This is a genomic window from Hyphomonas sp. KY3 (genome assembly GCF_017309975.1).
GTDB lineage: Bacteria > Pseudomonadota > Alphaproteobacteria > Caulobacterales > Hyphomonadaceae > Hyphomonas.
This window is the reverse complement of record NZ_CP022271.1, coordinates 3,237,836-3,292,476: the sequence shown is the minus strand read 5'-3', so window position 1 is coordinate 3,292,476 and position 54,641 is coordinate 3,237,836. Positions and strand designations below refer to the sequence as shown.

Annotated in this window: 59 protein-coding genes and 1 tRNA gene (2 of these 60 running past the window's edge); 39 read left to right on the top strand and 21 right to left on the bottom strand. The window is 58.2% G+C overall.

The genetic code is table 11. The features are described from left to right. The 5 genes from CFA77_RS15800 to CFA77_RS15780 form a co-directional block, all read left to right on the top strand. Positions 1 to 765, top strand: the 3' portion of a protein-coding gene (locus CFA77_RS15800) for a murein hydrolase activator EnvC (protein ID WP_206991508.1). 477 nt of this gene lie to the left of the window's left edge; 765 of the gene's 1,242 nt are visible here — the last part of the coding sequence; the start codon falls outside the window, past its left edge; its stop codon occupies positions 763 to 765. A 28-nt stretch (positions 766 to 793) separates the two neighbouring features. After that, positions 794 to 2,116, top strand: coding sequence for a S41 family peptidase (locus tag CFA77_RS15795; protein ID WP_206991507.1), 1,323 nt, complete (start codon positions 794 to 796; stop codon positions 2,114 to 2,116). Between the two features lie 83 nt (positions 2,117 to 2,199). Next, positions 2,200 to 3,498 carry a divergent polysaccharide deacetylase family protein gene (locus tag CFA77_RS15790; RefSeq protein ID WP_206991506.1) on the top strand — a complete coding sequence of 433 codons (1,299 nt, stop codon included), beginning with the start codon at positions 2,200 to 2,202 and terminating at the stop codon, positions 3,496 to 3,498. 2 nt (positions 3,499 to 3,500) lie between these two features. Beyond that, positions 3,501 to 4,010: an RNA pyrophosphohydrolase gene (locus CFA77_RS15785; protein ID WP_206993284.1), complete on the top strand. Its 510-nt coding sequence runs from the start codon at positions 3,501 to 3,503 to the stop codon at positions 4,008 to 4,010. A gap of 29 nt (positions 4,011 to 4,039) precedes the next feature. Beyond that, positions 4,040 to 4,810, top strand: a complete 771-nt coding sequence (locus CFA77_RS15780) for an alpha/beta hydrolase (protein WP_206991505.1) — start codon at positions 4,040 to 4,042, stop codon at positions 4,808 to 4,810. A 68-nt stretch (positions 4,811 to 4,878) separates the two neighbouring features. Here CFA77_RS15780 and CFA77_RS15775 read toward each other — a convergent pair whose 3' ends face one another. Next, entirely contained in the window at positions 4,879 to 5,199 is a 321-nt protein-coding gene (locus CFA77_RS15775; protein WP_206991504.1) for a hypothetical protein, read from the bottom strand. Between the two features lie 136 nt (positions 5,200 to 5,335). Then, entirely contained in the window at positions 5,336 to 5,953 is a 618-nt protein-coding gene (gene folE, locus CFA77_RS15770; protein WP_034815219.1) for a GTP cyclohydrolase I FolE, read from the bottom strand. 371 nt (positions 5,954 to 6,324) lie between these two features. On the opposite strand from folE, the gene cysS reads away from it, so the two are divergent. The 6 genes from cysS to CFA77_RS15740 all read left to right on the top strand — a co-directional run bounded on the left by cysS (position 6,325) and on the right by CFA77_RS15740 (position 13,088). After that, positions 6,325 to 7,710, top strand: coding sequence for a cysteine--tRNA ligase (gene cysS, locus CFA77_RS15765; RefSeq protein WP_206991503.1), 1,386 nt, complete (start codon positions 6,325 to 6,327; stop codon positions 7,708 to 7,710). Between the two features lie 214 nt (positions 7,711 to 7,924). After that, a complete protein-coding gene (locus CFA77_RS15760) occupies positions 7,925 to 8,383 on the top strand; it encodes an iron-sulfur cluster assembly scaffold protein (protein WP_206991502.1) in 459 nt (152 codons plus the stop codon). A 1-nt stretch (position 8,384) separates the two neighbouring features. Further along, positions 8,385 to 8,732 carry a membrane protein insertion efficiency factor YidD gene (gene yidD / locus CFA77_RS15755; protein ID WP_206991501.1) on the top strand — a complete coding sequence of 116 codons (348 nt, stop codon included), beginning with the start codon at positions 8,385 to 8,387 and terminating at the stop codon, positions 8,730 to 8,732. A gap of 279 nt (positions 8,733 to 9,011) precedes the next feature. Continuing rightward, entirely contained in the window at positions 9,012 to 10,985 is a 1,974-nt protein-coding gene (gene thrS, locus CFA77_RS15750) for a threonine--tRNA ligase (RefSeq protein ID WP_206991500.1), read from the top strand. A gap of 49 nt (positions 10,986 to 11,034) precedes the next feature. Then, positions 11,035 to 12,282 carry an O-antigen ligase gene (locus CFA77_RS15745; RefSeq protein WP_206991499.1) on the top strand — a complete coding sequence of 416 codons (1,248 nt, stop codon included), beginning with the start codon at positions 11,035 to 11,037 and terminating at the stop codon, positions 12,280 to 12,282. Beyond that, positions 12,279 to 13,088, top strand: a complete 810-nt coding sequence (locus CFA77_RS15740) for a glycosyltransferase family 2 protein (protein ID WP_206991498.1) — start codon at positions 12,279 to 12,281, stop codon at positions 13,086 to 13,088. Before CFA77_RS15745 ends, CFA77_RS15740 begins: the two co-directional genes overlap by 4 nt. Here CFA77_RS15740 and CFA77_RS15735 read toward each other — a convergent pair. Continuing rightward, positions 13,085 to 13,531 carry a cupin domain-containing protein gene (locus tag CFA77_RS15735; RefSeq protein WP_206991497.1) on the bottom strand — a complete coding sequence of 149 codons (447 nt, stop codon included), beginning with the start codon at positions 13,529 to 13,531 and terminating at the stop codon, positions 13,085 to 13,087. The genes CFA77_RS15740 and CFA77_RS15735 overlap by 4 nt on opposite strands. Then, positions 13,531 to 14,304 carry a hydroxyacylglutathione hydrolase gene (gloB, locus tag CFA77_RS15730; protein ID WP_206991496.1) on the bottom strand — a complete coding sequence of 258 codons (774 nt, stop codon included), beginning with the start codon at positions 14,302 to 14,304 and terminating at the stop codon, positions 13,531 to 13,533. The genes CFA77_RS15735 and gloB overlap by 1 nt, the downstream gene beginning before the upstream one ends. 38 nt (positions 14,305 to 14,342) lie before the next feature. Between gloB and CFA77_RS15725 the strand changes: the two genes are divergently transcribed. Next, a complete protein-coding gene (locus tag CFA77_RS15725; protein WP_206991495.1) occupies positions 14,343 to 15,086 on the top strand; it encodes a class I SAM-dependent methyltransferase in 744 nt (247 codons plus the stop codon). Between the two features lie 68 nt (positions 15,087 to 15,154). Continuing rightward, positions 15,155 to 15,499, top strand: a complete 345-nt coding sequence (locus tag CFA77_RS15720) for a P-II family nitrogen regulator (RefSeq protein WP_034814880.1) — start codon at positions 15,155 to 15,157, stop codon at positions 15,497 to 15,499. Here the strand turns inward: CFA77_RS15720 and CFA77_RS15715 are convergent. Continuing rightward, complete coding sequence (locus CFA77_RS15715) at positions 15,496 to 15,873, bottom strand: DUF983 domain-containing protein (RefSeq protein ID WP_206991494.1); 378 nt, start codon at positions 15,871 to 15,873, stop codon at positions 15,496 to 15,498. The two genes, CFA77_RS15720 and CFA77_RS15715, sit on opposite strands and share 4 nt — an antisense overlap. Before the next feature lie 177 nt (positions 15,874 to 16,050). Between CFA77_RS15715 and CFA77_RS15710 the strand changes: the two genes are divergently transcribed. From CFA77_RS15710 to msrB, 3 genes are all read left to right on the top strand, one after another. Then, complete coding sequence (locus CFA77_RS15710; RefSeq protein ID WP_206991493.1) at positions 16,051 to 16,998, top strand: prephenate/arogenate dehydrogenase family protein; 948 nt, start codon at positions 16,051 to 16,053, stop codon at positions 16,996 to 16,998. Continuing rightward, entirely contained in the window at positions 16,985 to 17,224 is a 240-nt protein-coding gene (locus tag CFA77_RS15705; RefSeq protein WP_206991492.1) for a DUF2164 domain-containing protein, read from the top strand. Before CFA77_RS15710 ends, CFA77_RS15705 begins: the two co-directional genes overlap by 14 nt. Positions 17,225 to 17,292: 68 nt before the next feature. After that, the gene (gene msrB, locus CFA77_RS15700) at positions 17,293 to 17,817 is read left to right on the top strand and encodes a peptide-methionine (R)-S-oxide reductase MsrB (RefSeq protein ID WP_206991491.1); all 525 of its coding nucleotides are present in this window, start codon (positions 17,293 to 17,295) and stop codon (positions 17,815 to 17,817) included. 7 nt (positions 17,818 to 17,824) lie between these two features. On the opposite strand, the gene CFA77_RS15695 is transcribed toward msrB, so the two are convergent. Genes CFA77_RS15695 through CFA77_RS15680 form a run of 4 tightly spaced genes read right to left on the bottom strand, consistent with a single transcriptional unit; the run spans position 17,825 to position 22,612 of the window. Beyond that, positions 17,825 to 19,111 carry a M23 family metallopeptidase gene (locus CFA77_RS15695; RefSeq protein WP_206991490.1) on the bottom strand — a complete coding sequence of 429 codons (1,287 nt, stop codon included), beginning with the start codon at positions 19,109 to 19,111 and terminating at the stop codon, positions 17,825 to 17,827. Further along, positions 19,111 to 19,755: a hypothetical protein gene (locus CFA77_RS15690; RefSeq protein WP_051607814.1), complete on the bottom strand. Its 645-nt coding sequence runs from the start codon at positions 19,753 to 19,755 to the stop codon at positions 19,111 to 19,113. Before CFA77_RS15690 ends, CFA77_RS15695 begins: the two co-directional genes overlap by 1 nt. Continuing rightward, entirely contained in the window at positions 19,752 to 20,318 is a 567-nt protein-coding gene (locus CFA77_RS15685) for a hypothetical protein (protein ID WP_206991489.1), read from the bottom strand. Before CFA77_RS15685 ends, CFA77_RS15690 begins: the two co-directional genes overlap by 4 nt. Next, on the bottom strand, positions 20,318 to 22,612 hold the full coding sequence (locus CFA77_RS15680) for a S8 family peptidase (RefSeq protein WP_206991488.1): 2,295 nt from the start codon (positions 22,610 to 22,612) through the stop codon (positions 20,318 to 20,320). The genes CFA77_RS15685 and CFA77_RS15680 overlap by 1 nt, the downstream gene beginning before the upstream one ends. A gap of 204 nt (positions 22,613 to 22,816) precedes the next feature. On the opposite strand from CFA77_RS15680, the gene CFA77_RS15675 reads away from it, so the two are divergent. Next, positions 22,817 to 24,097, top strand: coding sequence for an MFS transporter (locus CFA77_RS15675; RefSeq protein ID WP_206991487.1), 1,281 nt, complete (start codon positions 22,817 to 22,819; stop codon positions 24,095 to 24,097). On the opposite strand, the gene CFA77_RS15670 is transcribed toward CFA77_RS15675, so the two are convergent. Further along, positions 24,098 to 25,447 (bottom strand): lytic murein transglycosylase, encoded by a 1,350-nt coding sequence (locus CFA77_RS15670; RefSeq protein ID WP_242517414.1) that lies wholly within the window; start codon positions 25,445 to 25,447, stop codon positions 24,098 to 24,100. It abuts the gene before it with no gap. A 111-nt stretch (positions 25,448 to 25,558) separates the two neighbouring features. Here CFA77_RS15670 and ykgO point away from each other — a divergent pair, with 111 nt between their 5' ends. The 9 genes from ykgO to CFA77_RS15625 all read left to right on the top strand — a co-directional run bounded on the left by ykgO (position 25,559) and on the right by CFA77_RS15625 (position 31,827). Then, positions 25,559 to 25,684: a type B 50S ribosomal protein L36 gene (ykgO, locus tag CFA77_RS15665; RefSeq protein WP_011648318.1), complete on the top strand. Its 126-nt coding sequence runs from the start codon at positions 25,559 to 25,561 to the stop codon at positions 25,682 to 25,684. Between the two features lie 31 nt (positions 25,685 to 25,715). Continuing rightward, positions 25,716 to 26,324, top strand: coding sequence for an HAD family phosphatase (locus tag CFA77_RS15660; protein WP_206991486.1), 609 nt, complete (start codon positions 25,716 to 25,718; stop codon positions 26,322 to 26,324). A gap of 48 nt (positions 26,325 to 26,372) precedes the next feature. Next, positions 26,373 to 26,903 carry a tetratricopeptide repeat protein gene (locus CFA77_RS15655; protein ID WP_206991485.1) on the top strand — a complete coding sequence of 177 codons (531 nt, stop codon included), beginning with the start codon at positions 26,373 to 26,375 and terminating at the stop codon, positions 26,901 to 26,903. Between the two features lie 5 nt (positions 26,904 to 26,908). Beyond that, positions 26,909 to 27,838: an alpha/beta fold hydrolase gene (locus CFA77_RS15650; protein WP_206991484.1), complete on the top strand. Its 930-nt coding sequence runs from the start codon at positions 26,909 to 26,911 to the stop codon at positions 27,836 to 27,838. A gap of 54 nt (positions 27,839 to 27,892) precedes the next feature. Beyond that, positions 27,893 to 28,156 carry a DUF2312 domain-containing protein gene (locus CFA77_RS15645; protein WP_034814889.1) on the top strand — a complete coding sequence of 88 codons (264 nt, stop codon included), beginning with the start codon at positions 27,893 to 27,895 and terminating at the stop codon, positions 28,154 to 28,156. 42 nt (positions 28,157 to 28,198) lie between these two features. Next, positions 28,199 to 28,717, top strand: coding sequence for a hypothetical protein (locus CFA77_RS15640; protein ID WP_206991483.1), 519 nt, complete (start codon positions 28,199 to 28,201; stop codon positions 28,715 to 28,717). A gap of 61 nt (positions 28,718 to 28,778) precedes the next feature. Beyond that, positions 28,779 to 29,639: an SDR family oxidoreductase gene (locus CFA77_RS15635; RefSeq protein ID WP_206991482.1), complete on the top strand. Its 861-nt coding sequence runs from the start codon at positions 28,779 to 28,781 to the stop codon at positions 29,637 to 29,639. A 78-nt stretch (positions 29,640 to 29,717) separates the two neighbouring features. Further along, the gene (locus CFA77_RS15630) at positions 29,718 to 30,590 is read left to right on the top strand and encodes an SDR family NAD(P)-dependent oxidoreductase (RefSeq protein ID WP_206991481.1); all 873 of its coding nucleotides are present in this window, start codon (positions 29,718 to 29,720) and stop codon (positions 30,588 to 30,590) included. 301 nt (positions 30,591 to 30,891) lie between these two features. Next, on the top strand, positions 30,892 to 31,827 hold the full coding sequence (locus CFA77_RS15625) for a DMT family transporter (RefSeq protein WP_206991480.1): 936 nt from the start codon (positions 30,892 to 30,894) through the stop codon (positions 31,825 to 31,827). 1 nt (position 31,828) lies between these two features. On the opposite strand, the gene CFA77_RS15620 is transcribed toward CFA77_RS15625, so the two are convergent. Together CFA77_RS15620 and CFA77_RS15615 are read right to left on the bottom strand one after the other, a co-directional pair. Beyond that, complete coding sequence (locus CFA77_RS15620) at positions 31,829 to 32,350, bottom strand: disulfide bond formation protein B (protein WP_242517413.1); 522 nt, start codon at positions 32,348 to 32,350, stop codon at positions 31,829 to 31,831. A gap of 74 nt (positions 32,351 to 32,424) precedes the next feature. Further along, a complete protein-coding gene (locus CFA77_RS15615; RefSeq protein WP_206991478.1) occupies positions 32,425 to 33,030 on the bottom strand; it encodes an exopolysaccharide biosynthesis protein in 606 nt (201 codons plus the stop codon). An 89-nt stretch (positions 33,031 to 33,119) separates the two neighbouring features. On the opposite strand from CFA77_RS15615, the gene CFA77_RS15610 reads away from it, so the two are divergent. From CFA77_RS15610 to CFA77_RS15590, 5 genes are all read left to right on the top strand, one after another. Further along, positions 33,120 to 33,206, top strand: a tRNA-Leu gene (locus CFA77_RS15610). Between the two features lie 465 nt (positions 33,207 to 33,671). Then, positions 33,672 to 34,763 (top strand): YaiO family outer membrane beta-barrel protein, encoded by a 1,092-nt coding sequence (locus tag CFA77_RS15605; RefSeq protein WP_206991477.1) that lies wholly within the window; start codon positions 33,672 to 33,674, stop codon positions 34,761 to 34,763. A gap of 2 nt (positions 34,764 to 34,765) precedes the next feature. Next, entirely contained in the window at positions 34,766 to 35,827 is a 1,062-nt protein-coding gene (locus CFA77_RS15600; protein ID WP_206991476.1) for a HEAT repeat domain-containing protein, read from the top strand. Next, complete coding sequence (locus CFA77_RS15595) at positions 35,824 to 37,233, top strand: glycosyltransferase family 2 protein (RefSeq protein WP_206991475.1); 1,410 nt, start codon at positions 35,824 to 35,826, stop codon at positions 37,231 to 37,233. The genes CFA77_RS15600 and CFA77_RS15595 overlap by 4 nt, the downstream gene beginning before the upstream one ends. 142 nt (positions 37,234 to 37,375) lie before the next feature. Continuing rightward, positions 37,376 to 37,804, top strand: coding sequence for a PleD family two-component system response regulator (locus CFA77_RS15590; RefSeq protein ID WP_206991474.1), 429 nt, complete (start codon positions 37,376 to 37,378; stop codon positions 37,802 to 37,804). Between the two features lie 27 nt (positions 37,805 to 37,831). Here the strand turns inward: CFA77_RS15590 and CFA77_RS15585 are convergent, their stop codons facing one another. From CFA77_RS15585 to CFA77_RS15565, 5 genes are all read right to left on the bottom strand, one after another. Then, entirely contained in the window at positions 37,832 to 39,703 is a 1,872-nt protein-coding gene (locus CFA77_RS15585; protein ID WP_206991473.1) for a polysaccharide deacetylase family protein, read from the bottom strand. Positions 39,704 to 39,784: 81 nt separating this feature from the next. Next, entirely contained in the window at positions 39,785 to 40,480 is a 696-nt protein-coding gene (locus CFA77_RS15580; RefSeq protein WP_206991472.1) for a DUF3299 domain-containing protein, read from the bottom strand. Positions 40,481 to 40,529: 49 nt separating this feature from the next. After that, entirely contained in the window at positions 40,530 to 41,798 is a 1,269-nt protein-coding gene (locus tag CFA77_RS15575; RefSeq protein WP_206991471.1) for an ABC transporter permease, read from the bottom strand. Beyond that, the gene (locus CFA77_RS15570; RefSeq protein WP_206991470.1) at positions 41,795 to 42,490 is read right to left on the bottom strand and encodes an ABC transporter ATP-binding protein; all 696 of its coding nucleotides are present in this window, start codon (positions 42,488 to 42,490) and stop codon (positions 41,795 to 41,797) included. Before CFA77_RS15570 ends, CFA77_RS15575 begins: the two co-directional genes overlap by 4 nt. A gap of 1 nt (position 42,491) precedes the next feature. Next, on the bottom strand, positions 42,492 to 43,133 hold the full coding sequence (locus CFA77_RS15565) for a DUF2796 domain-containing protein (protein WP_206991469.1): 642 nt from the start codon (positions 43,131 to 43,133) through the stop codon (positions 42,492 to 42,494). Between the two features lie 151 nt (positions 43,134 to 43,284). On the opposite strand from CFA77_RS15565, the gene CFA77_RS15560 reads away from it, so the two are divergent. The 3 genes from CFA77_RS15560 to CFA77_RS15550 are packed head-to-tail and all read left to right on the top strand — an operon-like array spanning position 43,285 to position 45,576. Then, a complete protein-coding gene (locus CFA77_RS15560) occupies positions 43,285 to 44,082 on the top strand; it encodes a ZIP family metal transporter (protein WP_206991468.1) in 798 nt (265 codons plus the stop codon). Then, the gene (locus CFA77_RS15555) at positions 44,082 to 44,891 is read left to right on the top strand and encodes a HupE/UreJ family protein (protein WP_206991467.1); all 810 of its coding nucleotides are present in this window, start codon (positions 44,082 to 44,084) and stop codon (positions 44,889 to 44,891) included. Before CFA77_RS15560 ends, CFA77_RS15555 begins: the two co-directional genes overlap by 1 nt. A 40-nt stretch (positions 44,892 to 44,931) precedes the next feature. Next, the gene (locus CFA77_RS15550) at positions 44,932 to 45,576 is read left to right on the top strand and encodes a hypothetical protein (protein ID WP_206991466.1); all 645 of its coding nucleotides are present in this window, start codon (positions 44,932 to 44,934) and stop codon (positions 45,574 to 45,576) included. Between the two features lie 20 nt (positions 45,577 to 45,596). On the opposite strand, the gene CFA77_RS15545 is transcribed toward CFA77_RS15550, so the two are convergent. Continuing rightward, the gene (locus tag CFA77_RS15545) at positions 45,597 to 46,898 is read right to left on the bottom strand and encodes a polyhydroxyalkanoate depolymerase (RefSeq protein ID WP_206991465.1); all 1,302 of its coding nucleotides are present in this window, start codon (positions 46,896 to 46,898) and stop codon (positions 45,597 to 45,599) included. Positions 46,899 to 47,086: 188 nt separating this feature from the next. On the opposite strand from CFA77_RS15545, the gene CFA77_RS15540 reads away from it, so the two are divergent. Next, positions 47,087 to 47,470 (top strand): hypothetical protein, encoded by a 384-nt coding sequence (locus tag CFA77_RS15540; RefSeq protein ID WP_206991464.1) that lies wholly within the window; start codon positions 47,087 to 47,089, stop codon positions 47,468 to 47,470. A gap of 6 nt (positions 47,471 to 47,476) precedes the next feature. On the opposite strand, the gene CFA77_RS15535 is transcribed toward CFA77_RS15540, so the two are convergent. Both CFA77_RS15535 and CFA77_RS15530 read right to left on the bottom strand, forming a co-directional pair. Next, entirely contained in the window at positions 47,477 to 47,893 is a 417-nt protein-coding gene (locus CFA77_RS15535; protein WP_206991463.1) for a hypothetical protein, read from the bottom strand. A 33-nt stretch (positions 47,894 to 47,926) separates the two neighbouring features. Continuing rightward, positions 47,927 to 48,520, bottom strand: a complete 594-nt coding sequence (locus CFA77_RS15530; RefSeq protein ID WP_206991462.1) for a TetR/AcrR family transcriptional regulator — start codon at positions 48,518 to 48,520, stop codon at positions 47,927 to 47,929. 94 nt (positions 48,521 to 48,614) lie between these two features. Between CFA77_RS15530 and CFA77_RS15525 the strand changes: the two genes are divergently transcribed. Then, on the top strand, positions 48,615 to 50,006 hold the full coding sequence (locus tag CFA77_RS15525; protein WP_242517412.1) for a carotenoid oxygenase family protein: 1,392 nt from the start codon (positions 48,615 to 48,617) through the stop codon (positions 50,004 to 50,006). A gap of 47 nt (positions 50,007 to 50,053) precedes the next feature. Here CFA77_RS15525 and CFA77_RS15520 read toward each other — a convergent pair whose 3' ends face one another. Continuing rightward, positions 50,054 to 51,184 (bottom strand): iron-containing alcohol dehydrogenase, encoded by a 1,131-nt coding sequence (locus tag CFA77_RS15520; RefSeq protein WP_206991460.1) that lies wholly within the window; start codon positions 51,182 to 51,184, stop codon positions 50,054 to 50,056. A 311-nt stretch (positions 51,185 to 51,495) separates the two neighbouring features. Here CFA77_RS15520 and CFA77_RS15515 point away from each other — a divergent pair, with 311 nt between their 5' ends. The 3 genes from CFA77_RS15515 to motA form a co-directional block, all read left to right on the top strand. Then, positions 51,496 to 52,176, top strand: a complete 681-nt coding sequence (locus tag CFA77_RS15515) for an OmpW family protein (RefSeq protein ID WP_206991459.1) — start codon at positions 51,496 to 51,498, stop codon at positions 52,174 to 52,176. A 149-nt stretch (positions 52,177 to 52,325) separates the two neighbouring features. Continuing rightward, positions 52,326 to 54,161, top strand: coding sequence for a dipeptide ABC transporter ATP-binding protein (locus tag CFA77_RS15510; RefSeq protein WP_034814933.1), 1,836 nt, complete (start codon positions 52,326 to 52,328; stop codon positions 54,159 to 54,161). 92 nt (positions 54,162 to 54,253) lie between these two features. Then, positions 54,254 to 54,641 carry the 5' portion of a flagellar motor stator protein MotA gene (gene motA, locus CFA77_RS15505; RefSeq protein WP_206991458.1) on the top strand. 488 nt of this gene lie beyond the right edge of the window, so 388 of the gene's 876 nt are visible here — the first part of the coding sequence; the start codon lies at positions 54,254 to 54,256; its stop codon lies beyond the right edge, outside the window.

Genomic DNA, 54,641 nt, shown 5'->3' with positions numbered 1-54,641 from the left:
GAATCGGAAGAATTGTCGCGGGAAATCGATACGCTGAACGAGCTTGAGCGCCGTATCCGCGGCGAAAAAGCCAAACTCGACGCTGCCGAAGCGACACTAGCTTTGAAACAGGTCGAGATTGAGCGGCTCGCCGCTGCCAAGCGTGGGAATTTCGAGGATTTGTCCGGCGATATCGCGTTGTTGAAGGCACACGCGGCAGAGATTGGTGCCAGGGAAGAAGATTTGAGATCATTGCTGGCATCGCTCGAGGCTCAGGCGCCGTCTGCGCCCGGCGCCAAACCGGACCTCAGACCGCGCCTTGTGTCCAATTCGCCTTCGTCGAAACCATCAGCCACGTCCGCTGTTGCGCGTACACCAGCTTCGCGACCACTGGGGCGTGCTGTCATCGGGGCGCTGAAGCCCCCCGTTGCAGGTTCGCTTGCGCGGGCCTTTGGCGAAAAGTTGCCCACTGGTGGCAAGTCGGAATGGGTCGCCTTTGCCACGCGGGCAAATGCCCAAGTGGTCGCACCGGTTGGCGGTACGGTTGAGTATGCGCGGCCATTTCGAACGTATGGATCAATGTTAATTTTGCGGACGAGTGATGGTTACCATGTTATTCTTACAGGCATGAGCCGGATCTATGTCACTGAAGGCCAAGGCGTTTCTGTGGGCGAGCCTGTTGGACGCATGCCTGATCGAGCCGAGCCGGTTCCCGAGCTGAATATGGAATTAAGGCTTGGCGACAAGGTTATGAATCCGGCAGACTGGCTGCCAGGCCGGAGCTAAGGTCAAAAGGATTATGGAGGACTGGAATATGCGTTCACTACTGACAGGGGCTGCCCTTGGTGTCGTTCTGGGTGGCGCGGCTGTCGGATTTTCCGCCTTCGCCTCTCCTGAGGACCGGGCTGAAGATCCGCGCATGGTCACCTACCAGCAGTTGGACCTGTTCGCAGAAATCCTCGCCCGCGCCCGCCAGGATTATGTAACGGAAGTCGACGAAAAGGCTGCCATGAAAGCCGCCATCAACGGCATGCTTACCTCACTCGACCCGCATTCCAGCTATCTCGATCCGGATGATTTTCGTTCGATGCAGGTTCAGACCAGCGGAGAATATGGTGGTCTCGGGATTGAAGTCACAATGGAAGATGGTTTCGTCAAAGTCATCTCTCCGATGGATGATACACCTGCGAGCCGTGCAGGTATCCAGCCGGGTGACCTGATCACATCCATCAATGGGAAGCCGATCATCGGCCAGACACTGAACGAAGCTGTCAAGGAAATGCGCGGCGAAAAGGGCACCGATATCGATGTCACGATCCTGCGCGAAGGCGAGGATCCCTTTGACGTCACTTTGACCCGGGAAGTAATTCAGCAGAAATCCGTTACCTGGAAAATGCAGGAAAGCGATATTGGATATATCCGTATTTCAACCTTCAACGAGCGCACGACTCTGCTGCTTGAAGAGGCAGTCGAAGGCATCGCTAAAGAAACCGGCTCGCGTCCACGCGGCTTGATTGTGGACTTGCGCAACAATGGCGGCGGTTTGCTGGATCAGGCTGTTTCGGTCTCCGACATGTTTCTTTCTGGCGGTGAGGTTGTGTCGACGCAGGGCCGACGCATTTCCGACATGGAGCGCTATAACGCCCGTTCCGGGGAAGTCTTTAAGGGCGTCCCGATGATCGTGCTGATCAATGGCGGCTCAGCCTCGGCTTCCGAGATTGTCGCTGGCGCTTTGCAGGATCGGCATCGGGCCACCGTTTTGGGTACGACCAGCTTTGGCAAGGGGTCGGTGCAAACCGTCATTCCACTTGGCGCAGATCGCGGCGCAGTCCGCCTGACGACGGCGCGCTATTACACGCCAGCGGGTCGCTCCATTCAGGCGCTCGGCATCGACCCGGACATCGAGATCACCCAGGCACGCCTGTCTGAAGAAGAGCTTGCCCAGATCAAGCGCTGGTCCGAGGCCGACCTGCCGCACGCGTTGGCCAATGAAGACGGTGAAGCGCGCAAAGATGTTTCCTTGCCTGATGAGCAGCCGCCTGAAGATTGGGATGGTGAGGATTTTCAGCTCAAGAGAGCGATTGAAATGCTCAAGGAAGGCACTGTCACGGCCAGTGCAATGAGGCGCGCAGGTTAACCGGATGTTTGCAACCTGTTAACCAGTTGGATGCAATTCTGATTGTTCAGAATTCTTTTAAACTGGTTTGACGAGGTCCATCGATGGCTAGCCGCAGGGATGCCGACCCATCTCCTTTGCGCACGGGTCTGACCCATGCTGCTATGAGCCTGCTTGTATTTGGTGGATTGGGTGCCAGTCTTGGTGCCGCGATCCATTATTCCGGTAATCCCGCAGATTCCGGACCGAGCGAAGTGCTGGCCTTGTTTGAGACCAGCCAAGGGTCTACCGCCGCACTCAAATCCCGGCTGAAGGCGGAGACGCCCCAGGATCTTGGCGCGCGTGTGGTTTTGGCAGAAGATGATGCGGTTTCTGATCAGCCAAGCTTGGGCGTGGAATATGCTGAGGCTTCTGCGCCCCGTCCGTCGGAAGTCCCGACCGGGCAGGGGGATGAAGAGTCCTCAGGTGAGGGCATTCGGATCAATGGAAAGCTGGTGCGTCCCGGCGAGTCCTATGGCGAGGTCACGCGTGTAGCGTCGCTCGATACAGCGCCTGTTCCGGGCCTGACGGAGCGGATCAACGGACTGTCTCTGCCGCGCATTTCTGCTGACGGCCAGGCACCGTCAGATGTGTATGCGCGCCCCTTCGCCAATCCCGGCAACCAGCCGATCGTGGCGGTCGTCATTGGCGGACTTGGCATCAATGCGACCCATACCAAGGCAGCAATCGAAGAGTTGCCGCCTGAAGTGACCCTGTCCTTCGCGCCAGACGCGGGCAATCTACAGTACTGGGTCAACAAGGCGCGCGAAAAAGGACACGAAGTCCTGATCGAAGTGCCAATGGAATCCTTCGAGTATGGTCGCATGAAGATGCATCCGCAAACCCTGTTGGCCGGCGACACCGGTGAACGCAATTTGCCGCGTCTCGAAAAGCTGCTCAGCCGGGCAAGCGGATATTTTGGGATCATCAATTATCAGGGTGCCAAATTCGCCGAAGATCCCGGCGCTGTCGGCCCCGTCCTTCAAGCCCTGCATGATCGCGGCATCGCCCTCGTCGAGGATGGCAGCTTCCAGACCGGCGCCTTCGACCGCGCCGCCGGACGCACACAAATGAAATTTGCACGCGCCGCAGCCACAATTGACGCAAAGCTGACCGCAGATGACATCCGGACTGAGTTGCTGGGCCTCGAAACGCTCGCGAAGGAAAACGGCGCGTCCATGGGAACTGGGTATGCCTTCCCGCTGACAATCGAGATCGCCAAGGACTGGACGAAGGACATGCAGAAACGTGGGGTCGTTCTGGCACCGGCGTCTGCCCTGATTTCGGTGTCTGCAAAAACTTCCCAACCGAAGCGCGTCCAGACTGGAAGCTTGTCTCAGGCTCCGGTAAACCCGGAAGGGTGACGATACACGCGCCCGATCCCGACCTCTACAGACCCAATGTCGGTCTCGCCCTGTTTTCAAAAGCAGGCTATGTTTTTATTGGGCGGCGCATCAATGGCCGGGGAGCGTTCCAATGGCAGATGCCGCAGGGTGGCATCGACAAGGGCGAGACGCCCTTGGTCGGCGCACTCCGCGAACTCGAAGAAGAAGTCGGCGTACCGGAAAAACTGGTGGATGTTCTCGAGGAGACGTCGGACTGGTTATTCTACGATTTCCCACCTGATTTGAAGAAGCGTTTGCCCGGGCCTTATATTGGTCAGCGGCAGAAATGGTTCGCTTTCCGGTTCAAGGGGGCCGATAGCGATGTTCGCCTCGACCGGCATACGCCGGAATTCGATGCTTGGCGTTGGGCGCGGCTCGAGGAAGTTCCTTCGCTGGTCGTGCCGTTCAAGCGCATGGTGTATTCTGAAGTTTCCCAGCGGTTCACCAGTTGGGCCGAACCGGTCCCCGGCCACAAGGAAGTTCAGGGTTGAAACCCTCCAAGCAATAGAGGCGTAAACCGATGACAAAATCCTTGCTGATGATCCATGGGATCGGGTGTGGCGGTGAGGTCTGGGATCGGATGCGCGTGGGGTTCGAGGCGGCAGGCTGGAACTGCGACGCTCCAACACTGTTTCCGGACCAGCGGGTGCCTGACTCTCCTCCAGCTTCGCTGTCTGATCTCGGCCTGGATGACTATGTGAAATCCATGGCGGATACGGTTCGCCGGATTGAGAGTGAAACTGGCAGCCCGCCTGCCGTGATTGGCCATTCGATGGGGGGCTTGATTGCCCAATGCCTGGTCGAGCAGGGGCTCGTGAGTCAGGCGGTCTTCCTGACGCCGGCTCAGCCCAAGGATTGCAGCGCGGTGACCCTGTCGGTCGCCTATACATTTCTCAACATCCTTATCAGCCGGAATCGTTCGAAAGCTTACAAAGTTTGGGAGTCAGGATTTCGTTATGGCGTGCTCAACAAGGTGCCGTCGCGTCGTCATGCTGAGATCTACGCTGATGCGCTGTACGACTCCGGGAAGGTTTACGGCGACATCGCAGATGGAATCGAGATCGACGAGACCTTGTTTACAATTCCAACACTGACGATCGCTGCTGGTGCAGACCGTGCGACGCCTGCCAAGGCCGTCCGCAAGGTGGGGCAAAAATACGCAAAAAGCCCAGTAGCGGGTGACTTTCTGGAATATCCGAACAATGCCCATTGGATCGTGGATGAGCCGGGTACTGACAAGGTGGTTTCGGACATTGTTGCCTGGCTTGCAAAGACGAAACCTGCTGCTTGAGGCGGTCATGAAAAGAGGCACCCGCCGATTGGCGAATGCCTCTAAACCCGTTCAGTCCTTCCAGCCGATCAGTCGGCAGCTGTGATCGTTGCAGTGCCGGATTGGCCCGCAGTATTGGTAAAGCCAGTCGAGAAGCCGACGTCTTCGCCCAGTTCGTCGAAGGTTGCACAAATATCACCTTCGGGTGTCTGGCCACAGATTGTCTTGGATTCTTCATCCATCGTGTACGGAATGGGATCGCCTCCATCCATGGAGGCCGTGCCGTTTTCATAGAATACAACAAGCGCGGTCGTGCCATCGCTGCTTGCGAATTCGACCGTGGTGGATTGTGCCATCGCAGGCAGGGCGAACAGCGTAATTGCCGCACTCGCCGCTAAAAAGAGTTTCATGGAAGTCTCCTCCGTCTTTCGGGATTGTTCTTTTGCACTCTACCTCGGTTTCGAGGCTATCAATGCTGGGGACGGAGTCCATAAAAAAACCCCGGCATTGAGGGCCGGGGTTGATCAATTCTGAGAGAAAGTCGGCTCAACCCTTGCCGGCCATACGCAGGAAGCGATTGCGCAAATCGGCATCCGATTTGAACACGCCAGTAAACTGCGTGGTGATCGTGCTGACATCCTTGTGGTGGACGCCCCGTGTCGACATGCATTCATGCACGGCATCGATCAGGACCGCCGTGCCCATCGGGGCAAGGCTGTCGGTAATCGCATCACAGATTTGCGCGGTCATGGTTTCCTGCGTTTGCAGGCGCTTCGAGAAGATCTCTACGACGCGTGCCAGCTTGGAAATACCAACAACGGCTGCCGACGGCATGTAGGCGACATAGGCCTTGCCAAGGAAGGGCGCCATGTGGTGCTCGCAATGGCTCTCCACGTCGATGTTGCGCAGCATGACGATGTCATCATAGCCCTGCACGTCCTCAAAGGTACGCGACAGGTATTTGACGGGATCTTCCTCATAGCCGGAAAACCATTCCTTGTAGGCGTTGACGACGCGCTTTGGCGTGTCGAGCAGGCCTTCGCGACGCGGATCGTCGCCAGCCCACGCGATGAGCGTGCGTACGGCTTCTTCGGCCTCTTGAACGGTAGGGCGCTTGATGGGCTCTGCGCGTGCCTTGTCTTTATTGGGAGTGATGGCATCCATGGCCATGATTGAAGTTTCCTTCGACTGAGGGACGAGGGTCGAGCCGAGGCTTGGTCTGGGAAAGCGTAAAAATGCTCCCCTGCCCGGACTTAACGCCCGCCCGGAGTTGATACCCTCAGGGCGATATGAGGAACATAAGGGTGCGATGGCCTTGTTTCCAGCCCTTTCTACGCTGACGTCGCGCGACTGGATGACTCCATTCTTGGCTTTTCTGCGCGCCGATGATATCGCCGTCGACATGGAACGTGTTCGATTTTGTTGTCGTCCTGCCTGCCGGTGTTGCTGTTAACCCATCAACACGCCATTAGGGCTGGCCAGCTACCCGTAGCGCCAGCGATACGTCCAGACTTCCGAAATCGAGCCCAAAAACCATGACAATCCGCATCTACGACACCGCCGCGCGCAAAAAGCGCGTTTTCCATCCGCAGGATCCGGCGCGCGTGACGATGTATGTCTGCGGCCCGACTGTCTACAATTACGCCCATATCGGCAATGCGCGTCCGCCCATTGTGTTCGATGTGCTGCGGCGCCTGCTGATGAGGGTGTATGGTGAGGATGCGGTGATCTACGCGCGCAACATCACCGACATTGAAGACAAGATCATCAAGGCCAGCGTCGAGACCGGCGAACCGATTGAGACGATTACGAAGAAATTCGCCCAAATCTACAATGCCGACACGGCTGCACTGAACGTGCTCGCGCCCGGCATTGAGCCTTGGGCGACCGATCATGTCGGCGAAATGATCGAGATGATCGAGAAGCTCGTCCGCAAGCGCTATGCCTATGTCGGCAAGGAAGGCGTCTGGTTTTCGGTCAATTCCATGCCGGATTATGGAAAGCTGTCTGGTCGCAAGCTCGAAGACAATGAAGCCGGCGCACGCGTTGCTGTCGACGAAGACAAACTCGACCCCGCCGACTTCGCGCTCTGGAAATTCGCCAAGGAAGGTGAACCAGAAGATGCGATCTGGGACAGCCCGTGGGGCAGGGGACGTCCCGGCTGGCATATCGAATGCTCGGCCATGGCCGCAAAGCATCTCGGCAAGACGATCGACATTCATGGTGGCGGGATTGATCTTCAGTTTCCGCATCATGAAAACGAAATTGCCCAGTCCGAATGCGCGCATGGCGAGATCATGGCGAACTATTGGATGCACAATGGCTTCTTGGATATGGGCGGCGAGAAGATGTCGAAATCGCTCGGCAATGTCGTTCTGGTGCACGAGCTATTGAAGCAATGGCACGGTGAAGTGCTGCGCTTTGCCATGCTGAGCGGGCATTACCGCGCGCCGCTCGACTGGACGGAAGACTTGCTGAAACAGGCCAAGACAACGCTCGACCGGATTTATGGCGCGTTGCGCCGTGTGTGGGACGCTGAAGGCGGTGAAGTCGATGACCGGGGCGTCTTCGACGCCCTTTGTGATGATCTGAATACACCCGAAGCGCTCGCTTCGCTCTCGCGCATTGCCGGCGAAGCGAACATGGCGGCGGACAAGGGAGATACGGATGCTATGGCGACGGCCCGCGCAAATTTGCTCGACGCCGGCGAAATGCTTGGGCTTTTGACCCTGACTCCCAAAGCCTGGGAACAGGGCGGGGATGATGATGGCAATGACCGCATCAATGGACTTGTTCAGGCGCGTATCGATGCGCGTGCAGCCAAGGACTGGGCTGAAGCTGACCGAATTCGTGATCAACTTGCTGCCGAAGGTATTGAGATCATGGATGGGGCCGGTGGCTCGACTTGGCGACGTATTTGATTTTTCAGGCCGACTGCAATTGCCCCGATGACGGAAGCTTTAATTGACCTTAACAGGCCGCTCCTGTGTGTTCGGGCCACGGCCTGAGCGCCCCGTTTTCAATGCACGACACGCCTTTGCCGCCTGCCTCGCGTTCGCGCCTGAGTCAGGCGGCATTTTTTGTCACCGTGCCTCAGCCTTGCGCCGTGCGCCTGCGAAGGCCATGTTTCAGGCGATGAGCGAACTGTACCATAATCGTGTTCTCGAACTCGCAGCAGACATCCAGCATGTGGGTGATCTGACAGATCCTGACGGGTCTGTCCTGAAGGTATCGCGTGTGTGCGGTTCGACCGTGAAGGTTGATCTGAAATTGGACGAAGCGGGCGCGCGCATCATGGCCATCGCAGTGGATCCAAAGGCTTGCGCTCTCGGGCAGGCGGCTACCTCGATCCTTGCTGAACACGCTATCGGTGCAACGATCGAAGAGGTGATCGCGGCGCGAGACGCTTTGAAAGACATGCTGAAAGACAATGGACCTCCGCCGGAAGGCCGCTTCTGGGAGCTGCGCCATCTGGAACCCGTGGCCGATTATCCCCCTCGCCATACGTCCACGCTGCTGGCTTTTGAGGCGGCGGTTGCTGCCATCGAGGAGGCATTGGCAAGCCGCGGTCTCGCCCGCGAGACGGCAGGCTGAGATGGCCGGTTTGCGGCGTCGATCAGCGAATGGTCTGCTTTGGGTCTACAAGCATGGCCCAAGCCAGGTGTTCTACGCGTTCGGCGCGCGCTGTCAGCACACGCCAACCTGCAGTGAGTATGGCGCCGAATGTGTTGCGCGGTTTGGATGGTGGCCGGGCATATGGATGGCGCTGGCGCGTTTCATCCGGTGCCGACCGGGCGGCAGTCTCGGCAAGGACCCGGTGCCGGAAACCCTGCCAGATGTGCCGGTCTGGCAGCCTTGGCGGTATGGCGAATGGTCGGCGCGCAAGGCCATGGAACGAATTGAAAACCGCCCGTCGTCATGCCATATGAAACCTGATGAGTGAAAATCGTTGCCTTCTTGGCCCTGTTGGCCTGACCACACGAACTCGCCGGGGTGCCTGACGCGCCCCTTGGCTGCGCCTTTGTGCGCGCCCGCTTCATGTACCCATAAACAGCCCAAAAGAAGCCCGGATAGGGTCCGAAAACCCCGCCACTGCGCGAGAAATGCGTATGGGGTGGGAAATCTGGTGAAGTCGCGTTAAGCAGACGCCGGATAAAGGGCCTGACCGGAACCGAATTTGCCGCGCTGTACAGAGCGCAAGAATGCACGAAAAGATTAGACCATGATCAAAGTATCCCTGCCAGACGGCTCCGTCCGCGAATATGAAGAGGGCGCGTCGCCCTTTTACGTCGCCAAATCGATTTCCAATTCCCTCGCCAAGAAGGCGCTCGCCGCCCGGGTTGACGGCGAGCTGAGAGATTTAATGCGCCCGCTCGATGGCGACGCAAAGGTGGAACTCGTCACGGCGAATGATCCCGAAGGCCTTGAACTGATCCGCCATGATGCGGCCCACGTGCTCGCCCAGGCGGTACAGGAACTCTATCCCGACGCGCAGGTCACGATTGGCCCAGTCATTGATGATGGCTTCTATTACGACTTTGCCCGCGAAGAGCCGTTCTCGACGGAAGATTTCGAGAAGATCGAAAAGAAAATGCGCGAGATTGTCGACGCGGACTATCCGATTGTCCGCGAGGTCTGGGACAAGGACCAGGCCATCGAGACGTTCAAGAAGATCGGCGAAGACTACAAGGCGCGGATCATCGACGACATCATTCCGCCGGGCGAAGCAATCACAGTCTACAAGCAAGGCGACTGGTTCGACCTTTGTCGCGGCCCGCACCTGCCCAGCACGGGCAAGTTGCCGAAGGCCTTCAAGCTGATGAAGCTGGCGGGCGCCTATTGGCGTGGCGACTCCAAGAACGAAATGCTTCAGCGCATGTACGGCACGGCTTGGGCCAATGAGAAAGACCTCAAGGCGCATCTGCTACGCCTCGAAGAGGCCGAAAAGCGTGACCATCGCAAACTCGCGACGCAGCTCGACCTGTTCCATCTCGACGGCCTGGCGGCAGCCGGGTCCATCTTCTGGCACCCGAAAGGCTACCAGATCTGGTTGCAGATCGAATCCTATATGCGCCGGCGTCTCGATGCGGCCGGCTATGAAGAGATCAAGACGCCGCAATTGATGGATTCGGTTCAGTGGGAGAAATCCGGTCACTGGGGCAAGTATCGCGAGAACATGTTCATCGTGCCGGATTTCATTCCTGAAGGTGATGAAGGCGTGGACATTTCGGTGCCTGACGATGCCAAACTTATGGCGTTGAAACCCATGAACTGTCCGGCGCATGTCGAAGTCTTCAAACAGGGCCAGAAATCCTATCGCGACCTGCCGCTGCGCTTGGCGGAATTCGGGTGTTGCCACCGCAACGAGCCGCATGGCGCGCTGCATGGCATCATGCGGGTCCGTCAATTCACGCAGGACGATGCGCACATCTTCTGCCGTGAAGACCAGATCGTCGAGGAGTCTATCCGCTTCTGTCGCCTGCTCGAAAACGTGTACCGGGATTTCGGCTTTGAGAATATCGCCGTGAAACTCTCCACACGTCCGGATGTCCGGGCCGGGGATGACGCAACCTGGGACCGGGCCGAGAAAGGCCTGCAGGACGCCGTTGATGCAGCGGGCCTGCCCTGTGAGATCATGCCCGGGGAAGGGGCCTTCTACGGACCCAAGCTTGAATTCCAACTCACGGACGCGATCGGCCGGGTTTGGCAATGTGGTACGTTGCAGCTGGACTATGTTCTGCCAGAGCGTCTCGGCGCTGAATATACGGCGTCGGACGGTTCAAAGCAGCGCCCGGTCATGTTGCACCGCGCCATCCTGGGCTCGATGGAGCGCTTTATCGGTATCTTGATCGAGGAGTTTTCCGGCGCTTTCCCTATGTGGCTGTCACCGGTGCAAGTTGTCGTTGCGGCGATCACAGACGCAGCGAACGAGTACGCTGAGGAAGCAGCGGCTGCTCTGCGCAAGGCCGGACTGCGCGTCGAGACCGATCTTCGCAATGAGAAGATTAACTACAAGGTTCGCGAGCATTCGGTTCAGAAAGTGCCAATCATTGCGGTGGTTGGTGGTCGTGAGGCTGAGGACCGTACACTGGCGTTGCGTCGGCTTGGCAGCAATGGTCAGCAAATGATCTCGCTGGAGGATGCCTGCCGCGATCTCGCCCAAGAAGCCCTCGCACCAGACCTGAAGTCCGACTAGTCCGGATCAACAGGTGACAGGTACTGCGGAACACGAAAAGATGCGCGGCATGAGCTACGCACCTTTTCTCGCCGCGGCCTTCCTGTTGTGGCCTTTGACCTCCATGGCAGGGACGCAAGGTAACGTCCTGCTGCTCGCGCTGGCTGCGATTCCTGCATTATTTGTTGCACGACCCGGTATCCGTCCGGCCCACTACCTGCTGGCGGGCATGGCCTTTCTGGTCTGGGCCGTTGCGAGTGAGTCCTGGTCTCCGGTCTCGCGAGGAATCATCAGTGGGACATTGATGGGCGGCGACTTTGCCATTCGGTCCGCCGGGCTGCGCATCATATTGACGCTTTTCTTCACCACGCTCTTGATAGCCGGTGCATTGCGAACTGCGCCCGGGCGCGCACAGATCTCGTCCCGCCTGATATTGGGAAGCCTCTCCATACATGGTCTGCTGATCCTGCTCAGCCCGGTCTTCGCGACTTCAGTGATGCCCGTCTTCTACGGGGATGATCCGCTCAATCATTCCTCAGGCTTTCAGAACCTTGATCGGGGTGCGAACGCTTTTGCGCTCGTACTGCCTATACTTGTAGCATATGTCGGGGCCCGGCCAGGCTTGGCATGGAAGGGGCTCGCACTGATGATTGCGCTGGCCAGCCTTGTCAGCTTCGGCGTTCTCGGATCGTCAGCCGCCATGTTTGGCGCGGCTTTGATGCTCGTCGCTTTCGTTATTGTTCGGGTCTTCCCAAAGTATGGCCTGCGCGGCCTGTTCACGACTGTCGCTGCCTATATTGCGCTGGCGCCGGTCTTGATGAGTGGACTGCTCTACATGCTGGAGCGAAGTGGTGTGAACTTGCCGGGGTCTTTCCAGTCTCGCGCCTGGTCGTGGGAAGTCGTGATCGGGAAGATTCAGGAGGCACCGCTGATGGGGCATGGTATCGAAGCATCAAAATCCTGGCAGGACACGTATGCAGCCTATCCGGAATGGATGGCGCAGTTGCCGGATTTCTGGGCGCGGTATCCGGTCGTTCCGGGGCATCCGCACAATATGGCCTTGCAGATATGGGCCGAGACGGGCGCAGTTGGTGCATTTGTTGCGGCACTCGCCGTTCTGCTGATCGGATGGCGACTGCCAATTGGGCACAATTTACGCGCGGATATTCACTACGCGATTGGCGGCATGCTGGCGGCGGCGTTCTGCCTGTTCAGTTTTTCCTATAGTGTCTGGAATGAAGCTTTCTGGTCTACCTTGGCGCTCGCTGTCGTTGCGCTGATTGTTCTGTCTCGCCGTGTGAGAGGATCGCTTGGATGACTCTCCCGACAATTACGGCGATCGTTGTGACCTATCATACCGGCCCTCGCTTGCATGAATGTCTCTATGCCCTGAAGTCCGATCCGGACATTTCTGAAATTATCATTGTCGACAACGGAAATCGGCCAGAGGAACAGTCCTGGATCGATGAGTTCGAGGCAAATTCAGATAAAGTCCACATCGTCCGTGATGGCACGAATCCCGGTTTTGGGGCCGGGGTGAACAAGGGTGCGGCGGGGGCGCTCGGCAATCTGCTTCTCGTCATCAATCCGGATGCGGTTCTGCGCCGCGGTTCGCTTGCAAGACTTGTGGCGGCAATGGAGAAGCGTGCTGAACCCGTCCTGGTCGGCGGCAAGATTTTTGATATCCACGGTCGTGAGGAGCGAGGCGCACGACGCAACACGCTGACGCTCTTGCGTGCGATGGGGTTTGGGAAGTGGACGTTGGAAAATGACCCGCCGCCCCGAAACTCCATCGAAGTTGGTGCAGTGTCAGGTGCCTTTTTCATGATGGATCGTCAGGCCTTTCGCAAGATGGGAGGGTTCGACGAGGGCTATTTTCTGCACGTCGAAGATGTCGACCTTTGTCGCCGGGTCCTGAAGTCTGGCGGTAGCGTAGTCTATCAACCTCATGCGGGCGCGTTGCATTATGGGTCGACGTCGGACGTTCCCTCTGAGGCTGTGGTCGAGCACAAGGCGCGCAGCCTTGTGAAGTATTTCAGGAAATTTGCGAACGGCCCGTTGGAGCGTCTGATGGTGACGCTGATTTCACCAGTCATGGTGCGCGCCCTCAAGGCTCGTCGCTAGACGGTTGGACGCCAATCATGGGGGGCCATTTCAAACCCGCTAAATTCGAAGCCCGGGGCAACAATACAACTGACCAGTGTCCATGCGCCCAGCGTTTCCGCTGTCTGCCAGTGTTGCGAAGGGACGACAAGTTGCGGGCGATGCCCAGCCCGCAGGTCAGGACCGAGCGTCACCGCACTTGCCCCTTGGCCGTCGGGTGGCGATAGCGTGAGGGAAAGAGGGCCGCCCGCATGCCATAGCCAGAATTCGTCAGCATCTACCCTATGCCATGCCGAGACTTCGTCAGCTTGCAGCAGATAGTAGATCATCGTGGAACTGGCGCGGCTGCCGTCCGATGTCGGCGCGCGATACGTTTCCCGGAAGTGTCCTCCCTCTGGGTGAGGGGTCAGATCCAGCATGCGGATGATCTCTCGGGTGCCGAGATCTCCGGAAATACCCCGCATCAGAAGCGGTCCTTGCGTCCACGTATTTCGGCGAAGGTTTCGACGGTGTTGCCGGGATGACCCATCGCCGCCTGGAGTACAGGATCGTCGGCACGCAAGAATGGGTTCGTGGCAAGTTCTTTGTCCAACCTCGTTGGAACAGTTGGAAGGCCCTCTGCACGACGCTCGTCAATCCAGAGCGCGTAATCCGTCAGTGCTTTATTCTGCGGGTCGACCGTGACGGCAAACCTTGCATTGGCCTGTGTATATTCATGCGCGCAGTAGAGCTGGGTTTCTGGCGGCAGAGCTTTCAGCTTGGTCAGGCTGTTCCACATCATCTCCATCGTGCCTTCAAAAACACGGCCGCAACCTAGTGCAAAGACAGCGTCTCCGACAAATGCGACGTCTTGATCTGAGAAATGATAGGCGATGTGGCCTAGCGTATGCCCGGGCACATCCATCACGCGCGCGTTCGTACGCCCAAATTCGACGATATCGCCTTCGGATAGTTTCACATCAATGCCGGGAATTTTTTCCGCTTCACCGGCTGGTCCGTAAATGGTGCATCCCGTGACTTCCTTGATCCGCAAGTTCCCGCCCGCATGGTCGGGGTGCCAGTGCGTGTTCAGGATGTGCGTAACCGTCCAGCCTCTACGATCGGCCTCGGCAAGGTACTTTTCGGCATCCGGCGTATCGATTGCCGCAGTCTTTCCTGAGACAGGTTCATGAACCAGATAGCCGTAATTATCGTTCAGGCAGGGAAATTTGTGTATGTCGAGGTTGATTTTCGTCATTAGCGTCTCCTGCAGACCAGACTAGCACAGGCCACTTCATGCGTCAGGATGCCGTCACCTTGCAACGTTTCTATGCCTCGCCTTTGGGGCAGGCAGCGACGCGCATCCTGTCCGGCAAGCTGACGGATCTCTGGGGAGATGCGCGCGGCCTCTCTCTGCTGGGTCTGGGATACGCCATTCCGGTGCTCGAGGCCTTTGGTGCTGCGCCGGGGCGCAGCGTGGCAGGTATCCCGCTCGATCATGGACCTGTCTCATGGGACCCGTTCGGTCGCGGCAATGCGGCGGTCGCCATAGGCGATGTTCGGCTGCCCTTTCCGGACGGCATGTTTGATCGTGTGATCGTGCTGCATGGGATCGAGGAATCGGGCAATCCGCGAGCCTATTTGCGGGAAATCTGGCGGATAACGGCTCCAGAGGGTCGTATTGTATTGGCGGCGTCCAACCGGTCCGGCTTGTGGTCGCGCGCGACCAAGACGCCGTTTGGCCAAGGCCGCCCCTGGACACGCGCCCAGCTCATGAATCTGCTTTCGATCGGGCTGTTTCAGGTTACAGCGTCCAGTAGTGCGCTTTACATGCCGCCAATGGCGACACCTTTGGTGAGTTCGGGGGCCGAAGGCTGGGAAGTGATGGGCCGAATGCTCGCGCCGGGGCTCGGTGGCGTGGTGTTGGTGGAGGCAGTGAAACGCCTTTATGCCTCTCCTGGAGGCGGCGCTACAGCACCAGTGACCGAAAAAGTGCGTCTGGCGCGGCCTGCGACAAGCAATGGTCGCGAAAGCCATTGACGCCGCTACGCGCGCCTCGGTAGTTTAGAAACTCCTAATTCGCATTACAGATCAAAGGATTGCGTGCCATGAAACTCGTAACAGCCATCTTCAAGCCGAGCCGATTGGATGCGGTGATTGACGCGCTGTCCGAAGCTGGCGCGACAGGACTGACCGTATCGGAAGTGCGCGGCTATGGTCGCCAGCTTGGCAAAACCGAAGTTTATCGCGGCGCGGAATACGAAGTGCGCCTCCTGCCCAAGGTCAAAGTGGAAGTCGCCTGCCCTGACGCCTCGGCCGAGCGCTACGCCGAGGCCATCACGCAGGCCGCCAATACGGGCACAATCGGTGACGGCAAGATCTTCATCTACGATCTCGACAGCATTATCCGGATTCGCACCGGTGAGCGCGACGAACAGGCTGTGTCCGGCTAGTTCTGGTCTTCCGACTTGAAGCTTGCCTGTTCAGCGCCATGGTGGAGCTGAAGGTTCAGCAACACGCCTTTTGCAACCGGTAACAACCACAAGCACAGTCCAATCACGGCCGCACATAGCGCGATGAAGGCAATGACCATCGGCACCAGGGGCAGCGGACTCATCGGCAACAGGAACAGAAACGGCGCCAGCAATAGCAGCACACCGAAACCTACGAAAAAGGCCGGGCCGTCTGCTGTATCGGCCGCCGTCATGTCACGTCCGCAAACGGGGCAGGATTCGTTGAGCTTCAGGTAGGAGCTGTACAATTTGCCTTCGCCGCACTGGCCGCATCGCTGACGGATACCGGAAATGATGGGGGAGGGGTGGCTCATGATTCTGGACCTCTTTGAGCCGGATGCTTGGTCAGACCTTTACCGGCACTTTCCATACCTATGTAAGGACCGCTTGGTTGGTGTCATCTGCGGTAGATGGTTGCAGGGGCATGAAGGCCTTGACGTTGGTCGCCGTATTCCGCACCAGAACGGGCGAAATCTGACTGCAGGAACACCATGACCGAACCCGTCTTCAACAAGATCGCCATCATTGGCGCCGGCCTCATCGGCGCGTCCATCGCGAGGGCGGCTGTGCAGTACGGCGCGGCTGGGACTGTGAGCCTTTATGATTCCAGCGAAGATGTGCGCCTGCGCGCCGCTGGAATTGCGTTGGGGGATGTCGCGGACAATCTTGCCACTGCTGTGGCAGAGGCAGATTGCGTGTTCCTCTGTGTCCCCGTCGGTGCCTTGCAGGCCGTTGCTGCGGACGCTGTGCCGCTGATGAAGGCAGGAGCCGTCCTGACCGATGTGGGCTCAGTGAAAGGCCAAGCCACCGAAGCGCTTGCGGCCGCCGCCGATGGCCGCGTGCACATTATCCCGGGCCACCCCATTGCCGGTACGGAGCAATCCGGTCCGGAGGCGGGCTTTCCGACCCTGTTCCAGAATGCCTGGCACATTCTGACACCCCTGGCAGACGGGGACGACAATTACGACGCTGCTGTATCGACGCTGGAGGCGTTCTGGACGCAACTTGGCGCAACGGTTGAAACGATGGATGCAGCGCGGCACGACCGGGTCCTCGCGATCACTTCGCACCTGCCACACCTGATTGCGTTCAACATCGTTGCAACCGCGTTCGATATGGAGACCGTCGAGCAGGGCGAAGTCGTGAAGTATTCTGCTGGTGGTTTCAGGGATTTCACCCGTATCGCCGCCTCCGACCCTGTCATGTGGCGCGATGTTTTCCTGAACAACAAGGACGCCGTACTTGAGTGCCTTGGCCGGTTTTCCGAGGATCTTGCCGCGCTGCAACGCGCGATCCGTTGGGGCGACGGAGAAACGCTTTTCAACGAGTTCAATCGCGCCCGTTCAATCCGCAAGGCCATCATTGATGCGGGCCAGGATTCTGGGGCAGTTAACTTCGGGCGGAACCTGCCCAAGGGAGATGAGGATGAAGGCGCTTGAACTGACCGAGGAGCGTCGCGCGACGTTGCGTGGCCATTTGCAAACTCTGTTTGCAACCGAATTTGACGAGCGCCTCAGCGATTTTCGGGCAGATGACATCGTCGACCTGATGCTGACGACGCTCGGTCCGGCCGTCTACAATCAGGCTGTCGCAGATGTCCGCGCTCACCTGCAGGGCAAGCTGGAGGACCTCGACGGTGAAGTCTGGGTCGAGGAAGCTGGCTGACATGATGCTCACGCGCTTGTGTGTCGTGCGGGACTGAACCTTTCGGTATGGTCCCGCGTATGAACCGCATGACCCACACGATTTCCCGACGCTCGCTGCTCCTGTCCGGCGCCGCTTCACTGGGCCTTGCCGCCTGTTCCATCAATTCTACATCGGAAGCAGCAGACGCTGAAAACGCCGATAATGAGGAGCAATATGCTGATTCCGAATGGCGCCGACTTACCAATGATGACTGGCGTGCGCGCTTGAGCGCGGCCGCCTACGGCGTTATGCGGGAAGAGGGTACCGAGCGTCCCTTTACATCGGACCTGAACAAGGAGGCCCGCACAGGTACCTATCATTGCGCCGGGTGTGACCTCGCCCTGTTTTCATCGGACACCAAATTCGATTCCGGCACGGGCTGGCCGAGCTTCTATGATGTCTTGCCGGGCGCCATGGGAACCAAACCTGATCGCAAGCTGATTTATGTGCGCACGGAATACCACTGCGCCCAATGCCTGGGCCATCAGGGGCATGTATTCGAGGATGGGCCGGAACCCACCGGCTTGCGGTATTGCAACAATGGCGTTGCGCTGACCTTCAAGCCGGCCTGATTCCGGATCACTCGATGATTTCCATGCCCTCGGGGATTACGAATGGCGTGGTAGCGACGCCGACATTTCCGGCTTCAACTACCTCACCAGGACCGCCTTCCCGACGCTCATAAGCCTGAGCCAGCGAGAGATATGGCGGGACGTGAACCCAGCCCGCACCACCATCATTTTGTGTGATTTCGAAATGAAGGTGAAACGTTGTGGGCGTGCCGCCGAAATCATTCGAGACATACCCAATATGCTGGCCGGCCTCGACTGGGTCCCCCGCCTTTACCTGCAGCTTGTCCATGTTCATGTGCATGTATTTGAAGATACGTCCGCCTGCGCGCAGATTCACGCTGTAAGTGCCAACGTGTGAGATGACACCATCAGACACGGCGACAACCTTGTGCAGGGTGCGGTCACTGGCAGCTGTCCTGCGCAGTGTATTGCATTCCTGTGGTGTGCCGACCCGAATGTCCTGCCCCTGGTGGACCTTGGGTTGGGGGCAGTAAGGAGAGGTCCGATTGGCGCTGCGTACTTCGCAGAAATTGTCCCGCCATGGATAGGCGTAGTTGCGGGAATCGCACTGGTCGCCCCCCGCGACACCCCCGCCAAAGCTGAACACTTGGGACTGTAGGTAAGTTGGTGCATCCGCGATAGGAAATACAAGATCAGGTGCGTATGCAATCTGCTCCGGTGCACCTTGGCCTGAGCCAGGCAGAAGCGCTCCGGCTTCAAAATAGCTGAAGGTTGGTTCGACCGGCTCAACAGGGTCGGGCAGGCTGGCAGCGTCGTCGCCATCATCATCACTGATATCTTCAGCCGGAATGTCCGTGTCATCAAGCGTGTCGCCCGGTGTTTCGGTATCCGTGTCCGTATCGGTGTTAGCATCCGTTTCAGGGTTGGTGTCCTGGTCCGAAGCGTCATCATCTTCAGGAGTTGTCGCGGGATCAGTATCTGGTGTGTCGACGTCGGGAATGTCGTCGGTGGGGGTGTCGACATCAATCGGATCGGTAGCGGGGTTGTCGGCGTCTACTGGATCAGGTCCGTCCCCGAGATCATCCGTATCAGGCGAGTTGGCTGTATCTTCCGCATCATCCGCAGGGTCCGTTGGTGTGTCCTCACCGTCTGCCCCATAGGGATTGTCGACCGGCGCAGACGGCGGCGGAGGTCCGGGCGCTCCGGGCGGTACAGCAGGCCCCGCATCCGGCGTTGTCGGACTTGGTCCGCCATCTCCCGGAAATCTGACAAAGTCGCAGGCGGACAGCATGAGGGCTGCGCTCGCCAGCAGCAGCAATCGTGTTGGTTTCATCAACGCGTCCCCGCAATTACTAGCTTGTTGGTCACATCGAGAGCTTCTTGCTCCGTGATGCAGTCGGCTTCACCTCCCTTGATGGATTTGCATTCAAATTCCACGAGGTAGTCTGCGCCATAACGAGAGAACGAGACTTGTGCTCCACTCATCGTTGGCGTGTAGGTCAGGACGGGCGTATCGTCTTGGGCATTGGTGGTATCAACTCCAATGACTTCATTCGTGCCATTGACGACAATGTCATAGTCTATGCCGGGATAGGCAGCGAAATAGCCGTCCGACATGGGTTGAAAGCGGATGCCACTCTCGGCGCCCTGTGGCACGACGATGCCGGTTGGAAGCAAGACCGGTACGGGCGGCGCGGTGCCGCCGGATTCCACCTGGAAACTCGTCTCGCGCTGCTCGCTGGGTGTGGCAGCAAGATCTGCTCGTGCAGCGTCCCAGTCGATTGTTGCAGTGCTGGCGACCATCACCGGACCGTCAGGTTGATCTGGAACGAGCGTAGCTTCTTCTGCAGGAGCAATTTCCGGCTCTTGGGTTTCAACCGGTGCTGGTTCGTCGCGGTCTCTCGCAATCAAGAAGTCGCATGCGGTAAGCGAGAGCGCGCACCCACCGACAATCAGGATGGTACGGATAGATGTCATTTGCGTTTGTCCTCTCCGGGATGAGCTACGAAGTCAGGGTCTGCATAGGCGACGCCATCAATTGACAATATCTGTTGGCGGATTTCTTCAATTCGCCCGCGTGTCGCCTCGACACCGGCGGGCAGTTGGTACACCAGATTGATTTCGCCGGAATAGCTGGCGCCCACGAGACGGAAATCCTTCAGGATGGGGATGTCTTCTACGAGATCCGAATATGCCGCATCAGCGGTCTCGCGATCGCGTTTGAAATTGCGCGCAATCGTATCAACTTCAGACCGCCCCTTGAGGCGGACGATAAAGGTGACTTCCGCACCGCTCGAACTGGACGAGCTGCTGCCACTGACGGCAGCAGGCTTGACCTGTTCTACACCCACGGTGCCGATTGGCGGACGTGGGTCGGTCGCCGCCTGTGTGGCGGGGCTGTCCTGTTCAGGCCGTGATTGGGAGCTATTGCGGTCATCACTCCCCACGATAACCAACCCCACCGCGCTGGCCAGCAGGGTGACCCCTGCAAGGCCAAGCGGCCCGCCGAGATGGACGGGAGAAGGGCGCCGTTTTGGCATCAGTCTCCGCCACCGCCGGTCGGCCGTTCCGGCACCATGGCGAGGTCGAGCAAGCCTTGACCGCATGGACGTGTGCACATGTCGGGGCTTCCCTCAATCGGAGTGGTGCCCGGGTAGAGTGCACATGAGCCAGAGCATTGCATCGCAGATCGCGGGCTGGATGCAGCGAGCAGGGTGGCTTTCAGCTCTTCCGGCGTGGCGTCAGGATCGCGTGCCTTGAGGAGGGCAAGTGCTGCTGAGACATGCGGCGCTGCCATCGATGTGCCCTGTTCGAAAGCGTAGAAGCAGTCTTCGACGGCTTCACCCGTGACCGGGTCATAGCAATTCGTTGCAGCCTTGGTGGACAGGACGCCATCTGGACGACCGTCCCCATTGTCGTCCCGTGTCAGGTCTCCACCAGGGGCGAGGAGATCTACTTCCGGTCCGAAATTGGAATAGGGGGCTATATGTCCCCGGGCATCGCCGGCGGCGACTGTGATCACATTCGCGCAGCCACCCGGCGCATAATACTGCGTCGCAACGCGGGCATTGCCGGCTGCCGAGACGACCAGCACACCACGCTCAGTGACCGAATCAATCGCATCCTGCAGCGATGCAGGACAGTATTCAAACAGCCCGATGGAGAGGTTGATTACGTCAGCCGGATTGTCGTTCCAGATCTCGTTGCCTTCCGCATCCTCGGCCGGGATCAGGCCGCCTGCCCACCGGATGGCATCATTGATGTCGGAGAGACGTCCACCACATTTGCCGAGCGCGCGCACTGGAACGATTTTGACGTTCCACGCCCCGCCCGCGACCCCTGAGGCATTGTTGGTCGCGGCTGCGCCAATCGTTCCCGCCACATGTGTGCCGTGAAATGTGTCTTCTGCAAATGGGACCGACGGATCACAGAGATCGCCCGGATCGTTCGGGTCGCCGTCACGGCCGTCGCCATCATTTCCCATACGTGGATCGGAGACCATATCCCAACCCGGTGCGATGTTGGGGGAATCCTTGATGTCGGGGTGTTCCAGTTGCAGGCCGGTGTCTACAACAGCCACGACAACATCTGCTGATCCATCTGTGCCCTGACGGGTCCAGAATTCCTGGAAGCTTGAGCCCCCTACGGACTCGCCTTCGCCTGTACCATTGTTCTGGAAATGCCATTGAAGTTCCCAAAGCGGGTCATTCGGGGTGATGGTTGTGTCGGTGATGACGTCCGGGGTCACATCGGTTCCGGTGGCCGGTGTGTCGGGGCGTGGTTTACGAGCGAACTGGTTTTCGAAAATATAGTCTTTCTCGACATATTCGAACTGACCAGACGCTTTCAGGTCTTTCACGATACATTCTGTCGCGAGCACCGGGCTCGACTGAACGGTGACCATATCAGGATTGTCTGGGCATTCGAGTTTCGCATCGACGGCGAGGAAATTCTGCATCGTGTTGCGAGGGGATCCGGCTGGCGTGAACCGAGTGGGGCTGCCACCATCCTCGCCGATTTGTATGACCATCTGCCCCTCGCGAGACAGGGCCACTTCGCCGCCCATTCCATACTTCGACAATGTGTCCAGCATTACGGAATTGGCATCGCGTTGCGCTGTAATGGCATCACGACTGATAACAGAACGACGCGCAAGCTTGCGCGCTGCGACTTTTTCCTGAACCGGTGCAGATTCCAGGGAACGGGGATCGAGGGACCGGGTGCGCGCCGTTGGCGATGGTTCTTTCGCGGCGGTCTGTTCCAGTTGCCTGGATGCCTTGTCAATTTCCTGCAGAGTTTTTTCTCGTGCTTTTGGATCAAGCTTCACCTTGGGCATGACGCGTGCAGGCTGAACCGACAGGCTGCGTGACGGCGCAGGCGCAGAAGTGATCGGTGCGGTGGCATCGGACTCTGCAGCAGGGGCGCTTTCAGCCTCGACCGGATCGTCGGAAAATTCGTCAAAGGCTTCCGGATCTTCCAGGAAGACTTCATCGTCTTCCACGACCGCCATGGCTTCAGCAGGGGGGATGTCCCGTGGCTTGGCAATGATCGATCCGACCGCAAACATCGGGCTCGCGCTTGCCGTTTCGAAATTCATGTCATTGCGCAGCGTACCGGCAATGGCTCGGTCCATGACGTCAGCTGCTTCCAGCGGTTTCGGAGCGTCCGGTTCAACAATGGTCCGACCGCTCAACTGGTCCATAGTTGCCTCGGCGAGATCACGAGCGCGTTCGAGCCTTGTGTCTTGCTGGTCGCATGAGGACAGCACGAGCAGGCTGGCCAAAGCAGTTCCGAGCGCGAGGCGGCCCGGCGTCGATATCAGTTTCCGCAGCATGTGAGATATCCCCGTGTGTTTCCCAAGATACTCCCAGCTCCTTAGATTAACCCTTTAGCAAGATTATGACGAGGGTGGGGCATTGTCCAATGCAAACGCTTTTCAACCTGACACTTGTTGACGTGAAATCGGAAGCCCGGCTTTCCTTACGGCACCATTTTCTTGTTGCTGGACATTTCCAGAAGACCGGCCGATGACATGAGAATGAGCGAGGGGCAGACGATTCCACCAGACGTGTCCAGACCGGACCGGCGCAACGCTTTCTTCCTGTTGTTCTTCTCATTGATGGCGATCGGGGCTGGCAATACGATGCTGATTGCCGCCGTATTGCCGCCACTGACGCGAGAGATTGGTCTTCCGGACTGGATGGCCGGGGCTATCTTTGGATTGTCGGCGCTGTGCTGGTCGTTGATGTCGCCGTTTTGGGGTGGTCGGTCCAACCGCTGGGGAAGGCGGCCTGTCGCCGCCTTGGGACTTGCGGGATATGGCATCTCCATGCTCCTGCTGTTCCTGACCGGCTGGCTTACCATGACTGGCGTACTGACCGGCACGTTCATGATGTTTGCCTGCCTTGCCATGTCGCGTTCGATTTTTGGGTTGCTGGGCTCTGGCACGAACCCGGCTGCGCAAGCTTATGTTGCTGATCGCACCAGTCAGGCCGAGCGACAGTCCGAAATCGCGTTCATCACATCGGGTTTCAGCGTTGGCACGGTGATTGGCCCCGCTTTTGCCGCGGCGCTGGTGGCAACGCTTGGCCTGCTGAGTCCCTTGCTACTGACGGCGGTTATTGCCTTTACCATGTCGGCCTTGATCTGGTTCCGCCTCCCGGAAGAGCGCGAGCCGGTAACGGATGCGACCCAGTTTGAAGAAATTCCCGGTGCGCGGGGTCTTTGGCGATCCGGGCCGGTATTGCCCTTCCTTGTGTTCGCCGTGTGCCTGTCGCTGACGACCGGTGTATTGACGCAGGTTTTTGTCTTTTCAGTAATGGACAAACTGGGCGTTTCCGGAAAGGAAGCGGCGCAATTTACCGGGCCGGCCTTTACCGTTGGCGCACTCGCCGTACTGCTGGCCCAGCTTGTGTTGATCCCTCGCCTCAAGCTCAAGAACAAGACACTCATGTGGGGAGGCTGCCTGCCTTTGCTGGCTGGGGCGTTGCTGATGGTCTTCGCAAATGACTATGCAAATTTGATCCTGGCGCAGTTCTGCATTGGCCTCGGGCAGGGGCTCGCGCGGCCGGGATTTTCAAGCGGGGCATCACTGGCCGTCTCACCTCAGCTTCAAGGCAACGTCGCAGGTCTCGTAATCTCGGCGAATGGAATGGGTTTCATCATCACGCCCTTCTTCGGCTTGTTCATCTATGAGTATGTGAACCCGCATCTTCCGTTCATATTCTGCGCGGGCCTGCTGAGTTTCATGATCCTGTATGCCCGGTTCGGGTTGAAGGATGGCGTCGGCGAACCGGATGAGGAAGCCGACGCAGTTTGATCAATTTGTGCCGGACGGGCTGGATGCGACACCAACATTCGCTTCGCCAGTGACCAATGCCAGGGCCTGCTTTGTCGGGTAGCCGTCCGCAACGAGGCCCCTGGATTTTTGGAATGCTTGCAACGCGCCCTTGGTCTTGCGACCGGGAATGCCGTCCACGCCGCCTGCGTCAAAGCCCTGGGCGTTGAGGGCGGCCTGAAGGATCTTGATCTCGCTAACGGTGAGAGGTGTCAGATGTGTTGGCCAAGACGCGATGGGCCCATTCTGGCCTCCCATCGCATCGCCGGACAGGCCCACGGCGAACGCGTAGGAATCGGCATTGTTGTAGGTCTTGAACGCCTTGAAATTGTTGAACAGCAAGTATTTCGGGCCTTCCGCACCGGCTGGCAGCCAGAGTTCAGCATAATTGGCTCCGCCTGTTTCGAAGGTGCCGCCGCGTGCAGGTACCAGGCCTTCAGTTGCCCATGTTTCGATCCGGCGTTCATTGCCATCTGCCAGTCCGAAATCGAACCCGGTGCGGGCCAGCACTTCAATGCCCCAAGGCTGATTCAGTGTGTAGCCGGAATTTGCCAGATAATTGGCGGTCGAGGCGAGGGCATCAGCCTCACTCTCCCAGACATCCTTCTTGCCGTCGCCGTCAAAATCTTCGGCATAGGCGATGAAGGTCGATGGCATGAATTGGGTATGGCCCATCGCGCCGGCCCACCCGGCGATCAGGTCGTCGCGCTCTGCATCGCCTTGTTCGAGAATTTTGATCAGGGAGAGCAGTTCACGCTCAGCGAGGCTCTTGCGTCGACCTTCCACAGCCATGTTGGCCAGGACGTTTGGCGCGTCGAAACTGCCTTTCACGGCACCAAAGCTCGTTTCCATGCCCCAGATCGCGACGATGGCTTCGCGGTCTACGCCATAGGCGGCTTCAAGAGAGTCGAAAAGTGCCGGGTTTTCAGCAAGGCGCGAAGCACCTGTGCTTATGCGGCTATTGCTCATCGGCACGCGCAGATAATCCCAGATCGGCTTGGCGAATTCGGCTTGGTCTTCGATCCCTGTCTTAGCGGGTTGGAAAGACGATCCAATCCAGAGTTCTAGCGGAGATATGCCGGTAAGGACAGATTTGACGACCTCGCGATCATGACCAGCGGCGAGTGCTTTTTCAGAGAACGCTACGCGCCAAATGTCCATTCCGGCATGGCCGGAGGAGGCGTAGGTGATCGCGCCTGTCTCGGGAGCGGGTACTGGCGCGGCGATCGGTGGAGGCGCAGCCTGGCCCGGACTATGGGCACAGGAGGCAACCAGCGCGGTCATCGCCGCAGCCGCGATGATATGTGAGCGCCGCAGCGCAATCTGTGCCATTCTTCCAGCTCCTGAAACCGCACGTTCATGACAGCGTGCAACCTTGACTCTTCTTACCGGATTCATTACCCGCTCCGCTTTCCAATTCCTTATGATCCACAGGCTAGGCCCATGAAAGTCCGCTCGTCTCTCAAATCGCTCAAGTCGCGCCACCGCGACTGTAAGATCGTGCGCCGCAAGGGCCGCGTTTACGTCATCAATAAAACTGACCCCCGCTTCAAAGCAAAGCAGGGCTGACGTGAACATGAACAGGCAATAAGGCGGCACTATGGCTGCTGAAATTGCCCTGTTCGACCTTGGGCATGTGGTCCTCGACTGGGACCCTGCACGACTTTACGCGAAGATCATCGATACGCCGCAGGAACGTCAAATGTTCCTGGCGGATATCTGTAACATGGCGTGGCATACACGGCATGATGCTGGTGCAAGCTTTGCCGAGAATGCCGTTGATCTGATCCGGCAATATCCTCAGTACGAAACTGAAATCCTTGCCTGGGGTCGGCGATGGATGGAAATGTTCGACGGCTATGTGGAAGGTACCGCCGAACTGATCCGGCGCCTGGATGCCCGCCAGGTGCCGCTCTATGCCCTGACGAACATGCCAGCCGATCCTTGGGACGAAATGCTCCAGGAGTTCGAGATCCTGCGACGGTTCCGCGATGTGATCGTGTCTGGCCGGATCGGCCTGATCAAGCCCGGCACCGAAATCTATCATGTCGCCCTGGAGGTCATGGACCATCCGGAGCCAGCAAACGTGCTGTTTATTGACAACAGCCTGCCCAATGTTGAAGCGGCTGACGCGCTTGGCTTCCGGACACATCATTTCAAGCATGCAGAGGGCCTGGAGACCGCTTTGTTGTGTGAAGGCCTGCTGTGACAGCAAGTTGTGGTTGCCCCGCCCGGCGCGCGGCATAATATCGGACTGATGATAAGAGCGCTCCTTCTGGCCGTCCTGTTCCTCGTGGGCGCGGCGCATGCGGAACCATCCGATGAGATGTTCGAGAAGCTGCGGACTGCGCCCAGTGACAGCGAAGCCAATGACGTGGCCATGGATATCTGGGCCTCCTGGATGGAATCCGGCTCACCGACGGTGGATGTCATCATGGAGCGGGGCGTCGATGCGCAGACCGCAGGAGATTTCGAGACGGCGCGCGCCTTCTTTGATCGGGCCATCCTGATCAAGCCAGACTATCCCGAGGCGTGGAACCGGCGAGCTGCCCTGTTCCTGATGGATGAAAATTACACCGAGGCATTGCGCGACCTGAACGAGACCTTGCAACTCGAGCCGCGCCATTTCGGCGCGTGGTCCGGGTTGGGCATGATGTTCGAAAGCATGGGATCTCCCAAGCATGCGCTCGAAGCCTATCGCGAGGCCATTGAAATCTATCCGCGCATGCAGCAGGCACTGGCCGCAGAAAAGCGGTTGTCCAAGCTCGCTGAGGGCCAGGGTCTTTGAGGGGCGTGATTACGGCAACAGCCCTCGGCATATGCGTGCTCGGTACGGGGGCTTGCGTGACCAGTGCAGCCTACAAGAACAAGGTCGAAGCCACCCACCCACCAATTGGTCGGTCCGTATCGGTAGGAACTGAGACTGTGCATGTCATTCAGCGTGGAGAGGCAGGCCCACCTGTCCTGATGATTCATGGTGCCAGTGCCAATGCTCGTGAGTTCACATGGACGCTCGCGCCTCGGCTGGAGGGCGCTTACCGCGTTCTGATGGCAGATCGGCCCGGGCACGGTTATTCCAGCCGCCCGGAAGACGCGCAGGATCTTGGCGTGCAAGCGACACAAATGGCGGGCGTGTTGGACCAACTCGCACCGGACGAAAAAGCCATTTTGGTCGGCCATTCCTTTGGTGGGGCCGTTGCCCTGCGCGTGGCGCTGGACCGGCCTGATCTTGTAAAAGGGCTCGTCCTGCTCGCGCCGGTGACCCATGATTGGGGCGGAGGCGGTCAGGCATGGTACAACTCGTTCGCTGCTCAGCCAGTCGTTGGTCCTGTGTTCAGCCAGCTCTTGCCATTGGTTGGCCCTGGCCAACTTGCCCGAGGGATTGACGGCGTCTTCGAGCCAGCACCTGTGCCGGACAATTACTCTGAAAATTCCGCCATCGGACTTCTGTTTCGCCCGCCAAACTTCCGGGCCAATGCCCGTGATGTGAAGGCGCTGGAAGATCAGCTGGCCGCGCAGTCCAGACGCTATGGTGAACTGGAAGTGCCAATCACGGTGTTCTCTGGCAGCGGCGATACCGTGATTTCCCCAAAACTTCATGTAGGTGAATTGAAGAAACAGGTGCCAGTGGATCTCGTGATCCTGCCGCATGAGGGGCACATGCCACACCATGGCGAAGGTGCAGCTGTTGCTGATGCCATTCGCCGTCTGGCCAGCGAGTGAAACTCCCGCTAAGACGCGCCTTCTTTTCCGATCCCGATTACCAAGGAGCCTCTCATGGACGACGAAGCCTCGATCACCCATCTCACCGAAGCGACCCGCGAGAAACTCCGCCAGACCGTCGCCAAGATCGAGCGTCTGGAAGAGGAGAAGAAGGAAGTTGCCGAGCAGATCAAGGAAATCTACGCTGAGGCGAAGGCTTTCGGTTTTGATACCAAGGCACTGCGTCAGGTGATCAAGCTGCGCAAGGTCGACCGGGCCGAGCGCGAAGAACAGGAAATGGTGCTCGACACCTACCTGCTGGCACTTGGCGAAGCCTGACCCGGTTTGCCTCCGGCACAATAATCACCATATTCTCTGCCAATGGGCCGAGATGTCGACGAACGCAAGAAACGCGCAGCGCTCCGTAAACTACGGAAGGCGGCGGCATTGGCTGAGCAGGGGCTTGGTCCGCCCTTGTCTGACTGGGAAAAACAATTCCTTGAAGAGGTCGAGGAGCGAATCGAGACCTATGGGTCTGCGTTTGCAGATCCTTTGAAAGGGAGCGACGGCGAAGCCCTTTCCAGCCTGCAGCAGATGAAGCTGAAGGAAATTGACAAGAAAGCTCGTGGAAAGGCCAAGACTGGCTTCGGCGCAAAGAAAAAGCCCGGTGGCTTCAACAAGCGGCCGACGCCGCGTGTGCGCCAGTTGGATGATGATCTGACGGAAGACCCGGCCCCTCGACATTCTGAGCCGCCCACCCGGAGCTTGCCGAAATTGGTCCGTGCGTCGGAGTTGACGCCTGTGGAGCCCACCTCTCCTGTCTCGGGATCTCCCGAAGATGAATCGCCGAAGAAACGTCCCGCCTTCCGGGTCATTGAAGGTGGAAAGCAGACCGAGTAAACCCGAACACGAGTTTGATGCGTATAGTTTCCATATTCCCCGAATTGGAAGGACGACCCGCATGAAGACCGTTGTAATCACAGGTGCATCGACCGGTATTGGCGAAGCGACCGCGCTCTACCTCGCAAAGCATGGGTGGCGCGTCTATGCCGGGGTCAGAAAGCAGTCCGATGCCGATGCGCTATCCGCGAGCTCCGAAGGGGATATTCGCCCGCTTATTCTGGATGTGACGAGGCAGGAGCATTTGGAGACCGCTGTGCGGACTGTGTCCGAAACCCTGAAGGGCGAGACGCTCACGGGTTTGGTCAACAATGCGGGTATCGCAAATATGGGGCCGCTCGCGATTCAACCGCTTGATGATTTCAAGGCCCATTTCGAGGTCAATGTTTTCGGCCTGTTGCGCGCATCTCAAGCCTTCGCGCCACTGCTTGGGATGGACAAGACTCGCACCGGTGCTCCCGGTCGGATTGTCAACATCACCAGCGTGGGTGGTCGCATTTCGGCACCCTTCCTTGGGGCCTACACGGCCACTAAGCATGCCGTTGAAGCGATGACAGACACGTTGCGCCGGGAACTGGTGATCTTCGGCATTGATGCCATTGCCGTGGGGCCGGGATCAGTGAAAACGCCGATATGGGATAAGGCAGAGGAAGCCAATTCAGATGGCCCCTATTCTGGAAGTGCCTGGTCGGACGCGTTGAAGCAATTTGAGCAGGTGATGCTGAAGGGGGGGCGTGACGGCTTGCCGCCTGAACAAATTGCGAAAGTCATCGAAATTGCGTTGGAGGACGCCACTCCCAGGGCGCGCTATTCCCCTGTGCCGAACAAGCTGACGAATTGGTACATTCCGACGCTGCTGCCCAAGCGTGTTCTGGATGGGGTCTTCCGCAAGCGATTCGGCATGACGAAGTCCGGCAAGTAAATTTTCCTGCGGGCATTGACGAACCGCGGGGAAGGGGCGCGCATTCTCCTGAAAAACGAAAACGGGAGGAATACGCACATGGCCAATCTTGACGGCAAAGTCGCCATCATCACGGGAGGGGCGAGCGGCATCGGTCTTGCGGGAGTCGAGACGTTTGTTGCGGCTGGCGCGAAAGTTGTTGCTGGAGACATTCAGGACGAAAAGGGCATAGCGCTTCAGACGCGCTTTGGCGACGACAAGGTCCTGTTTGTCCATTGCGACGTGACGGACATGGCCGAACTGGAAGGTATCATGGGCAAGGCCGTCGACCATTTCGGACGGTTGGACATTCTCTGGAATAATGCGGGGCATGGTGGCACGCCGGATTCGGTGGAGGAACTGGATCTTGATGCCTATGACCAAACCATGTCTCTCCTTCTGAAACAGGTCTTTGCCGGAACCAAGTTTGCTGTTCCACACATGAAGGAAAATGGCGGCGCTATTATCAACACGTCTTCAATCAGCGCCGTATGCGCCGGATATGCGCCAATCACCTACTCTGTTGCCAAGAAGGGCGTAGCACATTTCTCTAAATTGGCGGCTGCAGAGCTCTCTAAGTATGGCATCCGCGTGAATGCGGTCCTGCCGGGCTTTATCGCGACCTCGATCTTCGGCGCGTCGCTCGGCTTGCCGCGCGAGCAGGCAGACCAGATGGCGGCCATGCTGGTCGAAGCAGGTGGCAGCATGCAGCCAGCTGGCCGGGTTGGCAAAGGTGAAGACATTGCCGAAATGGCAGCCTTCCTCGCCTCCGACGCAGCGAGCTTCATTACGGGCGGCGAATTCCTCGTGGATGGCGGCATGACGGTCGGTCCACGTCATTCTTGGGACGAGACCGCCGGCGGTCCACTCCTGGATGCGCTTGGCATCACGCCGGAACAAGCCGAACAGATGCGGGAACAGATGAACAGCTAGGTCGTTGGTGAGGCGCTACGGGTCTTCCGTCAGCGCCTCAAGGCCTGGAATCAGCTCCACTTTTTTCAGTAGGGCGGGGAGTGTTTTTGCACGAGCGACCGGACGACCTCGCTCGTCGGCTATGACAAAGCCGGTTTTTGACTTAGTGAGCGGGAACCGGCGCCAATGTGCGCGAGTCCTGAATATCCAGACTTGGTCAGGTTCGCTCCCTGAAGCGGCCCAGCCGGTCCACATGTGATCGGCCGGCAATTCTCGCCAAAGACGGTCGATCTCGTCAATTTCGGAAGGCGTAAAACAGCCCATGGATTCTCGCCCCGATCAGTCTCAGCAGACAGACCTAGAGGTGGGGCCCGCACCGCGCAATATTGAAGGCGCGCTCTGGATGCTGGCCTCCGGGGCCACCTTCACCGTGTTCCTCACGCTTTCCAAGGTCCAGTCTGCAACCTTCGATCCAGGCTTCCTTGCCTTCTGGCGCTCTGGCGTTGCGTTGATCGTCGTCATTCCGGTTATCCTGCAACAGGGCTGGAGTGTGATGAAAATTCACCAGCCGGGTCTCATCTTGCTGCGCAGCCTGTTCGGGACGCTTGGCTTTGCCCTCGGCTTCTATGCCGTGTCGGACGCGGTTGGCCTGCCGCTCTCCGAATTCAATGCGATCAGTTTTTCCCGGGCCATGTTCGTCACCTTTCTCGCGGCCTTCATCCTGAAGGAACGGGTCGGTGTGCATCGTTGGGGCGCCACAATCGCCGGATGTGTCGGGGTCATGATCATGATGCAGCCCCAACTCGGTATTAGTCTGGGCATGGTCCTCGCCGTATCGGCGGCGTTCTGCCTGGCTGGGGCGATCACACTCGTGAAATCTCTGACGCGCCTGCACAGGCCGGTGACCCTGTTAATCTGGGCAAACCTTCTGTCGTCGATCCTGTTATTGCCGCTCGCCATCCTGACGTGGCCGGACGTGGCGCCCTCTGTCATCGACTGGTCCTGGATCGGCCTGATGGGCGTATGCGGTGTGACCGGCCAGTACTTCTATATTCGCGGCATGAGCGTTGGTGATGCATCTTTCCTGTCGCCGATCGACTATATGCGTCTGCCGATGGCAGCACTGGTCGATTGGGGTCTGTTCCACATGCTGCCGGGTTTCTGGACCTGGGTGGGCACTGCAATCATCATTGGAGCCACCCTGTACATCACAATCCGGGAACAGCGCCTGCGCCGGCTGTCCGCGCCGCCGCTCTAGGTCAGGCGGCTTCGGGTGAGTGAACGGCGCCGCGGAACGTCGCGCCTGCCGCGATGAAGCTGAACAGCGCCATGATGGCAGAGACCACGCCATTCCAGCCCGCCATGGAAAGGCCGAGAATGTAGAAAGGCGCATCCGTGCAGGACGGCACATGCATCGGCTTGCTGAAGTCCTGAATCGCCATTGGATCGATCACCCCTTCACCGGAACAACCATCTGGTGGCGGCAGCAGGCCCCACTCGACACCGGAATGGTAGAAGGCAACCACAACACCGACGACAAAGACGAGTCCGATCATCATGTTGAGTGCGACCAGGAACCGGCGTTTCGGGATCCATCGCCAGAGCACAAGGCCCGTCAGCGTCATCGCGATCAGCGCCCAATAGACTTCCCGCTGCCGCAGGCAGAGTGGGCAGGGAGGCAGGCCGCCAAAAGTCTCAAACGCGTGGGCGGCTGCCAACATGAAGGCGGACACCGCCACGGCCACCGCGGGCCACTTCCAGTCTTTCAGGAGAGATCGCATGAAATCCATGCTTCAGCTAAAACCGGACTGCGTCATGACCACAATGCGGCGCAAGGTCACTTTGCCGTTATTTATCATCCAAACAGGCTCACCGCACCGAGCATCACGGCGCCTATCAGACCGCTGACCCAGGCTGTTCCTATGATCAGGCCGCCAATCACCATCAAGCCGTCTTTCTGCATGAGACCAAAAGACGCTATGGCCACGGCAAAGCCCGGCACCGTGTTGGTCATCGGCAACGGCACGAGGATTGACGCGCAGAATATGCATAGAAACAGGCCAATGACGCGTTCCGACCGCTTGCCGGTAATGACGGTCAGGCGCGGGCGTACAATGTGCTCGATCCAGCCGAGCCATTTGCGGCCGCCAGACGCCATCTGGGTAAGGCCCTTGCGATCAATGTGGCGATTGGCGAGCTTGTCCGGCATCCAAGGCTGCTCGCGGCCCATCGCCATTTGGGCCGCCAGGGCCATCATGGGCAAAGATACGACCTGCGGCACCCCATAAAGAAACGGAATGCAACAAGGAAGGGCAAGCAGGAACAGGCCAGCGCCAAATGCACTTTCATCCAGCTGATCAAAGATTTCCCGCAGCGAGAACCCGTTCTCGGGCGCACCTGCGGCAAGCGCTTCGATGGTCTGCAACAGGGTTTTTTCGGTCGGAATCTCGGTGGAAGACATGCCTAAGCTGTTAGATGTCTTTGATCGCTACGTCGAGTAGATTGACAGGAGGCCCAGCTATGCGGCAGGAGAAGCGCTCCCTGCAAAGGGCCTCTGTGGCGGAACTGGTAGACGCGACGGATTCAAAATCCGTTTCTGGTGACAGAGTGCCGGTTCGAGTCCGGCCAGAGGTACCAATTGCATAGGACGCGCGCTGATCCTTTCATGGGTAACTGGTCTGGCTTGCGAACATCACATTTTGACAGCGACCCTAAAATTTCTCTGTGAACGAAATTCGCTTGGTTCCAACGCAAGATGACGGGTGCTTACTCGACTGAGGGCGGTCCATCGCAAACCGTAGTAAATTCTACAGCATGCGGTCCTGATCCGGTGTTCGGCGCTTTGCTGAAACGATCGGATTCTGGGGCAATCAAAACATGAGCAACCTCGTCCCGCGCGAATACCGATCTCTCGCCAGACCGCCTGATTAACCTGACGATCATCTGTTTTTGCAATCAATTGCAGACGCTGGATTAAACCTGAATCCAGCGTGGAGGACATGCGATCATGAAACTTGGAACGCTATTCTTGCGGCTCACACTGGAGCGTCGCGCGTGCACCGCGACGTGCGAGCAAGCCGGCCTGAGAGTCGTGATACTTTCATGATCGAACTGGTGCTTCTCGACCAAGCGATTCCTGCCATGCCGTCGCCTGTTCAGACGGACCTTCGCAGCTTGTATGCGCAGGGCGTGGAAGCGAGGTTCGCCGGACGTTTCGACGAGGCTCTTGGAATGTTCGAAGCGTTGCTCGCCACAAATCCTGAAGACGTAGACTCCCGTTTGAACGCGGCACTCTGCCTGATCGCACTGGAACGCCTTGATGAGGCCGAAAGCGAACTCGAACACGTCATTAATCAAGCTCCCGACTATGTGGATGCCTATACCGCGCTGGCGCGCGTGCGCAGAATGAAGGGAGACGCACAAGGTTCCCATGAGTTTATCGACGCTGCAGAAACCTTGTCGTCCGATCATGCCGACTACGCTGCCATGCGCGAACAGGCATCCCGGCAGGATCGCAATCGTATTACGACGAATTTGACAGCAAGCCGCAGCAGTTTGACGAAGGACTTGCCGGACTGGACCAGCCTGTCCCCGGCAGTGGCAGTCCGAGTATCAGATACGCTTACACTCAGTGCCTCCGCGCTATACGCCGAGCGCTTCGACCGCTCGAACACGAATGTGCACATCGGCGCCGCAAAGCGTACGGGGTTCGGGCATGTCCGAATGGAAATCGGGGGAGGGACCAACACGACCTTCCTGCCCAACACCACAGTTCTCGTTGGCGCAGGTGTTGCCACGCACTATCCGGGCCTGGAACTCCTGTCGGACATCAGAACTTCAGAATACCAGAGCGGCCGGGTGACGTCCTTTCTTCCGGGCGCCCAGTACACTTTCGCTGGCGAGGCTGCGGAGATTGAAGTGCGGTACATCAACGTGCGAGACGAGAACGATCAGCATCGCTCAGGCTATCGTATGCGCTCGACTTTCAGGCCGACAGGACCTTGGGCGGTGCATCTCTATTACGCCGACGCACCGGAAAGTTCTGATGGCGCAACAGTGGAAGTGCAGTCCTATGCGGCGGGACTGGAAATGCGCTTCGGTCGAACCACCGCGCTACGCCTGACGGCCGGCAAGGAACTTCGCACTGCCTACGATCGCACAGATATCTCCCTTTCGCTTGCGCGGAGTTTTTGAGGGTGAGTTATCTCATCCTGATATGGCAGATTGCATGCGTATTGGTGCTTGCGTCCCTACTGTGGATGATCACGCTGATACTTCTTCGGATTATCCGTACGCACAGGCAGTCACTCTACACAAAGCAACGCCAACAGATTCTGGAGGCAATGGCGCAAATCCTGTGGGATGAAAAGGGTGAGGCCGCGATTCCCGACGAGACCCTCTGGAAATCCCCCATGGTGCCGGAAGTCTTTCTTGAATTCGTTGCGCTGGTTAGAGGCGAAGAGCGCGACCGTCTCGTCGCGCGGATGGTCAGGTACCGGGTGGACGATGAATTCCGCCGCCTCTTGCGACATCGGTTCAGATTTGTCCGGCACGCTGCCGTTGAGGCACTGGCCTATTTTCCCGGCCTGCCAACGGCCAAAGCCGTTGATTCGCTGGTGGAGCGGTCAGCAAACCGTGACCTTCGCATCGCTGGAATACGAACGCTGGTCGCCGTTGGTGCCTATCCAACAGTGCCGGATGTCATGCGTGAATTCTCGAAACTGAACGGTAGCACGCGTAGCCTGCAATCGGTTCTGTCGAAACTGGCGCTGCACCGTTCAAGGGACATCCTGGAATACCTCGGACGGCCCGGAGTTCCGGACCTCGAACGTGCGGCCTTGCTGTCCGCCTTGGGCGGGAGTGCGGATTATTCAGTACTTGGTATTCTCGAAGCAGCGCTCTCCAGCGATGTGCCCCTGATCCGTGTCGCGGCACTCGACGGACTTGCAAGTCTGGAACACCCGGACGCTGCTCCGGCCATTGCCAGTTGCCTGAAGGATACCGACTGGAGTGTGCGCGCAGGCGCGGTGAAGGCGCTTTGTGAGATATCCCACGATACCTACGCGGCCCAGGTCGCAGACTTGCTTTCCGATCCCGTGTGGCTGGTCCAATTTGAAGCGGCGCAAGCTCTGGCCGACATGGGGGCGTCCGGTCGAGAGCTGCTGGAAGTGTCGGCAATATCAAAGGGCAATGAAAGTGCGAACCGTACCGCAGCCCTGGCGCTTGCGGAGCTGAGTGCGATGGAGGCTGTCCAATGATGGAATTCGTTTTCATCGTTGCGAAATATGTGGGGCTGGTGGTTATTTTTGCCGGTGTTGTCCAGTACACTAATTATTTCGTCCAATTGCTGTTAGCGGCGTTCCAGCTGGCCAAATCGGGGCGTGCCGCGAAGGTTGACGCCCTTTGGCGCCGCTACTCGGATTCGGCGCCGCCCATCGCGATTCTCGTGCCGGCTTATAACGAAGAGAAAACTATTGTCGAAAGCCTTTCATCGCTGATGGCTATTCAGTATCCGAATTATGAGGTCATCATCATCAATGACGGAAGTTCGGATGCCACGCTGGAGGTGCTGAAAGATGCGTTCAACCTTGTAGAAACTTCGCGCCTTTACTCCCCTTTGGCGCCGCACCAACCCATCAAGACGATTTACCGGTCCCAACATCAAAAGCGTCTTGTCGTGATCGACAAGGCAAATGGTGGAAAAGCCGATGCGCTTAACGCAGGTATCAACGTGTCCCGGGCACCTTTGTTTTGCTGCGTTGATGCAGATTCCGTTTTGGAGCCGGATGCGTTGTTGCGCACCGTGAAGCCGTTCATGGAAGACCCAGAGCGGACGATTGCGGTGGGGGGGACTGTCCGGATCGCCAATGGCAGTGTCATCCGGAACGGTCAGATACTCAAGGTACAGTTGCCCAAGAAGATGCTCCCGCTCCTGCAGACGGTCGAATACCTGCGCGCCTTTCTGATGACCCGAATCGCTTGGAGCCGACTGAATACGGTGCTCATCATTTCAGGGGCCTTTGGTTTGTTCCGGCGCGACGCCGTCCTGAAGGTTGGCGGTTATAGTCTCGGGACGGTCGGTGAAGACATGGAGTTGGTGGTCAAACTGCACAGAACCCTCATAGAGCAAAAACAGGATTATCGTATCCGGTTCATCCCGGAGCCGGTCTGCTGGACCGAAGCGCCCGAGACGCTGAGCGTGCTCCGCAATCAACGGGCCCGTTGGCAACGCGGCACGCTGGAAACATTCGAGCGTCACGGCATGATGGCGCTCAATCCCCGCTACGGATTGGTGGGTGTCCTGGGTTTCGGAAATGTGCTGATCACAGACGTAATTGGACCAATCGTGGATGCTATCGGGTTCATCCTGTTTCCGATATTGGCATTTACGGGCTCGCTTCCACTCGACTACTTCCTCGCCTATATCGCAGTGACGTCAGGCTTTGGATTGGCCATTTCTGTGGGTTCTCTTGCATTGGAAGAAGCGCAGCTGCGCCGTGTGCCCAAGGCATCTGACCTAGCGCTCTTGACGGCAATTTGTGTGTTGGAAAATCTTGGATACCGCCAGCTGAACAGCTTGTGGCGCGTTCAGGGGTGGGTTCAGTATCTCAAGAGAAGCGGCTCTTGGGGCGTGATGACCCGGAAGGGGTTCACGGCAAGTTGATCGCTTGGGCGAGGTCGCACCTGCAAGAGCTGCAAAATGACCCGAGATAGATCAAATTCAATATAGTTCGTTTGACGGATGTTTATCGTAATTTGGCACACTGAGCTGAGTAAAAACCTCGCTTGCAGAAGGACTCTTGCAAATGTCCAATAAAATTCTAGTCGCAGACGATGATCGCTTGTTGCGCGGACTGCTCGAGCACAAGCTCGCGGTTGCCGGATTTGAAGTCGATATCGCGGAAGACGGCGGTGCAGCCCTCGAACTCGCGCGCACCATGAAGTATGACCTGATGGTGCTTGATGCGATGATGCCCGTGATGGACGGGTTTGAAGTCCTGCGTCGACTGAAGAATGATCCCGATACGGCCAGCTTGCCGGTGGTGATGCTAACAGCTCGTCGTGGCGAGCATGATGTTCTGGATGCACTGGAGCGGGGTGCCGCTGAGTACCTGACCAAGCCTTTCATTCCGGACGAACTGGTTCTGCGTATCCGCAAGCGTATCAAGGACGAGCGCGCCCGTTTGGACGTGTCTGATCTCCAGCAGGAAGTTCCGACCGAACGCTTCGCGTAGGTCCGACGAACCGTCCCGAGCGAACGCTTACCGGTCCGTTGAGGGCATGTTCATTGTAATTGAGAGTTCTGTGCCAGCTGCAGCAATGTAGACGGACCCCGGTGAAAAGCTGACGCCATCGGGGAACGGGGATTGGGGTATCCAGTCCGTATCCAGATCCAGGCGAAGACCCTGTATGGGCAATTCGCTGTCCACCGTGATAACCATCTCGTCTTCAAAGATGCGGGCGTCGACCGATACGCCATCGCGCATGGTCCACCAATCGCCAAATTGCTGCAGTGTCCCGAACCAGGCGAAACGCTTCAGTTCAGGAACCACGGCGTTGAGGAATTCGATTTTTTCTTTCGTGACGTTGGGATGGATCAGCACGACATAGCAGCCCCCATATTCGGCGAGCCGCTTGGCGAGGTCCACGGCCGGTTCCTCCCGCAAGTTCATGTGCGGTGGAATTTCGTCTTCGATGGCGATGGGGAACTGGAAAACGCCTGTTGCACTGTCGTAGCCCCTGCTGAAATTCATGCGGTAGGGCAAATGCGTCAGAACATTTCCCGATGTGGCACTGGAAGCGTATTTGTACCCGCTCGCGTCCAAGGCTTCAGGAAGGCGCTCCGGTGTGGCGAGGTAGCCTGGACGAAACGATACCACTTCTGTTTCCGTGACCTGTTCCAGCAGATACTTGCTCACGCGCAGTTCGCCCAGAATTGAAGCACTCCAGGTTCTGCCTTCATTCAATACGCGGGGCTGGTAGTCAGGAAAGCGCTCGGATCCCTCGCCAAGCGGCATGTCCGAAAAAGTCTTTGCATGCGTCACCGAATGGCTGGCGACCTCCATTCCGGACTCGTTTAGATGCTGAACAATGGGCAGCGTAAAATCATTGAAGAACGCCTTGTCGTTGTAGTCGTCGAAATACTTCGTCTGAATGAAGAAGGTTCCCGGAATTCCGAGCTCTGACAGGAGGTCGCTGAATGCCCTCGTATTGGTCATGGAGTTCGAATAATCGATGTCGAAGGATATGACGACGGCGAGATCTCGCCCTTCCGGCGCGGAGTGAAGCGTGATCGCGGCCGGTTCACTTTGAGTGTAGACGGATTTTATCCATCGCAACCATGTGTCGACAGATGGCTCATAGGCGTTCGCGTAATTTCTCGACACGCCACCATTGCGCCCGTTTGCGGACTTCAGGATGAAGAAGCCGAGATCAAAGCCGATAGCATAAGCTTGTCCACCCTGTTTGGAGGCGTGCGCCACCATAGCTGCGGATCCATCATCGTAGGTGGCCAGAATATTTGTCGCGCCAACGAACGCTTGGGTGCCGATGCGGTGTAGGTCCTTATCAGGGTTTCCAATCCTGACGGTCCTTTCTTCTGGCCGGTCGATAAAGGACAAGGTGGGGTGAGATCCGGAAAAGCGAATCTCCGAATGGTCACGGGATTCTTCGATGCGGTCGAAGCCAAACACGCCTTGCAATCCTCCGCCAAGGATTTGCGTCGCGATCAATGTGCCGCCGGATTCCACGTGCTGGGCGAGGGTCTCCAAGTCTTCGGCATCCAGTAGACGACCTGAAATTGCTGGATACGCGAGCACGACCTTGTGTTGGACAGCCGCTTTGGTGTTTCGCGTGATCAAGAAGGGGACACCGATGCTTTTCAACCCTTCAGCCAGTCCGAGCCAGGAGGAATCTTCATCGGTCAGCAGGATGGCGAGTCGCGATTCCGATCCATCGGCGTGAACTGACCAACTGGACGATTGACCATCCGCAATGATGCTATCTGCGGTGGGACCATTCAGACCTGCAAGTCCCTCGAGCGATGGGCGCCGCACATATGTGAGGATGCTTATGGTGATCGCCGCAATTATCAGGGCAGAAATCAGGACTGCGACGCGTTTGTTCCAGAACATCCATTTGTGCCTGTTGAGAGGGTTTCATCCCCAGAAACCGTGAAACCACCTATATTTCGTGAACGCGTTGAATAGTAAGTCCTAATACTCGTATTTCTCGATGTGAGTCAGCTTGAGCGTATAGGCGGCGTCCGCCAGTTCGCTCTCCTGCGTCTCGGCGGTTAGGATGCCTTCAACCCAGACGGCCTGCGCCAGATCTTTCAACAGGATGGGCTCGTCCGTCGTTACGAATACGGTTTGATTTGGTGGCGGGGGTGGGGCGTGGATACAGGCGCCGAAATAGGGGACCATAAGGAATTCGCTCACTTCGGCTTTTGAGCCATATTCAAACGGCACGGTATAGCCCGGCAACCTGATCGATTTGCCGTTGAGTTCCTTGACGGTGTTGAACGTGCCGATCTGCACCATGGCGTCCGCAGCCGATCCTTCTGCTACGCCTCCGCCACCATAGAGCATCGACATCTGGCTCTGGTACATCTGGGCGAGACGTTCTTCTTCGCCTTCCGGCATCAAGTCTTCCCAGCCGATCTCGGTCACGCCGCGCGCTTCGGCCTCGGATTTTTTGCGGGCCTGATCTGCGGCGCGCGCGGCAATCGTTGCTTCGCGTTTGGCTTTGCGCTCAGCTTCGCTTTCGCCAATCTTGTCGCCAACTTGTGGGGTCGCTGCATCTGGTGCTGCTTCAGCAGGTGCGGGTTCGGCTGGCGTATCTGCTTCGCTGCAGGCTGCCAGTAAGCCTGTCATCAGGGCGGCGGTCAGGAGGGGAGAGAGTTTTTTCATGATGCCAATCTAGGATGCGCGGGGTGACCCCGCCAGTGGGTGTGAGCGGTTAGAGCCGAAGGGATAATCCATCGGCCAGCGACCTGCGGAACGCCATCCAGGCGGGTATCGCCCCGGCGACCAGGGCGGCGCCCGTGACCGCCAGCAGTGTATACAGGTCGTTCAGGCTGGGCCCGGTGCCAATTAGGGATATGCCGTAATGCGCTGAAACAAGCGGACCGATCACTGCCAGCAGCCCATGGATGAGAAGAATGCCTAGCAATGCGCCAAGGAGGCCCACCAACCCTGCTTCAAGCACCAACAGCGTGAAGATGTGACCGGGTCGAGCACCGACCGCACGAAGGATCGACATTTCGCGTCGCCGCTCGTTGAGGCTGGTGAGGATGGAGGTCAAAATCGAAACCACGCCCACCGCGATGACGAATATCGAGACGGCCAGCAACGCCCGTTCGGCAATTGCGGTCACACTCCATAGTTCCGTGAGCGCCTGTGATGGAATGATCGCCATCAATGGCTCGCCCTTGTTGGTGTTGATCTCGCGGCGTGTGGTCAAGATGGTGCCTTTACGTTTCAGGCCGAGATAGATCGCCGTGACAGTCTTGGGTGTGAGATCGAAGGACCGCACGGTCTCTTCGGAAATACTGTCGGCTAGCGGATTCTTTGCGCCGGTTTCCCAGCCGACATGGATGGCGGTGATGGCTTCCAGTGAGACATGTACCGTCTGGTCCACCGGCGTACCAGTCGGGGCAAGAATGCCAACAACCCGGAACGGGCGGTTTTCATGACTTGAGCCAAAGTCGGCTTGGCCCAGCCCATGCGACAGGACCATGGGGCTATTGATCGAATACCCCAGTTCGCGAGCCACATCGGCGCCGATGACCGCATCGAACAGATCGTCAAACGGTTCGCCCTGCGCGATCATCAGGTCCTGATTGCGGCCAAACTTGTAGCGGTCAAAATATTCGGGCGTTGTGCCCATGACGCGGAATCCGCGATGGCTGTCTCCGAGGGAGATCGGAACAGCCCAGTCTATATCCGGCCGCGTGGCGATCTCCTGATAGGTCGGCCACGAAATTTCTGCTGTCGCGCTGCCCATTCGAAAGACCGAATAAAGCAGCAAGTTCACGCTGCCGGTAGGTGCGCCGACAATCAGTTCGGTGCCAGAGATAGTGTTGCCGAAGCCTTCGCGGGCGCCTGTGCGGGCTTTGTCTACGCCCAGAAAAAGTGCCACCGACAAGGCAACTGCCAACAGGGTGAGCAAAACAGATCCCTTGCGGTTCATGAGGCTCTGCCAGGCGAGAGACAGGATAGCGCTCATGCTGACACTCCCGCGCGATTTATCTCGCCGAGGTCTACCGCCCGGTCGAAATGTGTGGCGAGCCCGGCATCGTGGCTGACGAAGAGAAGTGCTGCGCCTGTGCGCCGCGCTTCCTCGCTCAGTAGATCAATGAATTGATCACGGGCATCCGCATCAAGCGCTGAGGTCGGTTCGTCAGCGATCACGATTTCGGGGCCGCCGATCAGGGCGCGTGCGGCAGCGACACGTTGCTGCTGACCGACAGAAAGGTCAGAGACGCGGCGTGCCAGTAGAGTCTCGTCCGTCAGGCCCAGCCGCGAAAGCAACCGTCGGGCTTCATCGTCTTCGTTACCGTTGATTGCTGCGCGGCGCTTGGGAGAGAAACGTAGAGGCAGCGTGACATTCCCGATGACGGAGAGATAAGGCACGAGATTGAACATCTGGAAAATCACACCGAGATGGTCCGCCCTCAGGCGGTCCCGCGCTGCGGGTTCCAAGGTCGCCAGATCCTGTCCGAGAACGATGACCTCACCAGAGCCCGCCTCCAGCACACCAGCGATGATGCCGAGAAGGGTGGATTTTCCAGAGCCGGATGCTCCGCGCAGAAACAAGCGCTCGCCCGCCTTCAATTGGAAGTCTGAAATGTCGAGGACCTCATTGCCTGGCGTCCAGGCAAAGGAAAGATTCGAAATAGAGACAATCGGTTCTGCCATGTCAGGATCCGAAGGGCAGGAAAGGGCTGTCCGGTGTGAGTGACGCAGAATTGGATTCCCCTTCTTCACCAAGATAGATGGCGTCGACTTCCTCAAAGGCGGGATAGTGTTCAAAGCCGGTGAACATGAGGCCATCCAGCTGGCTGGGGCGCTTGCAATCCCAGACTATGGACAGGGTGAGTGCAGCATGATCGCCCGATCGGCGCACTTCTGCAGAGCGCTCGACAAGGTCGCAGCGCGCATTGCCCATGAGTTCTGTCAGGCCCTCGGCATATTTTTCAAGCTCGGTGGATTTCTTCTTCGTTTTTTCCGATAGGCCGTAATTTACGAGCGGGGCGTCAACGGTGATCGTGACGAAACTGGTGTCGAGCGCAACGGCCAACTCTGCAGCGCCGTGTACATGGGCTTCGCCGCCAGCATATTCACCATGGTCCTCGTCATGACTATCATCGTCACGGTGCTCTGCCGTATGAGCCGAGTACTCCGTATCTGACGCAGGAGGAGTGGATTCGACCGTCGGTGGAGGCTCCACTGCAGCCGGTTCAGGTTCGTATGGCACTTCTGCGCTACAGGCGACGCACAGCGTCAAACCGGCACCCGCCAGAAGCATTTTTGCGCCACGGCCCCATGATCGGTCTATCATATCGCTCCCATTGCCCCGATTGGGGAATTCAGTGTTTTCGGAAAATCTGCTCGCAAGCTGAATAATGATACCATATAACACTTCTTCGCAAGGCCGCAGGACGCGGTTATAGACCGCACCTGACTGTTAACGGACCGGCTTACCGCTTTCCATGTTTGAATCCATGCAGGCCCCTTTGTTTTTCGGCTTGATCGCGGCCTTTGTGACCACGGTCGGCCTCATCGCTGTGGCGATGCGGGGCGATTGGAGTGCGCGGTTCTCTGCCGTCATGGGCCTCGCGGCGGCGGGCATGCTCGTCACGCTCAGCCTGTTGCACATTGCGCCGGAAGCCTTTGCCGAAAGTTCTCAGGCGCCATACTTCATGCTGGGCGGATTCCTTGGCGGGCTGATACTTAATTACGGCCTCAACACATTCTTCCCGGAAAGCGTGAATGGCGGCCGGATGGCGGCTGTCACCCCCATAATCGCGATTGCCATCCACTCCTTTATCGACGGCGTCATCTATTCGGTGACCTTTGCCGCGAGCTTTTCCGCAGGTGTCTATGCGGCGGTCTCGCTGATCCTGCATGAGTTTCCGGAAGGTGTGATCGCGTTCGCGATCCTGCGCAGGCACAATTTTTCGAACCGGCAATCCTTCCTGTGGGCCTTCCTGGCTGCGTCCGCCACGACCCCGCTGGGCGTGATTATGTCGTCGCCCTTCATGTATTTCCTGGGCAGCGAGGCGGTTGGCGCTTTGTTCGCGGCCTCCGCCGGCCTGCTCCTCTACGTTGCGACCGGCCCCTTGATGGCTCCGATGAAGGAGGAGCCGCCGCTGCGCAGCCTGTTGGCTCTGTCGGCTGGTGTCGCCATAGCGCTCGTGCTGTCCTTCCTGCCGGTACATGACCATGATGATGACCATCACGAGGCCATCCGTATGGAAGCGCCGCATCCGCTGCCGGACGAGATTTGATGCGGCATCGGCTCATCGCCTTTCTGGCATGCTGTCTGATAGCCTGCCTTGCTGTCACATCTGCGCCGCAAGCGGCGTTCGCCCACCCGGAAGACGAGCTTTGCCTGCCGGGGGGAGGGATGGACCCCGCTTTGTGCCGGGAGCTTCAGGAACTGGACAGGGCTGGTGACGCAACTGAAACAGGAGACAACGTCTCAGGCAGCGAGGTTGAACTCGACAGATCCGGGATCGAGACGGCGATCTTCTATGTTCGGATCGGATTCGAGCACATCCTGCCAATGGGGGTGGACCATATCCTGTTCGTCCTGGCGCTTTTCCTGTCCAGTCGGCGGATAAAGCCGCTGCTCTGGCAAATCTCTGCCTTCACGCTGGCGCACACATCCACGCTCGGCCTTGCTGCTGCCGGGGTGATCGCGCCTCCGGCAAGTATCGTCGAGCCACTGATTGCGCTGACAATCGCCTGGGCCGCGCTTGAGAACATCCTGTTCAAGGAACCAAGCGCCTGGCGTCCGGCACTCGTATTCGGCTTTGGCCTGATCCACGGCATGGGTTTCGCCGGTGCGTTTGGGGATCTCGGCCTGCCACCGGGGATCTTCTGGCCAGCTTTGATCGGATTCAATGTCGGCGTTGAGATCGGCCAGCTCGCCGTTATCGGCATGGCGCTTGCAGTGGCCGTTGTCATCAGGGGCGCCCTGAAGCAGGCCGGCCGGCCAGACCTCTACCGGCCAGTTCTGGTATGGCCGGTATCGGCGGCCATCGGAGCAATTGGGCTCTGGTGGGCAATCGAGCGGACCTTCCTTAACTCTTAGCCTGGCAAAGTGCGCTTCGACTCGGAACGGAACGCGCTCAATGGCCTCTCGCGACTGGATCAGACATCTCAGCTCGGCTCTGCTGGCTTCGGCACTGACGGGTTGGATTGGTTTTGCAGAATACGCATCGGCGTATGTGCCCCCTCCAGCGAACGTTGAAACGACCTCGCCGCGCTCACTTCTGAAGGAGCCTGGCCTTGCCCTGAGGCAGGTCTATGCTGAGGCAGCCGCATGGCGCGGTGCCGAAGCAAAGCAGGCGCGCAATGCCATGATCGCTGCCTGGCTTGGTGGACTGAACGATGCTGGTTTGGCGGACTATTCAGTACGCCATCTGGACAAGGGCTTGATCTATGCAATCCGTTTCCGAAACCCTGTTGTCGAGGATGACATCCATGCGCTTTGGGTTGCGGTGCCGGATGGTCCGGATCTGCCGTCGTCGGTCCTGCTACGCACACCTCATCGCGGCGCGGCTGACCTGACCATTCTGGAACTGCAGTCGTGTACCTCTCGTCGGACACTGCAAGTATCCGATGACACCTTACTGACGGAGCAGGCTGAGGCCCGTGCAGTTTCTCAGCTTAGCGCCTATCTCGACACACCTGATCCGATGCCCATCACGGTATTGAGCGAAGCACGAGACATTTGTCGTCAGATTGCGCGAGTCTTGCCCACACCTGAGAAATAGTCCCAAAAGCTCAAGCCTGTTCAAGACGTTTTTCTGAGTCGCTCCGTGGCGGCTTCGTCGGCATCCCGCATCGTGAAGCGCTTCGTGAATTCAGTTACGCGCGGTGCGATCTCGGTTTGAAAGCGTCTGCCATTGAATACGCCGTAATGGCCAACGCCCGGCTGGATATAGTCGGTCTGCATGTCTTCCGGCAGCTTCACACATAGGTCGTGTGCAGCCTGAGTCTGACCGATGCCGGAAATATCATCCTTCTCGCCTTCAACCGTCATCAGCGCGACATCGCGGATCAGTTCCGGTTTGACGAGATGTGTTCCGCGATAGCGATACATGCCGCGGGCCAGCTGGTGCTCCTGAAACACACGCACGATTGTTTGCAGGTAGAATTCTTCCGTCAGGTCGAGCACCGACAGGTATTCATCGTAGAATTCCCGATGCTTGCCGACATTGTCGCCGTCCCCTTCAACCAGATGATTGAAAAAGTTCCAGTGAGCATCGACATGGCGCGACCAGTTCATGTTCATGAAGGAAGCGAGTTGGACAAAGCCTGGATAGACTCTCCGGAACATGCCCGGGTAGGGACCCGGCACAGTGTGGATCATGTTCTCTTCAAACCACGATAGCGGTTTTTCCTCGGCCAGCACGTTCGGAACGGTCGGGCTAAGCCGTGTGTCGATCGGCGACCCCATGAACGTCATGGAAGCGGGCCGGGCCGGGTCATCATCCTCGGCCATCATGGCGACAGCAGCAAGCACAGGCGGGCCTGGCTGACACACGCCAAGTACATGGGCACCCGCGCCCAGATGAGTCAGCATCGATCGTATGTGATCAATATAATCGTCCAGATCGAACCGCCCCAACCAGACAGGTGCCATACGAGAGTCCTGCCAGTCAGTGATGTAGACATCATGGGTCGGCAGGAACGCCTCAACTGTCCCGCGCAGCAGAGTGGCATAATGGCCAGAGAGCGGGGCAGCTATCAGAAGACGGGGCTGAGGGCCGAGCTTTTCTGAATTCCGGGCGGCGGCAAGCGCTTCTGGATCCTTCTTGAAGTGGATCATGTTGCACCAAGGCGAGCGCCACGCCACAACAGGGGTCACATCAATGGGCGCGCTATTGATCCGCACCGTATCGATCCGCCATTCCGGTTTACCGTAATAGCGTGTTGCGCTTTCAAATACGTCCGCCATGGCGGACAGCGAGCGACCATAGTCGGTCTGCCCCATCAGGTTCAGCGGCGAACTCAGCGCTGCGCGACTGGCGCGCGCGGCAACCCGCATGGGTGCCATTGCCGCCCGGTTCATTTCGACAAGTGAGTACAGCATCAGCTACACACCTTTCATGTTGCGGTGCAGCATAGATGGCAATCCCTAACAGGGCAAACATATTCGCCAGATAGGCGTGTGTCGGGACGGGAACTTCATGGTTTCATTTTTCTGCAAAATTGATCGAATTCAGCAAGCTTCAGCTTAACCGGGACAAGGTAAATTGTCCCCGAAATGGAGTGATTGCCATGTTCCTCAAATGCCAACCCAATCCCCATCGTGGCGGTCGCATGACCCGGGCCATCATCTATGAGCAGGCTCCAGGCCAGCATTTTGCGATTGATGCGGAAACTCTGCACAAACAGCCGGAATTGCTCAATGATTTCGGCAGCTACATGCACACGCGCTTTCGTGTTCTGGACGCGTTGGCCTATTTCATCTGCCTTGCGGGTGTATTGGCATCTCTGGCCTTTGTCTGGTGGATGTTCCTGCCGGGCATTGCAATTTGCACCATGATGCTGGCTGTCAATCGAAAGGCCGCTGGCGAGATTGCGCTGCGAGCTGCCCGGAAATCGGCCGACAATTTCAGAAAACTGCACGAAATGGGCTGTCTCTGGCTCGTGTTTGCCTGATCCCCGCTAGATGCGGATCATGCCGAGTACGACTGATACAATCGCCACTAGAGTAAACATCAGGGACAGGCTGACCGAAATAGTGCGCTGACCCTTGCGGCTCGTGCGTTCGCCCTTTTGCTTCTTCCCGGGTGTCAGCATCCAGCGATTGGAGAAGAATCCGAAAGCTGCGAGCAAGGCGGTGACGGCGGCTGCCCAGCTTGAGGCAAGCAGGAAGAACGCGCCGGAAGCGAGCATCATGCCGGCAATCGGCGTGGACGTCTGGAGCAGCAATTCCCGGACGTGGCGATCGGCGCGCGATCCGTCCAGTTTGTCAAAGCTGCAATTGGGCGACGCGATGGCCGCGACCCAGGACGCGCCCACGGCCATCGCACCAGCGAGCAGACCAAGATGCGTGGCGGTGGTGGAGATTCCTTCGAACATGCGCTGCAATATGCGCCGGATTCGCGGGCTGGCCTAGAGAAAGCTTCGAGAGACGACGGCGGCGATCATCTTTTCATCGTCGGGCAGCTGGCCATCCAGTATCAGCATCGACAATCCATGCACGATCGACCAGGCCTGAAGGCGTTTGACCATCTGTAATTCGGGCGGCGTATCCTTCGGCAACACATCCCCCAACGTGTTGGACAACATAGCGAATGCGCCGGTCTCTTTCGCCTGATTTGGCTGAAGCACTTCGGCGCGAGGCGCTTTCGTCATCATCAGGCGAAACAGAGACGGATTGTCTATTGCAAACCGGACATAGGTTCGCCCCATGATTTCGAACGCATCAATGCCCGCTGGAGTTTTGGAAAGGGCATCCCGGAACGTATCAGACAGCTTCACGCTCCCAACTCCGCACAAAGCGCCTAGAAGCGCGGCCTTATTGGGAAAGTGTCGATAAACTGCCGTCGCTGAAACACCGACATTCCGGGCAATTTTTCTGAGGCTCACTTTCTCGGCCGGGCTGTTGCTGATCTGCGCCAATCCTTCTTCGATCAGGGCGGCCCTTAGATCACCATGGTGGTAGTTCCCGCCCTGAGCGTTCATGTTGACACTGTTATCATTCATCGGCATGTTATCAGTGTAAACATTGCGGCGCAGACAACAAGCCGCGAGGATGATCTCCATGCCCAGCCCTGTGAAAACAGCTATTCGGGGAGTCGTGACAAAAGGAGTCATGGCGGTGGCGGGATTCAACCGCAGCCGGCGCAAGGCAACACAGCCCAACATCTTTCTTGAAGGCGTTCATACCCCGCTGACGGAAGAGATCACCGAAATTGATCCAAAGGTGACGGGGGCTATTCCCGCTGGTCTGAATGGCCTTTACGTCCGCAATGGCCCGAACCCCGTTTCGCCGGTCAATCCAGCTGCACATCATTGGTTTGTAGGGGATGGCATGTTGCACGGTGTCCGCCTGCAGGATGGCAAGGCGCTTTGGTACCGCAATCGCTGGGTGAGGTCCAACAGTGTGAGTGATGCCCTTGGCGAGCCGCGTGCGCCCGGTCCGCGTCACCCCAGAATTGATGTGGCGAACACGAACATTGTTGGTCACGCAGGAAAGATCTGGGCAATTGTTGAAGCGGGTGGGTATCCCGTCGAAGTGTCCGAGGACCTGGAGACGCGTGCGCATTCGGACTTTGACGGGACTTTGGGTCAATCTTTTTCCGCGCATCCGCATTACGACCCCGACACAGGCGAGATGCACGCCATCTGCTACGAGTCGCAGCAAACCAATCTGCTTTGGCACAAGGTGCTGGGCGCTGATGGCCGCGTGCGCCGGGATGAGCCAATCCCTGTCGAGCACGGCCCAATGGTTCATGACTGCATGATCACCCCGAAATACGTGATCGTGATGGACCTTCCGGTGACGTTCTCCATGAGTGCCATCATCAGTGGCATGAGCTTTCCGTACCGATGGAATGAGAACCACAAGGCGCGTATTGGTCTGTTACCGCGAGAGGGGAGTGCGGATGATATCATCTGGTGTGATGTCGATCCCTGTTACATCTTCCATCCTGCGAATGCCTATGAAACCGAGGACGGAAAAGTCGTGATGGACGCATGTGTTTATGATCACATGTTTGCTCCTGACAATACTGGCCCGGACGGCGTACCGAAATTTGAATCCCTGACGATTGATCCGGCGACGCGAACCGTGTCACGGCGTGTGATAGATGACCGCGCTCATGAGTTTCCGCGCTATGATGAGCGGCTGACCGGAAAACCCTATCGCTATGTTTACACAACGGCTGTCGCGGCCGACGGCTTTCTCACCGAAACACGCATCTTCAAGCATGACCTGACCAATGGCAGCTGCGAAGTTCGCGATTTTGGATCAGGACGGGTGCCGGGCGAATTCATTTTCATTCCTGCCAGCGAAACGGCCTCAGAGGATGAGGGCTGGCTGATGGGCTATGTGGTCGACACCAATGCCGGCCTATCCGAATTGGTCATTCTCGATGCCGCAAATTTCACCGCACCGGCGGTCGCAACCGTGCACATTCCGCAACGCATTCCGCAGGGATTCCACGGTAATTTCATTCCAGTTGGCTGAGTGGGGGGACGAGGGGGCCGTCGATGACGGCCCCCTTCCACGTATCCTTAAAGGGCGGCCTCGTAGACCTTTGCATAATCATCCGCACTCATAGGCTTTGGATTGCCGAAATGGGCGAGGTCCTTAAGTGCATACTCAACCACGCCGGGGGCGTCGTCTGCCGACAATCCGATGGCGGACAGGGTGGCTGGGATGCCGATATCGGCATTCAGCTCTGCAATTGCGTCGCCAAGATCCGCGCCGGGTTTCAGACCCATGGCCTGACGAAGACGCACATATTTCTCATCGGCTGAACCCTCATGGAAGCGTAGGATATGCGGCAGGAAGATCGCGTTCAGCGTGCCGTGGTGCAGTCGCTTGTCATGCAGACGGCCCGCCGCGTGTGACAGGGCGTGGACCCCGCCAAGGCCTTTCACGAATGCCAGAGCGCCTTCATAACTTGCCATCATCATGTGCCAGCGGGCGTCCGCGTCCGAGCCATCCTTGACCGCCTTCTTCAGCCAGCCATTCCCGACAGCACGGAACACGCCCTCATACGCAATGCCTTCGGCAGGCGGATTCACGGTTGGGGACAGGACTGATTCAATGCAGTGTGTGACGGCGTCCATCCCAGTGGCGGCCGTCAGTCCGGCAGGAAGGCCAAGAGTCAGGTCCGGATCGCAAATGGCTGTGGCAGGGATCAGGTTTGGAGAGACGATGGTCTCCTTGCGGCCATTCTCCAGTACAAGGACCAGGCCGACTGAGACTTCTGAACCCGTACCGGATGTGGTCGGGATAGCGATCAGCGGCGGGATCTTGCCGATCTTCTTGGCACCGCCGGTGATGGCGGCATAATTTTCGAGCGGTTCATCATGACTGACCAGCAGGCCGATTCCCTTGGCATGGTCCATGGACGAGCCGCCGCCGAGTGCGATCAGGCCGTCGGCGCCGCATGCCTTGTAGGCGGCTGCTGCTTCCTTGGTCTGCTTCTCGGTCGGGTTCGGCACGGTCTCCGCGAACACGCCTGCCGCTGCAACGCCCAACGCATCTTCGACCTTCGCCAGAATGCCGGCGGCCTTGATGCCGGGGTCCGTCACAATGAAAGGCCGGGTCATGCCGAGCTTCTTCGCCGTACCGGCGAGCTGCTTCAAGGCACCTGAATCAAAGATGCAAGTGGTGAGATAATTTATGACGGGCATGGTGTGGTCCTCATTGGGATGGTTTCCTCACCCTCCATGTGCCCCAGCGGAAGCGCACAGTTCAAGCCTGACCGTGGGAGAACCGGGATGGTACGCCGCAGCAGGCGGATGGATATAGCTCGGACGGAAGCGCACCGAACCAAGATCTCAGGAAGTGCTCACCGGCGCAATTGGGAAGAATACCTAGTCGCGATGCCATGACGCGCGACACGCGCCCGCGCGTCAAAACGGGCAATTATCCTCATCAAATCATCGGAGTAGGCATTTGGCATCCGGCGCGAATTGGTGCGCCAAAACAGGAGTTAAACGACATGAAACAGCTTCTCCTTGCTACTCTGGTTGCCGGGGCAACTTGGGTCGGGACAGCACCTGCTGCCTTGGCAGACGAGAATCCCTGGATGGTCCGCGGACGCGTCATCGGGGTCCTGCCGGATGAGTCCGGCGATCTCTCCGTCGCAGGGTCGCGCCTTGCAGGGGATGTGGACATTTCAGACCAGTACGTGCCCGAATTGGACATTACTTACTTCTTCACGAAGAATATCGCTGCCGAGCTGATCCTTGGCGTGACGCCACATGACGTGAAAGCCACGGGCGTGACCGTTCCGGGCGCACTCGATAATGCAACGATCGATCTGGGCGATGTCACGCTGCTGCCACCCACTCTGACGGTGCAATACCACTTCGTGAATGACAGCCAGTGGAAGCCCTATGTCGGTGCCGGCATCAATGCGACCTTCTTCTTCAACGAGGATGAAGGCCCTGTCGCAGACGGCATAGATTATGACACCAGTGTCGGTCTCGCGCTTCAGGCGGGCGTAGATTACGATCTTGATGGCGAGCCAGGTGGCTGGGCTGTCAACGCAGACATCAAGAAGATCTGGATAAATCCGGATGTGACTGTGGATTTCACCACGGCGCTGGGCGCAACAGTGGATGCTGACGTGAACATCAATCCACTCGTGGTGGGACTGGGGCTCGGGTATAAATTCTGAGCGCCATACCATGAGGGCAGGGCTTTGACCCATTGCGCCCTGTCCTCACTCTCTCTTGGGCCGTGTTATTTCCCGACAGCGCGGCCTTTTTTCCGCTTTCTGCAGAGCGGTCGTTGCACGCCCCGCCCGCGCGTATACAGAATGCCAGCATGGCTATTCTTTCTGTCAAAGATCTTCGTGTTTCCTTCGACACACCTGACGGTGTGGTTGAGGCTGTCAAAGGTATAAGTTTCGACGTCGCCAAGGGCGAATGCCTCGGCATTGTCGGCGAAAGCGGCTCCGGGAAGAGCCAGTCTGCGCTCTCGGCTCTGGGTCTGTTGGCAGGCAATGGCACTGCAACCGGCCGGATTGATTTCGATGGCACCAATATGCTGGAGGCTTCGGACGCAACACTTCGCAATATCCGTGGCGCGCGGATGTCGATGATTTTTCAGGACCCGCTGACCAGTTTGACGCCGCACATGACAGTCGGCGCGCAGATGCGCGAAGTGTTGGCGCTCCATAAGGGCCTCAAGGGCGAAGAAGCGGATCGCATATGCGTCGACTGGCTGGAGAATGTGCGCATTCCGGAAGCAGCCCGGCGCATGAACCAGTTTCCGCATGAGCTTTCAGGTGGCATGCGCCAGCGCGTCATGATTGCCATCGCCATGCTTTGCAATCCTGAACTGTTGCTCGCGGATGAGCCTACCACAGCGCTGGATGTGACCGTGCAGGCGCAGGTGCTGGAACTGATGGACGAGCTGAAACGCGAGACGGGTACCGGCATCGCGCTGATCACTCACAATATGGGTGTGGTCGCCCGCATGTGCGACCGCGTCATCGTCATGCGTCATGGCGAGATCGTCGAGCAGGGGAGCGTCGACGACATTTTCTACAAGCCTCAGGCAGACTATACGAAGATGCTGCTCAATGCTGTGCCGCGCATCGACGAACCTGATCGTCCGGGCCGACCCGTCCTGTCGGCGCCGCCGGCGCCTGAAACTGAGCCGGTTCTCAAGGTAGAGGACATGAAAATCCATTTCCCGATTGCGGTGAAGGGCGGTCTGTTTGGCAAGACGAAGCCGTTGAAAGCGGTGGATGGTGTTTCGTTCGATTTGAAACCGGGCGAGACGTTGGGAGTTGTCGGAGAATCCGGGTGTGGCAAGTCCACGCTCGCGCGCGGCGTGTTGAACCTCATCCCTCCAACCGATGGCACGGTTGCCTGGCTGGGGCGCGACATATCCAAGGCGAGCCGCAAGGAAATGAACGGCCTGCGCGACGATCTCCAGATCGTGTTCCAGGACCCGCTCGCCAGCCTTGACCCCCGCATGACCATCGGCGCTTCCATTGCCGAACCGTTGCAAGTTCACCAACCGCGCCTGTCGCGCGCGGATCGGGAAGCGAAAGTACGCGAAATCCTGCCGCGGGTCGGGCTCGACCCAAATCTGATCAACCGGTACCCGCATGAATTGTCTGGGGGCCAGAACCAGCGGGTTGGCATTGCCCGTGCCATGATCCTTCAGCCGAAACTGGTGATCTGTGATGAAGCGGTTTCCGCGCTTGATGTGTCTGTCCAGGCGCAAGTCGTGGATTTGCTGATCGAGCTGCAGAAAGAGTTCGGCCTCGCCATGATCTTCATCAGCCACGATCTCGCCGTCGTGCGGCAGATCAGCCACCGGGTAATGGTGTTGTATCTTGGCCGCGTAGTGGAACTTGCCGGTCGCAATGCCATCTACACCGAAGCGCGCCACCCCTATACGAAAGCGCTGATTGCGGCTGTGCCAAACGCCGATCCGACCGGGGAGCGCACGCGGGAACGCTTGCGCCTGACGGGCGATCTTCCGAGTCCGCTAGACAGCCGTGCATCGCTCCGCTTCATGAAGTCCAAACTCATTGATGATGGGGACGCGGAACAGTACCAACCGAAACTGGTCGAGATTGCTCCAGGCCACCTTGTGGCAGAGCATGACCCCGTGATGGGCGGCGCAGGATTGCGAGCCAGTTAAGCGCTGCAGGCAGGGCAGGGTGTGCGCTGTAAGCTTGGCTTAAGACGAATGTGTCATGGTGCAGGCTGAGTTAATGCCGGAGCCCGCGCGTCTTGCCCCAATTGATTGGTCTTGTTCTTGTGGTCGTCCTCGTGATGGGCGGCCTCGTCCTCACGGGCGGACACGGTGCCATGCAGGCGCTGCCGTTCGAACTGGCCCTGATTGGTGGCGCCGCGGTCGGCACCATTCTGATCGGTAATTCGCCGAAAGTTGCCAAGGAGGCTTTGGGTGGGTTCGTTCGCTCGTTTCAGGGCAGCCGTTGGCAGCGTGCCCAACACCGCGAATTGCTGGTTCTGCTGTCCAACTTGATGCGCAAGGTACGCCAAGGCGGGTTTGTCGCGATTGAATCGGATATCGAAGACCCGGATGCGTCGCCCTTGTTTGCTTTGTCCCCTGCGGTGCTTTCCGATCCTGCTGCGCGTGACATGATCTGCGATTCCT

What these genes read in the sequence shown, in the direction of transcription:
- CFA77_RS15680 (WP_206991488.1), bottom strand. Translation starts at nt 22,612, where the DNA reads ATGCTGCGGAAACTGATATCGACGCCGGGCCGCCTCGCGCTCGGAACT.
- CFA77_RS15720 (WP_034814880.1), top strand. Translation starts at nt 15,155, where the DNA reads ATGAAACTCGTAACAGCCATCTTCAAGCCGAGCCGATTGGATGCGGTG.
- CFA77_RS15540 (WP_206991464.1), top strand. Translation starts at nt 47,087, where the DNA reads ATGTTCCTCAAATGCCAACCCAATCCCCATCGTGGCGGTCGCATGACC.
- CFA77_RS15695 (WP_206991490.1), bottom strand. Translation starts at nt 19,111, where the DNA reads ATGAAACCAACACGATTGCTGCTGCTGGCGAGCGCAGCCCTCATGCTG.
- CFA77_RS15550 (WP_206991466.1), top strand. Translation starts at nt 44,932, where the DNA reads ATGGCCTCTCGCGACTGGATCAGACATCTCAGCTCGGCTCTGCTGGCT.
- CFA77_RS15635 (WP_206991482.1), top strand. Translation starts at nt 28,779, where the DNA reads ATGAAGACCGTTGTAATCACAGGTGCATCGACCGGTATTGGCGAAGCG.
- CFA77_RS15595 (WP_206991475.1), top strand. Translation starts at nt 35,824, where the DNA reads ATGATGGAATTCGTTTTCATCGTTGCGAAATATGTGGGGCTGGTGGTT.
- CFA77_RS15710 (WP_206991493.1), top strand. Translation starts at nt 16,051, where the DNA reads ATGACCGAACCCGTCTTCAACAAGATCGCCATCATTGGCGCCGGCCTC.
- CFA77_RS15530 (WP_206991462.1), bottom strand. Translation starts at nt 48,520, where the DNA reads ATGAATGATAACAGTGTCAACATGAACGCTCAGGGCGGGAACTACCAC.
- CFA77_RS15775 (WP_206991504.1), bottom strand. Translation starts at nt 5,199, where the DNA reads ATGAAACTCTTTTTAGCGGCGAGTGCGGCAATTACGCTGTTCGCCCTG.
- CFA77_RS15640 (WP_206991483.1), top strand. Translation starts at nt 28,199, where the DNA reads ATGGGCCGAGATGTCGACGAACGCAAGAAACGCGCAGCGCTCCGTAAA.
- CFA77_RS15620 (WP_242517413.1), bottom strand. Translation starts at nt 32,350, where the DNA reads ATGCGATCTCTCCTGAAAGACTGGAAGTGGCCCGCGGTGGCCGTGGCG.
- CFA77_RS15570 (WP_206991470.1), bottom strand. Translation starts at nt 42,490, where the DNA reads ATGGCAGAACCGATTGTCTCTATTTCGAATCTTTCCTTTGCCTGGACG.
- CFA77_RS15705 (WP_206991492.1), top strand. Translation starts at nt 16,985, where the DNA reads ATGAAGGCGCTTGAACTGACCGAGGAGCGTCGCGCGACGTTGCGTGGC.
- CFA77_RS15555 (WP_206991467.1), top strand. Translation starts at nt 44,082, where the DNA reads ATGCGGCATCGGCTCATCGCCTTTCTGGCATGCTGTCTGATAGCCTGC.
- ykgO (WP_011648318.1), top strand. Translation starts at nt 25,559, where the DNA reads ATGAAAGTCCGCTCGTCTCTCAAATCGCTCAAGTCGCGCCACCGCGAC.
- CFA77_RS15565 (WP_206991469.1), bottom strand. Translation starts at nt 43,133, where the DNA reads ATGATAGACCGATCATGGGGCCGTGGCGCAAAAATGCTTCTGGCGGGT.
- CFA77_RS15655 (WP_206991485.1), top strand. Translation starts at nt 26,373, where the DNA reads ATGATAAGAGCGCTCCTTCTGGCCGTCCTGTTCCTCGTGGGCGCGGCG.
- CFA77_RS15725 (WP_206991495.1), top strand. Translation starts at nt 14,343, where the DNA reads ATGCGTCAGGATGCCGTCACCTTGCAACGTTTCTATGCCTCGCCTTTG.
- CFA77_RS15605 (WP_206991477.1), top strand. Translation starts at nt 33,672, where the DNA reads ATGATCGAACTGGTGCTTCTCGACCAAGCGATTCCTGCCATGCCGTCG.
- CFA77_RS15740 (WP_206991498.1), top strand. Translation starts at nt 12,279, where the DNA reads ATGACTCTCCCGACAATTACGGCGATCGTTGTGACCTATCATACCGGC.
- thrS (WP_206991500.1), top strand. Translation starts at nt 9,012, where the DNA reads ATGATCAAAGTATCCCTGCCAGACGGCTCCGTCCGCGAATATGAAGAG.
- CFA77_RS15585 (WP_206991473.1), bottom strand. Translation starts at nt 39,703, where the DNA reads ATGTTCTGGAACAAACGCGTCGCAGTCCTGATTTCTGCCCTGATAATT.
- folE (WP_034815219.1), bottom strand. Translation starts at nt 5,953, where the DNA reads ATGGATGCCATCACTCCCAATAAAGACAAGGCACGCGCAGAGCCCATC.
- CFA77_RS15735 (WP_206991497.1), bottom strand. Translation starts at nt 13,531, where the DNA reads ATGCGGGGTATTTCCGGAGATCTCGGCACCCGAGAGATCATCCGCATG.
- cysS (WP_206991503.1), top strand. Translation starts at nt 6,325, where the DNA reads ATGACAATCCGCATCTACGACACCGCCGCGCGCAAAAAGCGCGTTTTC.
- CFA77_RS15780 (WP_206991505.1), top strand. Translation starts at nt 4,040, where the DNA reads ATGACAAAATCCTTGCTGATGATCCATGGGATCGGGTGTGGCGGTGAG.
- CFA77_RS15745 (WP_206991499.1), top strand. Translation starts at nt 11,035, where the DNA reads ATGAGCTACGCACCTTTTCTCGCCGCGGCCTTCCTGTTGTGGCCTTTG.
- CFA77_RS15510 (WP_034814933.1), top strand. Translation starts at nt 52,326, where the DNA reads ATGGCTATTCTTTCTGTCAAAGATCTTCGTGTTTCCTTCGACACACCT.
- CFA77_RS15580 (WP_206991472.1), bottom strand. Translation starts at nt 40,480, where the DNA reads ATGAAAAAACTCTCTCCCCTCCTGACCGCCGCCCTGATGACAGGCTTA.
- CFA77_RS15795 (WP_206991507.1), top strand. Translation starts at nt 794, where the DNA reads ATGCGTTCACTACTGACAGGGGCTGCCCTTGGTGTCGTTCTGGGTGGC.
- CFA77_RS15615 (WP_206991478.1), bottom strand. Translation starts at nt 33,030, where the DNA reads ATGTCTTCCACCGAGATTCCGACCGAAAAAACCCTGTTGCAGACCATC.
- CFA77_RS15685 (WP_206991489.1), bottom strand. Translation starts at nt 20,318, where the DNA reads ATGCCAAAACGGCGCCCTTCTCCCGTCCATCTCGGCGGGCCGCTTGGC.
- CFA77_RS15675 (WP_206991487.1), top strand. Translation starts at nt 22,817, where the DNA reads ATGAGCGAGGGGCAGACGATTCCACCAGACGTGTCCAGACCGGACCGG.
- CFA77_RS15625 (WP_206991480.1), top strand. Translation starts at nt 30,892, where the DNA reads ATGGATTCTCGCCCCGATCAGTCTCAGCAGACAGACCTAGAGGTGGGG.
- CFA77_RS15590 (WP_206991474.1), top strand. Translation starts at nt 37,376, where the DNA reads ATGTCCAATAAAATTCTAGTCGCAGACGATGATCGCTTGTTGCGCGGA.
- yidD (WP_206991501.1), top strand. Translation starts at nt 8,385, where the DNA reads ATGGCCGGTTTGCGGCGTCGATCAGCGAATGGTCTGCTTTGGGTCTAC.
- CFA77_RS15670 (WP_242517414.1), bottom strand. Translation starts at nt 25,447, where the DNA reads ATGGCACAGATTGCGCTGCGGCGCTCACATATCATCGCGGCTGCGGCG.
- gloB (WP_206991496.1), bottom strand. Translation starts at nt 14,304, where the DNA reads ATGACGAAAATCAACCTCGACATACACAAATTTCCCTGCCTGAACGAT.
- CFA77_RS15545 (WP_206991465.1), bottom strand. Translation starts at nt 46,898, where the DNA reads ATGCTGTACTCACTTGTCGAAATGAACCGGGCGGCAATGGCACCCATG.
- CFA77_RS15660 (WP_206991486.1), top strand. Translation starts at nt 25,716, where the DNA reads ATGGCTGCTGAAATTGCCCTGTTCGACCTTGGGCATGTGGTCCTCGAC.
- CFA77_RS15630 (WP_206991481.1), top strand. Translation starts at nt 29,718, where the DNA reads ATGGCCAATCTTGACGGCAAAGTCGCCATCATCACGGGAGGGGCGAGC.
- CFA77_RS15520 (WP_206991460.1), bottom strand. Translation starts at nt 51,184, where the DNA reads ATGCCCGTCATAAATTATCTCACCACTTGCATCTTTGATTCAGGTGCC.
- CFA77_RS15715 (WP_206991494.1), bottom strand. Translation starts at nt 15,873, where the DNA reads ATGAGCCACCCCTCCCCCATCATTTCCGGTATCCGTCAGCGATGCGGC.
- msrB (WP_206991491.1), top strand. Translation starts at nt 17,293, where the DNA reads ATGACCCACACGATTTCCCGACGCTCGCTGCTCCTGTCCGGCGCCGCT.
- CFA77_RS15575 (WP_206991471.1), bottom strand. Translation starts at nt 41,798, where the DNA reads ATGAGCGCTATCCTGTCTCTCGCCTGGCAGAGCCTCATGAACCGCAAG.
- CFA77_RS15515 (WP_206991459.1), top strand. Translation starts at nt 51,496, where the DNA reads ATGAAACAGCTTCTCCTTGCTACTCTGGTTGCCGGGGCAACTTGGGTC.
- CFA77_RS15790 (WP_206991506.1), top strand. Translation starts at nt 2,200, where the DNA reads ATGGCTAGCCGCAGGGATGCCGACCCATCTCCTTTGCGCACGGGTCTG.
- CFA77_RS15535 (WP_206991463.1), bottom strand. Translation starts at nt 47,893, where the DNA reads ATGTTCGAAGGAATCTCCACCACCGCCACGCATCTTGGTCTGCTCGCT.
- CFA77_RS15690 (WP_051607814.1), bottom strand. Translation starts at nt 19,755, where the DNA reads ATGACATCTATCCGTACCATCCTGATTGTCGGTGGGTGCGCGCTCTCG.
- CFA77_RS15560 (WP_206991468.1), top strand. Translation starts at nt 43,285, where the DNA reads ATGTTTGAATCCATGCAGGCCCCTTTGTTTTTCGGCTTGATCGCGGCC.
- CFA77_RS15645 (WP_034814889.1), top strand. Translation starts at nt 27,893, where the DNA reads ATGGACGACGAAGCCTCGATCACCCATCTCACCGAAGCGACCCGCGAG.
- CFA77_RS15760 (WP_206991502.1), top strand. Translation starts at nt 7,925, where the DNA reads ATGAGCGAACTGTACCATAATCGTGTTCTCGAACTCGCAGCAGACATC.